Genomic DNA, 56034 nt, shown 5'->3' on the forward strand with positions numbered 1-56034 from the left:
GGCCTCGCCCTTGGAAATCCTCTGGTTGTTCAGCTTCACGCCCGCCAGCACGTTGTCCCGGATGGACATAGTGGGAAACGGGTTGGGACGCTGGAAAACCATGCCGATCTGGGAGCGGACCATGACCGGATCCACTCCCGGGCCGTAGAGGTTGTCGCCGTCCAACAGGACTTCGCCTTCAACGCGCGCTCCGGGGAGGACCTCGTGCATGCGGTTCAAGGTCCGCAGGAACGTGGACTTGCCGCAGCCCGACGGGCCGATGAAAGCCGTGACGGACTTGGCCTCGATGTTGATGTTGACGCCTTCTACGGCAAGGAAGCTGCCGTAGTAAACGTTCAGGTCCTTGACGTCGATGCGCTTAGACATGGTGTTCCTTCACTGCTGAGAGTATGAATTAAGTCTAGCCACATGCCTGGTACGGCAGGTGAAGTTTTTTCTAGCGTCCGGTCTTGGGGGCGAAGGCCTTGGCAATCAGCCGGGAAGCCAGGTTCAGGGCCATCACCAGGATGATCAGCACCAACGCGGCGCCCCAGGCACGCTGCGTCGACGGATCCGGGTTGGACGGCGACGTAGGATTCAGGATCTGTGTGTAGATGAACGTGGGCAGCGATGCCATCCAGCCGCCGAACACGTTGCTGTTGATGTTGGTGGCGAACCCGGCCGTGACCAGGATCGGAGCGGTCTCGCCGATAACGCGGGCGATCGCCAGGGTGACGCCGGACGCGATGCCGGAGATCGCCGTGGGGATGACCACCTTCAGGATGGTGCGCCATTTGCGCACGCCCAGGGCGTAAGCGGCTTCACGCAGTTCGTTGGGCACGATCTTGAGCATTTCCTCGGCAGAGCGGACCACCACCGGGATCATCAGGACGGACAGCGCGACCGCGGCTACTGCACCGGTTTTGGTTCCCGGTCCGACGATCGCGAAGAAGAACGCTGCCGCGAAGAGGCCTGCCACGATCGACGGGATACCGGTCATCACATCCACGAAGAACGTGATGGCCCGGGCCAGCCGGCCGTCGTTGCCGTACTCCACAAGATAGATGGCGGTCAGGAGACCAACCGGTACGGAGATGACGGTGGCAAGAAGCGTGATCTGGATTGTGCCCAGGAGCGCGTGGTAGATGCCGCCGAGCACGGGGGTGCCGTCTTCAACTGCCCTGTTGTCATAGACGCCGGTGACGCCGTTCATGGAGCTGGACAAGAACCCGGGCGTGATGAGACCGGGGACGCCGTTGGCCAGGACTGTCCAGATCACGGAGATCAGGGGAAGCAGCGCGATCAGGAAGGCGCCCACCACCAAACAGGTGGCCAGCTTGTCCTGGGCCTTGCGTGCGCCTTCCACGGCCCCGCTCCAGCCCACCAGGCCGATGGTGAACAGGATGGCGGACACCAGGCCCCAGCCAAGGGCGTTGAATCCGATCAGTGCAAGGATTGCAGCGCCCAGGAGCAGGGCTGCACCAAGGACGACGTACGGCGCGGCCTTGGGCAGCTGGCCCTTGGTAAGGGCCGAGCGCTTGCGAACGGGAGTAAGGGTGGACGTCATTTAGTTGGCTCCCGAGAATTCTTTATGCCGGCTGATGATCCAGCGGGCGATCATGTTCACAGCGAGGGTGATGACGAAGAGGATCAGGCCAGCTGCGATCAACGTGCTGACCTTGAGGCCGGAAGCTTCAGGGAAGTTCAGCGCAATTTCAGCAGCGATGGTCTGGTTGCCGGACTGGATCAGGCTGGCAGTCAACGCACCGGAGGAAAGCACCAGGGCCACTGCCATGGTCTCGCCCAGGGCACGGCCAAGGCCCAGCATGATGGCACTGATGATGCCAGGCCGGGCGAAGGGCAGCACGGTCATCCTGATCATTTCCCACCGGGTGGCTCCAAGTGCCAATGCGGCTTCCTCGTGGAGCTTTGGCGTCTGCAGGAAGATTTCGCGGGACAACGAGGTAATGATGGGGATGACCATCACGGACAGGACAATGCCTGCGGTGAGGATCGTCTTGCCCGTAGCGGAGGCGGGTCCGGCGAAAATGGGCACCCAGCCCATGTTCTCCGCAAGCCAGATATACGCCGGCGAGATCTGCGGTGCCAGGAAAGCAGCACCCCAGGCACCGTAAACAACGGAGGGGATGGCCGCCAGCAGGTCAATGACGTAGCCGAGGCCCGACGCCAACTGCCGCGGCGCGAAGTGGGAGATGAAAAGTGCCACGCCTATGGAGATCGGGGTGGCGATGATGAGTGCAATGAGGGCCGCGATCAGTGTCCCGATGACGATGGGCCAGATGTAGGCGAAGAAACCCTCACCGCCCTGGATCTCCTCCGCGGGGGCGGTGAGCGCCGGGATGGCCTGAACCACCAGGAACAGGGCAACACCGAACAGGACGGCCAGGATCAGGCAGCCGGCGGCCATGGTTGCTCCGGAAAACACTTTGTCACCAGCGCGGCCTGCGGCGGCTCGTGAGCTTGTCAGGGAGGTGGCGGTCATTCCCGGCCCTTCGGATTGTGGTGGCGCTGGAACAGCTGAAAGCTGGGCGGACAAAGCCAAGTTCCCCGCCCCGCCTGTCGGCGCGGCGGGGAACTTGGTTCAAAGCCAGGTATTAGGACTTGACCTTGATGGTTTCGATGGCCTTGACAGCCTTCTCTGAGAGCTCCGCGGAAAGCGGTGCCGACTTGGCAGAGTCAGCAGCTGCCTGCTGGCCCTCTTCCGAGACTACGTAGTTCTCGAAGGCCTTGACCAGGTCAACGGTCTCCTGGCTGTCGTATGCGGAGCAAACGATGTGGAAAGAGACCAGGACGATCGGGTAGGCGCCCTCAATGGTGGTCTTGCGGTCCAGCTTGATGGAAAGGTCGTTGGCGGAGCGTCCTTCAACAGCCTTCCCGGCGTCAACAGCCTTCGCTGCAGCCTCGGCAGAGATCTTGGTGAACGTCTCGCCAACCTTGATCTGCGCAACGCCCAGCTTGCCGCTGACAGCGGAGTCATCGGCGTAGGTGATGGCGCCGGGGGTGTCGGTGACGGTCTTGACCACGCCGGAGGTGCCCTTGGCGTTCTCGCCCTGCAGGGAGGCGGGCCAGACGCCGGCGGCCTTGTCGGTCCAGGTCTCCGGAGCAGCGGCCGCAAGGTAGTCAGTGAAGTTGCTGGTGGTGCCGGAATCGTCCGAACGGCTCACCGGAGTGACCGCAAGATCCGGGAGGTTGACGCCCTCATTCAGGGCGGCGATGGCCGGATCGTTCCAGGTGGAGATCTCGCCGCGGAAGATCTTGGCAACCGTGGTGGCGTCAAGCTTGAGTTCGGTGATCCCAGGCAGGTTGAACGCGATGGCGATCGGGGAGATGTAAACCGGAATGTTCAGCGCGCCTTCGGGGCCGCAGATGGTTTTGGAGGACTCGTACTCTTCGTCCTTCAGGAAAGCGTCAGAGCCGCCGAACTGGGCCGAGCCATCCAGCAGCGCCTTGCGGCCTGCACCGGAACCGTCCGGGGAGTACTGCACGGTGGCGCCGGAGTTGGCGGAGGCGAACTCGGTCTTCCAGGCGTCCATTGCCGCGCCCTGCGCGGAGGAGCCGATGCCGGTCAGAGTGCCGGTAACGGAGGCCCCTGCGGACTCGCTGCCACCGGTGTTAGCGCTGCCGGGGGTAACGTTGTCTGAACCACAGGCGGTAAGCGCGAGTGCGCCGGCTGCGATAGCGGCGAGTGCCGCGTGGCGGCCAAAGCGTTGTGCCTTCACTGAATGTGCCCCTTCCAGGGAATCTCATGTGGGTGGAGGATCCGGAGGTTGCCCGCCACGCCGATGCGTACGTTTTGTACCTCAATCGAAGTTAGGCGCGCAGGGTTACGAGACTGACCTCCCAGAGTGAACGGAAGGTTAACGACGGCGGGACAGTGGGTTACATCTGCCGGGTCGCTATTGCATAGATCACATTCTCGGTTTTATGGCATGGAATGGCAAGGGAATAAGGGAACATGACTCGTTCCGGCCTGCTCGACCGTCTCCGTCATGTTCACGGGACGGCCCGGATGCAAGGCTGGGATTTTTCGGTCCTTGATGGGCTGGTGGAAAGCGAGAATCCGCCATGGGATTTTGAAGCAAGCTGCCCGGAGGCCGGCTTCCACACCTCGCCGCCACGGAGGGGTGGAAACCGAACGCAGCGGTGGCGCGCAGGAACCTCGCACCGATCGGCGTCGAGGTTTTTGAGTACAGCGCCCACGCTGCTCCCCCTTCGACGATGCTTCCTTTGACCTCATCAGCCCTGGTCCCCTGGAACGTCCCCGGCTTCCGCGTCGATGACCACCCGGTAACCCTCCGGGAACTGGACCGGCGTGGCACCCTGCGAGTGACCCAACGCCGCTACCGGCTCTACGGCCGCAAGCTTTAGGTTATCCACCCGGCAAATACACTGGTCTCATGGCCCTCGCAAACCGTTTGAGCACAAGCAGGCGATTCCTGCACGGCCGTTTGCGTACCGGCGTCATCCGAAGCCGGAATTCGCTGCTTCCTGCGATCCAGATGACGGTCTGCGCGGTAGGTGCCTACGCCTTCGCAGAATATGTGCTCGGCCATTCCGGTCCGCTGTTTGCTGCTACGTCGTCGCTGATCGCACTCGGCTTCTCCCGTGAACCCCGGCTGCGGCGGGTGGTGGAGGTTGGGCTGGGCTGCACCATCGGGATCGCTGTGGGTGACCTGCTCCTGCACTGGCTCGGCGGCGGAATCTGGCAGGCCGCCGTCGTACTCCTTTTCTCCATCCTGCTGGCCAGATTCCTGGACAGCGGCAATATTTTTACCACCCAGCTGGCGCTTCAGTCGCTGTTGGTGGTGCTGCTGCCGGCTCCCGAAGGCGGCCCGTTCACCCGCAGCCTCGACGCGGTGGTGGGTGGGCTTTTTGCCCTGGTAGTCACCATCCTGATCCCTAGGGATCCCCGGCGGGAACCGCGTAAGGACGTCCGAAACCTGCTCCACGAACTGGCAGAGGTGCTTCGTGAATGCGCCGAGGGCCTGACCAGGAGCGATTCCACCCTGGCCTGGCATGCCCTGGTGCGCGGGCGCAGCTGCCAACCGTTGGTTGACGGCATGAGGCAGTCACTGCGTGCCTCCGGCGAGGTGGCCACACTCTCCCCTGCCTACCGACGGCATCGCGACGAGCTGGAGCGGCTGCAACAGTCCCTCGACTTCATCGACCTCGCGTTGCGGAACAGCCGCGTCTTCGCCCGCAGGCTCACCAGCGCCATCAACCACGCAGCCCTGTCCGACGCCGCCACAGAAGCGATTGCGGAGGTACTGCAGGAGACTGCCGCCGCGATTGACGAACTCTCACTGGGCCTTGCAGAAACCCACGACGGCGCCCGCCGCGCCCATCTGCGCACCGCGCGGCGGAACCTGAGTGAAGCTGCGCTCCGGGTCCACCCGAAGATGCTGGGGGTGGAGCGGCTGGAAGGCGAAACCGTGGTGATGCTGCTCCGGCCGCTCATGGTTGACCTGCTGGAGGCCACGGGAATGGACGGCCAGGAGGCCAGGGACCTGCTGCCGGAGCTCTAGGGTGCCTGGTCGTTGGGGTAGCTGACGCCCATCTGGCGCCGTGCCTCGTCCAGGAGCTGCATGGTCCTGATGCTGTCCGCCCAGGGCATGACCGGGCTTTCCTGAAGGCCGGCCCGGATGCACCGGCCCACTTCGCGGAGTTCATGGATGAAGCCTTCGGTGCCTTCCTCGAACCGCTCAATCCGGGGCGCTCCATCCTCGCCGCAAACCTCCAGCTGTCGGGGGTTATACAGCGGAGAGCCGCTGCGCAGCCAGCCCTTGCTGCCGCTGATGGTCACCATGCCTGGCCCGTTCGCCTGCAGCGAGGAGGTCAGCTGGGCAGACGCGCCGTCCGGGTAGCTGAGGGCCAAGGTGTTCTGGACGTCAACACCGTCCTCGTTGAGATGCCCGGCAGCCGTGAGTCCTGCTGGGAAACCAAGCGCACCGACTGCCCAGGTGAGCGGATAGATTGCGAGGTCCAAAAGCGCTCCCCCGCCTGCTGCCGGGTCCCACAGCCTGTCCGCGGGATCATAGGCCGCCGCAAATCCCAGGTCTGCCTGCACCCAACGGACCTCGCCGATCGCACCGGACCGAAGCAGTTCGAGGGCGCGCTGCGTTGCCGGCAGGAACCTGGTCCATACCGCTTCCATCAGGAAGAGCCCGCCGTCGCCGGCCAGCCGGACAAGATCCTGCGTTTCCCGGGCATTGACGGTCAGGGGCTTCTCGCACAGCACGTGCTTGCCGGATTTCAGCGCCGCCTGGGCCACCTCCAGGTGCTGGGCATGCGGCGTGGCGATATAGACGACGTCCACCAGGGGGTCATCGAAGAGCTGCTGGTAGCCGGTAATTTCCGGATTGTCGTAGTAACTGGCCGCGAAGCCGAACTTATCGCCGAAGGTGCTTGCCGCCGCTTCCGTGCGTGAGCTGACGGCTTGGAGCACGGCACCTTCCAGGAGGGCGAGGTCGCTGGTCACCCGGTGGGCGATCCTGCCGGTGGCCACAACGCCCCAGCGCAGGGGACGGTCCGCAGTCAGTGTCATGGGAATGCCTTTCGGTAGCCTGCCGTCAATGAGAAGGAATCAGGTGCTAGGCAGATTCCCTTAGCACCAGCGAGGTATGGATCTGGGTGACATGTTCCGTGGGTTTGCCTTCAATCAGGCTCACCAGGGTCTCCGCCATTTTCTTGCCCATCTCAATGATGGGGTGGTGCACGGTGGTCAGCCGCGGGGTCACGGACGTCGCAAAGGAGTCGTCGTCGAACCCCACCACCGCAATGTCTTCCGGAATCCGCAGGCCCCGCTGGTGCAGGACGGTATAGGCGCCCGCCGCCATTTGATCATTGGCGACAAAGACACCGTCAATCGGCTTGCCGCGGTCCAGCAGCCGGCGCATGGCGGTGGCGCCGGAAGCCAGGGTGAAATCGCCGTATTCCACCAGTGAATCGTCCAGACCGGCGTCTGTCACGGCTTTTCGCCAGCCGCTCAACCGGTCCACACCCGGAGGCATATCCTGCGGTCCGGCAATAGTGGCAATGTGTTTGCAGCCGCGGGCGGCCAGTACGGCAGTGGCACCCTCTGCGGCAACTTCATTGTCCACCTCCACGTAGTAGCTGGCGGTTTCGCCAAAGGGCTTGCCGGCAAACACCATGGGCAACCGTTCGCTCAGATGAGTCCAGGAGCGGTCGCCCATGTGGTGCGAGACCACCAGGGCCCCTGCCACATTCCCCCCGAGAAGGAAGGCACGGGTCTTTTCCGGCTTGGTTTCGGAGGCAATGACCATATTCAGCGTGTAGTCGGTGTCCGCCAGGTGGAGGACAACACCCTGCACCACGGAAGCGAAGAACGGGTCAGCAAAGACCTTGGACGTGGATTCCGGAACGATCAACGTCACGGAATTGGGCCGCCGGCTGGCGAGTGACCTGGCCGCACGGTTGGGCGTGTAGTTAATCGCCTGGATCGCCGTGCGCACCTTGGCAGCGATGTCCGGGTCAACACTGGGCACCTCATTGACTACACGAGAAACCGTGGCACGGGAGACCCCGGCCAGCGCCGCCACCATTTCAAGCGTGGGCGCCGGCCGGCTGCCGCTGTGGTCCTGCTTCACTATGGTCACTCCGTGATCTCCAGCCATCCCTAGGGACTCCAGTTTAGGCTGGCGGGGAAGCCCCCCGGCCCGGAGTGGGTTTCCGATGTCAGGCGTGCTGCCGCAGGTTCTGCCGCGAGGCCGCGATCAGCCGGGCGTAGGCCTTGCCACTGTCCTTCACCGTCCGCTCCAGCGTTTCATAATCAACCCGGATGATGCCGAAGCGCTTGCCGTAACCCCAGGACCATTCGAAGTTGTCCAGCAGGGACCAGACGAAGTAACCGCGGACGTCGGCACCCTGATCGATTGCCTCACCCACCGCTGCGATGTGGTCCAGGATGAACTTTGTCCGTTCCTCATCGTGCACGGCACCGTCCGGGCTGACGGTGTCCTCGTAGGCTGCACCGTTCTCCGTGATGTACAGCGGCGGCAGCGTCGGGTACTCCTCGCCCAGGCGGACCAGGAGTTTTCTCAGGCCGTCCGGGTTCACCTCCCAGTTCATAGCCGTACGGGGCAGGCCCCGGCTGGGAAACGAGATGTGCTCGGAACCGATCCACGGCGATGAGGTGGCACGCTCAGCACCACCGGAATGCCCGTCGCCGCCCTCGTCCGCGGGATGCCCGCTGATGAGGTCATCGTGGTAGTGATTCACGCCCAGGAACTCCAGGGGTGCACTGATGATCTCCAGATCGCCGGGCTGGATGACTTCCTGGAGCCCGAAAGGTGCCAGGTCCTCCAGGGTATCCGCAGGGTAGCTGCCGCGAAGGATAGGGTCCAGGAAGATCCGGTTCTGCAGCGAGTCGAAACGACGGGCCGCGTCCAGATCAACGGGATCGTTGCTGTCCCGCGGAATGGAGTTGCTCAGGTTCAGGGTGATGCCGAGATTTTGCGCGCCGAGCTCCCGCAGAGAGTTGACGGCCAAGCCGTGCGCGAGGTGCTGGTAGTGCACTGCGGCTATGGCCGCGCGCGGTTCCTGCCGGCCCGGCGCATGGACTCCTGAGCCGTAACCCAGCAGCGACGAGCAGAAGGGCTCATTGAATGTGGTCCAGTGCTGCACCCGGTCCCCCAGCGCCGCGTAGACGTCATTGGCGTACTCGACGAACCGGTAGGCGGTGTCCCTGTTGGCCCAGCCGCCCTTTTCCTCAAGCGCCTGAGGAAGGTCCCAGTGGTACAGGGTCAGCCAGGGCAGGATTCCCGCTTCCAGCAGTTCGTCCACCAGGCGGGAGTAGAAGTCCAGCCCTTCGCGATTGACTTCCCTGTCCCCCGGACGCACCCGTGCCCAGCTGGTGGAAAAGCGGTAGGAATCCAGGCCGAGTTCCTTCATCAGCCGCACGTCCTGCGGCATCCGGTGGTAGTGATCCACCGCTTGCTCCAGGTTCTCGCCGTTGGCGATTGCTCCCGGGACGCGGGCAAACTGGTCCCATACGGAATCCTCCTTGCCGCCTTCGTGGCCGGCACCCTCAATCTGTGCTGCCGCCGTCGCGGATCCCCAGATAAAGCCTTCCGGCCATTGCCGTGTATTCGTTGGTGCAGGCATTAGCCCTTCACTGCTCCTTGCATGATTCCTGATATGAGTTGTTTGCCTGCCAGTGCGAAGAGCACCAGCAGCGGGAGCGTGGCCAGAACTGCACCGGCCAGGACCACAGAATAGTCCACATACCGTGCTGATTGCAGCTGGCTCAACGCCGTTTGAAGAGTGGGATTGCCGGGGTCCAGCACCAGCAGCGGCCAGAGGAAATCGGTCCACGCGGTCATGAAGGTAAACAGGCCCAGAATGGCCATCCCGGGGCGGGCGGCGGGGATGGCTACGTGCCAGAAGGTGGAGATCATGCTGGCACCATCCATGCGGGCGGATTCAATGAGCTCGTCGGGGATCACGTCCACCAGGTACTGCCGCATAAAGAACACCCCGAAGGCGGTGACCAGGGTGGGTACCACAACGGCGCCAATCTCGCCGGTCCAGCCCAGGGTCCGCATCACCATGAAGAGCGGGATGATGCCCAGCTGGGTGGGAATGGCCATGGTGGCCACCACCATGAGCATAAGTCCGTCACGGCCGCGGAAACGGAGCTTGGCAAAGGCGTAACCGGCCAGGGTTGAGAAACCCACCACTGAGATCGTAATGATGCTCGAAATGAGCACGCTGTTGCCCAGGGCCAGCCAGAACGGAATCGTGTCGAAGACCTCGGCCACGTTCTTCCAGAAGTTTCCGCCGGGGAGCAACGGTGGCCAGGTTTCGCCCAGTGCCTCATTGGAGCGGCTGCCGATGACCGCAGACCACCACAGCGGGTACGCCGAGGACACCAGGAAAGCCAGCAGCAGGCCATAGCTGAGGAAACCGGGTCGCGTGCCGGATCCGAGGAGGCGTTTCCGGAGCGGCACGGGACCACCGGCCCGCCCTGCAGCGGCAGCGGATTTGGTTGCGGCAGCTTCAGCGGAGGTACCGCCGGGCCGCATCCTGTCGATAATGCTCATCGCGTGGTCCTTTCAATGCGTTTCCGGTCGCCACGCGTCAGCCGCATCTTGGGAACCCTGGGACCGTCCGCCGTCGCGATTCTTCGGGAGATCAGGTAGTTGATGACGCCGAACAGGACGATGATCAGGAACAGGAGCCAGGCGATGGTTGAGGCTTTGCCGAAGTTCTGCCGCTGGAAGGCCATCTCCCAGAGGTACAGGACGGTGGTTTGGAATTGCCGCTGCGAACCGCCTGCGGCTACCGGATCGAACAGGCGCGGTTCGGTGAAGATCTGGAGGCCGCCGATGGTGGCGGTAACAACCACGAACACCATAGTGGGCCGGATGCTGGGGAGCGTGATGCTGAAGAACCGGCGCAGGGCCCCGGCGCCGTCAAGTGCTGCCGACTCGTACAGCTCGCGTGGGACCGCCTGCATTGCCGCCAGCAGGATCAGCGCGTTGTAGCCGGTCCAGCGCCAGTTCACCATGGTGGCGATGGCGACGTGGCTGGGGAAAGTCTCGTTCTTCCACATCACGGGGTCCAAGCCGAAGTTGCCCAGGATGTTGTTGATCAGGCCGTACTGCTCTCCGAACAAGTTGGTGAAGATCATGGCCACCGCCACCGGAGTGACAACGTACGGCAGCAGGACGCTCATACGCCAGAAGGTCTTGGCCCTCAGGTTCTGGTCCAGCACGGCGGCGAGGAAAAGCGCCACCGCCAGTTGCGGGATGGCAGAGAGCAGAAAAATGCTCAAGGTATTGACGAGCGAATTCCAAAAGAAGCGGTCCTGCAGGACGTCCACAAAGTTACCCAGCCCCACAAAGTCCCCTTGGCCCTTCAACAGATGCCAGTCGTAGAGGCTCACGACGAAGGTGTAGACGAGTGGGAACAAACCCACCAGCGCAAAGAGGATAAAAAACGGGGCGATATAGAGGTAGGGGGATGCCTTGACGTCGAAGACGTTCAGGCGCTGCTTGAAGGTGGGCTTTGCTTTTGTCACGGCGCTCCCTTGGGGAGTACCGGCCGGGAGGTTCACAGTGGTTGTCATGATGTCTCGCACTCTTTCGCAGTCCATGTGCGGGTCCCCCGGCGTGCGCTGGAAGACCCGCACATGGTGTTCGCTAGTTGTTGACGACCAGGTCGTTGAGGAGCGTGAGTGCTTCCTTCCACGCAGCATCAGCGCCGGCGGTTCCGGCGTCGAGCATCTTCAGGGCCGGACCGAACACGTTCTCCTGGATCACTGAATCGTCCGGGCCCTTGAACTGGGCCACGACACCCTTGGCGCGGTTGGCCAGGATAACGCCGGTGGGAGCATTGTTGAAGATCACGTTGGGCGTAGCATCCTTGACCAGCTTTTCCTGCGCCTTGAGCGTGCTGGGGAAGTTGTTGGCAGCTGCGGACTGCTTGACCTGCTGTTCCGGAGCGGTCAGCCAGGCTGCGAGCTTGGCGGCTTCTTCGGGGTGCTTCGAGGTCTTGGGTACGGAGAGGAAAGCGCCACCCCAGTTCGAGGCGCCGCCGGGGAACACGTCGGCGAAGTCCCAGCCGCTTTCTGCCCCGCCGCCTGCGGATTCCAGCTGACCCTTGATGGTGCCCAGCATCCAGCCGGGGCAAACAAACGTAGCGAAGGAACCGTCAGTGAAGGCCTTGCCGTTGCCCCAGTCGAACTGCGTCTGGTTCGCGGAAAGGCCGGCGGCTGTGCCGTCGGCCAGCATCTCGAAGCGGGCCTTCATTTCGGAGTTGCCGTCGACGTTGAGCTCGCCGTCCTTGGTGTAGTAGCCCTCTTCCATCTGATTCACCATGGAGTTCCAGACGAAGCCGGACTGGTCGTACCAGGCCTTGCCCGTTGCTGCCTTGTACTGCTTGCCCAGCTCAAAGTACTTCTCCCAGGTGGCGTCTTCGCCACCGAACAGCTCAGCCACTGCCTCGCGGTCGCTGGGAAGGCCGGCGGCTTCGAAAAGCTTGCCGTTGTAGCAGAGGCCCTGCGGCCCGATGTCCGTGCCATAGCCGATGACGCGGCCTTCGGGATCGGTGCCCTGCTTGAACTTCCAGTCCACCCAGTTGTCCTTGATGTCCGCTGCACCGTGCTCGTTCAGGTCAACAAACTGGTCCGAGACCTCCATGATGGAGCCGAGCCAGCCTTCTTCGATGGCGGTGACGTCGCTGAGGCCGGAGCCTGCTGCCAGCTTGGTGAAGGCGTCGGTGCGGGCGTTGGCGCCACGGTCGATGTTGGTGGCCTTGATCTTGATGCCGGGGTTGGCCTTCTCGTACTCCCCGTAGAGGTCGTCATAGCCAAAGGTGCCGAAGGTGGTGACCGTCAGTTCCAAGGGATTGTCTGCGCTTGCTGTCTGTCCTGAATTACTGGAGCAGCCTGAAGCCATAAGGGCCAGGGCTGCTGCTCCCGCTATTGCGGCAGCGGTATTGCGGCGTGAGAATTTCACGATCACTCCTTTGTGGGGGACGTTCCTGGAAGGGCGAGAGAGCGCTCTCTTGCAAGTTCCATTACCCTAAGGGTGATAAGGATCACTGTCAAGAGAGCGCTCTCTGAGACATAAAAGCAGCCGCCGCTCTTTGGGCTCCGACGAGGTTGCGGAACTTTCCCCCTACCGGAGCTGCCCGAACCGCGACGGCTCAAGGGGCTGGGCGTTTGGAGCGCCCAAAAGTAGCGCATTCCGTAGCCCCGTGCCGCCGTCGAACGTCATTGTCTGTCCCCGCCGTTAGGGTTGAACGCATGGCAACAAAGACATCCCGGGCCGCCAAGGCGCCCGCCTACAAATGTGCCGAATGCGGCTGGACCGCGGTCAAGTGGGTAGGCCGCTGCGGCGAGTGCCAGGCCTGGGGCACCGTTGAAGAATCCGGTGCCGCTGTAGCACGCACGACGGCGGCAACAACAGTTGTGGAGCCGGCCCGCCGTATCGCCGAGGTGGATGCCACTACCGCGGCTTTCCTGCCTACCGGCGTTGATGAGCTGGACCGGGTTTTGGGCGGCGGCCTGGTTCCGGGCGCCGTCATCCTGCTGGCCGGTGAACCGGGCGTGGGCAAGTCCACCTTGCTGCTGGATGTTGCCGCCAAGTTCGCCCGCACCGCCCAGGACGTCCTGTACGTCACCGGCGAGGAATCCGCGGCGCAGGTGAAGCTCCGCGCGGAACGGATCGACGCCGTGGCAGATTCGCTGTACCTCAGCGCAGAAACGGACCTCGGCCAGGCTTTGGGCCAGGTGGAAAAGATCGAGCCCCGGCTGCTCATTGTGGATTCGGTCCAGACTCTCAGCAGCGCGGATGTGGACGGCAGCGCCGGTGGCGTCTCGCAGGTGCGTGAGGTTGCGGCGTCCATCATCGCTGCGGCCAAGCGCCGCAACATGACCACACTCCTGGTGGGCCACGTAACCAAGGACGGCTCCATCGCCGGACCCCGCCTGCTGGAACACCTGGTGGACGTGGTGTGCCAGTTTGAAGGTGAACGGCACTCCCGGCTGCGCCTGCTGCGGGCAGTGAAGAACCGCTACGGCCCCACGGACGACGTCGGCTGTTTCGACCTGAACGAGAACGGCATCGAAGGCCTGGCGGACCCCAGCGGACTTTTTGTCAGCCGCACCAAGGAGCCCGTTTCCGGTACCTGTATCACCGTCACCATGGAGGGCCGGCGTCCGCTGCTGGCCGAGGTGCAGTCTTTGCTCGCCGAGAGTCCCAATTCGCAGCCCCGGCGGGCCACCAGCGGGCTGGACAGTTCACGGGTTTCCATGCTGCTGGCTGTTTTGCAGCAGCGGGCGGGTTGCCTGCTGCACAAGGACGATTCCTATGTGGCCACCGTGGGCGGCGTGAAGCTCAGCGAGCCGGCTACGGACCTGGCGGTGGCACTTGCAGTGGCGTCGGCGAAGGCCCGCAAGCCGCTGCCCATCCGGTTGATTGCCTTTGGTGAGGTGGGCCTGGCAGGCGAGGTCCGCCCTGTGCCCGGAATCAACCAGCGCATCCAGGAGGCCCACCGGCTGGGCTTCACTCACGCCGTGGTTCCAGCCAGCCACACCGGGCCAGGTCCCATTCCGGCCGGCTTCTCCGTGCGGGAAGTGGAACACCTGACCGAGGCCCTGACCCTGCTGATCGGGAGCTAGCAGCCGCGTTTTTTCACATAGCACAGGTTCTGGAGGGGCAATGACAGTTCGGAGCGCAGGCATTCTGCTGTACCGGCATTCCGGTAATATGCCGGTTGCGCGGGAACAGGGCGTCGCGGAACTCCAGGTATGGATCGCCCACATGGGCGGACCGTTCTGGGCACGGAAGGATTCCCGCGCCTGGTCTATCCCCAAGGGCCTCTACGAGGCGGGCGAAGAACCCCTGGCAGCAGCCCTGCGTGAATTCGAAGAGGAGATGGGAACCCCTCCCCCGCCGGCAGAGTACCTGCAGCTTGGCGAGTTCCGGCAGCCTTCGGGCAAGATCATCACCGTCTTCACCGCGGAGTCGGAGTTCCGTCCGGAGCGGATCAACAGCAACACTTTTCCGCTGGAGTGGCCCAAGGGTTCAGGGAACATCCAGCAGTTTCCGGAGATTGACGACGCCGGGTGGTTCAGCGAGCCGGAGGCGCGCCGGAAGCTGGTTAAGGGCCAGCTGCCGGTGATGGACGCCTTGGTGCAGTTCCTGCAAGGGCGACCCTCGTAATCGCGTCGGGCAACAGCCCACACCGCCGCCCTCGTTACCAGCGGGGGCTTTTCAGTGTGTATTCCGGGTTGATCCGCTGCATGTAGCCGGTGTCGTCACGTCCAGTGAGTCCGCATTCGAGGTACTGCCGGTGGAGCTTCTCAAGTCCGTCTTCGTCAAGCTCTACGCCTAGGCCGGGCGCGGTGGGAACGGGAACCGCCCCGTCCACGAAGCGCAGGGCACCCGGACGGATGACATCTTCGTCTTCGTCCTTCCAGGGCCAGTGGGTGTCGCAGGCGTAGTCCAAATTGGGAGTTGTCGCCGCCAGATGCACCATTGCGGCCAGACTGATGCCCAGGTGGGAGTTTGAGTGCATGGACAGGCCCAACCCGAAGGTTTCCGTGATGCCGGCAAGGGACTGCGAGCGGCGAAGGCCGCCCCAGAAATGGTGATCCGACAGGATCACGTCCACGGCGCCGGCGGCGACGGACGCGGGGATATCGTCAAAGCTAACAACGCACATATTGGTTGCCAGCGGCATGGGAACGCTGCTGCGCACCTGGGCCATGCCTTCTATACCGGGAGTGGGATCCTCCAGGTACTCAAGTACGCCGTCGAGAGCCTTGCCCACTTCGATCGAAGTGGGCACCGACCAGGCCGCGTTGGGATCAAGCCGAAGCGGCATGCCCGGAAATGCTTCCCGCAGAGCCTTAATCGCGGCAACTTCCTGATCCGGGTGGAAGACTCCACCTTTGAGTTTCAGCGCGGAGAAGCCGTAGTCCCGCACCATCCGCGACGCCTGCTTCACGACACCGTCGGGGTCCAGTGCAGCTCCCCATGAATCGTCCTCCTGGCCGGGGTGGCCTGCCCACTTGTAAAAGAGGTATCCGCTGAAGGGAATCGAAGCCCTGACTGCACCGCCAAGCAGGTCACTGACTGGCCGGCCGAGAATTTTGCCCTGGACATCCAGGGCGGCGACGTCAAAAGGAGAAAGGACACGGTCGGCAGTCCTGGAGCCGGTCACCATGCCGCTCATGCCGTGGCCGCCCTGGATGGTGTCCCGGGCGAGGACCTTGGCGATGAGGGTCCCCAACATATTGATGTTGAAAACGTCTGCTCCTACGATGGCGTCCGCTGCGAGGCGGAGCCGGGCCAGGTGGCCTGCATCTCCGTAGGTTTCGCCCAGTCCTGTTATGCCGGCGTCGGTATGGAGCTGGATGATCGCACGCAGGGCGTACGGCTCGTGTACGCCCACGGCATTGAGCAGCGGCGGGTCCTTAAAGGCGACAGGCGTGATGGTGACTCCCGTGACCATGACCTGGGAGAGGCTGGAGAGGTTGTGTTGGGCGAGTTCAGTGTGTGCCACGAAATCACTTTCTGTTGGGAAGACGTCGGCTGCTGCGGGGGCCTGCAGTGATCTTAGGCACTGCTGCTGATGCGCGTCCAAGTCCGTTTTGGACATGCCAAATACTTTGAAGGTATGGCCAATCAGCCGAGGAGCCCGCCGAGCCCGCGGACAATTTGCAAGGTGATGTCGGCGGTGGAACGGAGGGCAGCCACTATTTCCTTCTCATAGGCAGGAGTCAGCCGCTCGACCGGTACGGAGCAGCTGAGGGCATCCACTACATCGGGCCTGATGGGCAGCGGAATCCCGAAGCAGCGCAGCCCCGGAGTATTTTCCTCGTCATCGATGGAATATCCCCGCTTCCGGGTGGCCTCAAGGTCCTTACGCAGCGCATCACGGGACGTGAGAGTTGCTGGCGTAAGGGCGGCCAGGGTGCTCGGCAGATGCAGCTCGAGTTCCTCGTCGCTGAACTGGGCCAGCACCGCTTTCCCCAAGGAAGTCGAGTAGGCGGGGAGGCGACGTCCCACCCGGTTCTGGGTGCGGGCGTACGACGAGGACTGGTGGGTGGCCAGGTAGACCATGTCCGTATGGTCAAGGCGTCCATAGTGAACGGTCTCATCCAACTGCCGGCTGACCTGTTCGACGTGCGGCTGGACCACCCGAAGCAGGGGATCTGTATCCAGGTACGTGGTGCCCGCCAGCAACGCCCGGATGCCAATGCTGTACAGCGAACGGGTTGAGTCGCTTCGTACCCAGCCAAGGTCCGTGAGCGTTCGAAGGAGTGCGTAGGTGCTGCTGCGCGGGGCCTCCAGGGCGTCGCAAAGTTCCCGCACCGTCACAGGTTCATTGCCCCGCGCTGCCAGCAGTTCCAGCACCTCGACGGTGCGTGCCGCGGACTTCACTCCCCGTACACCACCAGTGGATATATCGGCTGCTGCCGGTTGTTGCTGTTGCATGCAGATCTTCCTTGATCCGGCCGACGGCCTTGACATTGACGTTCTTCCTAGTCAATTATGAGTTGCATCACGATCTTCTGTCTACATATATAGACAGGCGCTACAAATACTCACCTTGTGGGTGGCGGGGCACCCCTCCCGCTGGTAGCACAATCCCCCAATACAACTACCCTGAACGGCCTTCTACGCAGGCCCCCCAACAGAGGAAAGCTCAACGATGAACTCCCTGAAGCCCACTTTCACTGCCATCACCGGCCTTGGCATCCTGTCCCTCGTACTCACCGGCTGCGGTGGGGTCCAGACCGGAACCGGAGGAGCCGGTGCCAGCGGCGAAAACTTCCCCACCAAGTCCGTCAACCTCACGGCTCCCTCCAGCGCCGGCGGCAGCACCGACCTGATTTCGCGGGCCCTGGCGTCCTCCCTCGAGGAGCCCCTTGGCAAGAGCGTCGTGGTGGAAAACAAGCCCGGCGCAAACACCGCCGTGGGCACCAAAGAGGTCCTGAACGCCAAGGCCGACGGCTACAGCACCGTACTGGCTGCCGAGTCCCTGTTTGCCATCACCCCGCTGTTCGTTGAAGATCCCGACGCTTTGACCATGGACGACATGACCGTCGTCGCCCCGGTGTCCGAGGAAGAGTACATCCTGGTGGTCAACAAGGACAGCGGCGTTAAGTCGCTCGCTGACCTCCTGGCCAAGGAAAACATCAAGTACGCCACCTCAGGTGCGGGCACCGGTGGTCAGCTTGGGCAGGCTGCGCTGTTTGCCCTGGCCGGCAACAAGGCAACCGACGTTCCGTTCGACGGCGGCTCCGCAGCTGTCACGGCCGTCCTCGGCAACCACGCTGACGCTGTCGCCACCCAACTGGCAGAGGTCAAGGCGCAGATCGATGCCGGTGAACTCGTGCCGCTGGTGGTCTTCTCCCCCGATCGCAGCAGCTACTTCCCCGAGGTACCCACTGCCGAGGAATCAGGCTACGAGATCTCCGTAGTGCAGCGCCGCTGGCTGGCGGTGCCGAAGGAAACCCCCCAGGACGTAGTGACCAAACTGACCGAATCCGTGGAAACCGCGAAGGACTCTGAGAAGTTCCAGGAATTCCTGAAGACCAGCCTGATCGGCGAGTGGGACGGCGAGCCTGCCGACGTCAGCACCACGGTTGAGGCCGACACCAAGACCTTCAGCGACCTGGCCAAGGAGTATGGCATCGGAGCCACTAAATGAGCACTTCCGCTGCTCCTCTCGGGGATCCAGCCAGTGACTTCGACGTCGAAGAGCAGGCCGAGCGCGGTGGAGTTCTCACCGCCGCGCTCGGTGCGCTGGTCCCGCTCGCCCTCGGCGTGTTCGGCCTTGTTGTTGCCATCGGCCTGGGCGTAGGTTCCCTCAGCGCCCCTGGTGCCGGTTTGTGGCCGCTGGTCATTTCCCTGGTCATGATTACGGCAGCCGGCACCGCGCTGTTGCATGTCAAACGTGACGACGACGTCGAAGCGTTCGACGGCGGAATCGTCACCGTAGCAATGTGCGTCGGGAGCCTGCTGGCCTACGCCGCGTTGCTGCCCGTCATCGGGTTCGAAATACCCACCGCCCTGCTGCTCTTCTTCTGGATCAAGGTACTGGGCAAGGAAGGCTGGCGCCCGGCGGTCACGGTATCCATCGTTGCCACCGTCGTTGTGTACGTGCTCTTCATCCTTCTCCTGGCCGTTCCCATCCCCCACCTTTTCTAGGAAACGTCAATCCAATGGATATCATCAACGACGCCATCGGCGGCTTCGACGTGGTGCTGCAGCCGGCAAACCTGCTGTTCTGCCTGGTCGGCGTCACCTTGGGCATGCTCATCGGCGTCCTCCCCGGCCTCGGCCCGGCGGCGACGATTGCCATTTTGCTTCCGCTGACCTACACCATGGAACCGGCCAGCGCCATCATCCTGCTGGCGGGCATCTTTTATGGTGCACAGTACGGCGGAACCATCACCTCAGTCCTCCTTCGCCTGCCGGGCGAAGCGTCAAGCGTCGTGACAGCCCTCGACGGCTACCAGATGGCACGGCAGGGGCGCGCCGGCGCTGCATTGGGGATCGCAGCAGTCGGATCCTTCATCGGCGGCACCATTGCGATCGTGGGGCTTACCTTCCTCGCTCCCCTGGTGGCAAGCTTCGCGTTGGACTTCGGTCCGGCGGAATACAGCCTCCTGGCCATGCTCGGCATTCTGCTGGTGTCCTCCCTCGGCAACGGCTCTGCCCGAAAGGCGGCGGTCTCCGCAACCATCGGCCTGCTTCTGGCTACCGTGGGCCGGGACCCGGTAACGGGTGTCAGCCGGTTCACCTTCGGCTCCGACAACCTGGCAGACGGAATCGACTTCGTCATCATTGCCATGGGCTTGTTTGGCGTCGGAGAAATTCTTTACAACATGGCTACGCCTCCCTCGGCGTCCGCCGTTACCCCCAAGTTCAAGCGTGCACTGCCCACCGGCAGCGACCTGAAGCAGTCATCAGGGGCCATTGCCCGTGGTTCGGTTTCCGGCTTCGCGCTGGGAATCCTGCCTGGAGGCGGCGCAACCATTGCCTCCCTGGTGGCTTACGCAACTGAAAAGAAGTTCTCCCGGAACCCGGAGCGCTTCGGACGTGGAGCAATTGAGGGGGTGGCCGGACCGGAAACCGCAAACAACGCAGCCGCCACCAGCTCTTTCATCCCGCTCCTGACCTTGGGCATCCCGGCAAACGGCACCATGGCCATCATGTTCGGTGCGCTCCTCTTGCAGGGAATCACGCCCGGGCCCGGCCTGATCAACGACCACCCGGACATTTTCTGGGGGGTCATCGATTCCATGTACATCGGCAACGTGTTCCTGCTCCTGCTGTCGATCCCGCTGATCGGCATCTTCGTCAAGCTGCTGTCAGTGAAGGCAACCATCCTGAACCCCCTGACCGTGCTCATCACTATGATCGGTGTCTACACGGTGCGCAACAGCGTCTTCGACATGTTCCTGGTCATCATCTTCGGTGTTGTGGGTTACCTGATGAAGAAGCTGGGATTCCCCCCGGGCCCGCTCGTCCTTGCCTTCGTACTGGGAGGACTCCTGGAAACGTCGTTCCGTCAGGCCATCCGGCTCTCGGAGGGCAGCATGGGTATCTTCGTTTCAAGTCCCATCTCGATCACCTTGGCCATCACTATCCTCCTCGCCCTCGCGGCCGCCCCCGTGATGACCTGGATTCTGCGCCGCCAGCAGGCCAAAGCCGAGACCGTCCTGCACACCCACGGCCGAGGCTATGAAGACTGACCTGCCCGGCCTCAACCCGAACGGAAGTAAGCCATGTCCATCGTTCTAGGATTCGTTCCCAACGAGCGCGGTGAAGCCGCCTTCGCCAAAGCCCTGTCCCTGGCCACGCAGTTGAATGAACAACTCGTCATCATCAACAGCAGCAGCAGGCACTCCCACATCGATCCCAAACTAGCCTCTGATCCGGACCTCGAGGCACTCGTGGCCCGCGCAGCCCGGGAGGGTGTTACGGCCCACGTCAAGAGGGATCCCCACGAGGACGGCCCCGACGCCCTCATCGAGGCGTCGACGGACGAGGACACCGCGATGATAGTGATCGGCATCCGTAAACGTTCCCAGGTGGGCAAGCTGCTCCTGGGAAGTGATGCCCAACGCATACTCCTTGAAGCCAACTGCCCGGTACTCGCCGTAAAAGCCTAGGAAGGCTCGAAAGGCTACATGTTCACTTTTGACCAGCTCGCCGGGTTTATCGCCGTCGCTGAGGAACTTCACTTCGGCCGTGCCGCTGAACGCCTGGAAATGACGCAGCCCCCGCTGAGCCGGTTGATACAAAAACTCGAAAAAATCGTAGGAACCCCTCTGTTCGAGCGGACCAACAGAAATGTACAGCTGACACCGGCCGGTTTGGCTTTCCTGGACGAGGCCAGGCGTCTTTTGGCCCTCGCCGAACGGGCACCCACCGCTGCCCGGAGGATCGCCTCGGGCCGCTCCGGTCACCTGCGCATCGGTTTTACAGCCGGCAGTGCTCTGAACGTTCTGGGGCCACTGCTTGGGGAGACCAGCAGGCTTTTACCCGACGTCGACGTCGAACTCTCGGAACTGGTCACGGGCAAGCAGATCAGCGGCCTTCTCACCGGCGAACTGGATATGGGCCTCGCCCGCCCGCCATTCGACGAGGAGATTTTTGACTCCCGGCTGCTTCACCGGGAGTCCGTGCTGCTTGCCGTTCCTTCCGGGCACCCGCTCACGGAAGCGGGCAGGGAACTCAGCCACGAAGATTTCAAGAACGAGCCGCTTATTATGCACTCACCAACAGAAGCCCGGTACTTCTACGACCTCGTCGTTCGGATGTTTCCCATTCGGCATGCGAACGTGGGTCACGTCGTCAGCCAGATTGTCACCATGGTCTCCCTCGTGGCCGCCAAGCGCGGTGTGGCCTTGGTACCTGCGTCCGCGGCGCAGCTGAAGTTTGAGGGAGTGCGGTACCTCCCCCTGCAAACCCAGGGAGAGAAGCCGGTGGAACTGCATGCCATATGGATGAAGAGCGCCGAAAACCCGGCGCTTCGAAGGCTGTTGCAAGATTTGGACTTTTCGACCGCATATCCCTTTCTCCGTCCCTGAAAGCAGACATCAATGATGCCTTTTAGGCATCATTGAATACCCGAAAACTCTTGGACAGGCATCACGCCGCCTGCCTACCCTAGACATAACCCACCACTACGCCCCAGCGGCATTACCCAGAGGACCCAACCGTGGCAAAGTACTCACCCCAGGAACTGGCGGACACTCTCAAGGAAGGCCTTTTGTCCTTCCCCGTCACCTCGTTCGACGCAGAACTGCAGTTCGATGAGGAAAACTACCGCAAGCACCTGGCCTGGCAGGCGAGCTTCCCGGTAGCGGGTCTGTTTGCCGCAGGGGGGACCGGTGAAGGCTTTTCCCTTTCTGCGTCCGAGTCCGAGCGTGTTGTCCGCACCGCGGTTGAAGAGGTCGGCGGCCAGGTGCCTGTTCTGGCATCAGCCGGCGGGTCCACGGTCCAGGCAATAGAGAACGCCAAGGCTGCCGAAGCCGCCGGCGCAGAGGGCATTCTCCTTCTACCCCCGTACCTCACCGAAGCGGATCAAGCCGGCTTGACCGAACACGTCAGCGCCGTCTGCAAGGCAACGTCCCTGGGTGTGATCATCTACAACCGTGCGAACGCCATCTACAAGGACACCACGGTGGCCACCCTGGCGGACCGGCACGAGAACCTCATCGGATTCAAGGACGGGGTGGGCGACCTCGAACACGACGCCCGTGTCTACGCCAAACTCGGCGACCGGCTCTTCTACCTCGGCGGTCTGCCCACAGCCGAAACTTTTGCGCTCCCCCTGCTGCAGCTGGGCATGAGCACCTACTCCAGCGCCATGTACAACTTCGTCCCGCAGTTCGCCCTGGACTTCTACCAGGATGTGCGCAACAACGACCGCGTCGCCGTCAACAAAAAGCTCAACGACTTTGTGATTCCGTACCTGGACATCCGGGACCGGGTGAAAGGCTATTCGGTATCGATCGTCAAAGGCGGGCTTGATGCCATCGGTCGTTCTGCCGGACCCGTACGCCCGCCGTTGCAGAACCTCGCAGAGCAGGACCTCGCGGACCTCAAAGCCCTCATCGCCACCGTCTCCTGATCCACCACCTCTACAAGGAGGAACATCATGACCCTCACCGGACACTCCCTGATCGCCGGACAAACCGTTATTGGCGAAGGAAAATCAGCCTTCGGCTACAACCCCGCCACCAACGAAGCCCTCGACCCTGCCTACTCCCTCCTTACGGAAGACCAGCTCAAGGCAGCTACCGCGGCGGCTGCGGAAGCGTACGCTTCCTTCTCCACTTTGGACCCGGAGACCCATGCCGGTTTCCTGGAGGCCATTGCGGACAACATCGAGGCCATCGGTGAGGATCTGATCACACGGGCAAGCCAGGAAACCGGCCTTCCCGCAGCCCGCCTCCAGGGTGAACGGGCGCGGACCACCGGCCAGCTGCGACTCTTCGCAGCCGTCGTCCGCACAGGTGACTTCCGCGGAGTGCGCATCGATCCCGCCATCCCTGAGCGCACGCCCCTGCCCCGGGCAGACATCCGCCAGCGCCAGATTCCGCTCGGCCCCGTCGCCGTGTTCGGCGCCAGCAACTTTCCGTTCGCCTTCTCCACCGCAGGCGGAGACACCGCGTCAGCTTTGGCCGCGGGTTGCCCGGTTGTGTTCAAGGCCCACAACGCACACCCCGGCACCGGTGAGCTGGTGGGCCAGGCCGTGGTGAAGGCTGTTCAGGACTTCAACCTGCACCCCGGTGTTTTTTCCCTGGTCTACGGCCCCGGTGCCAGCATCGGCCAGGCCCTTGTCGCCGATCCCGCCATCAAAGCCGTTGGATTCACCGGTTCCCAGAGCGCCGGCATCGCGTTGATGAAAACTGCCGCCGCCCGCCGCGAACCCATCCCCGTCTACGCGGAAATGTCGTCACTGAACCCGGTTTTCGTCTTTGAAGGTGCACTGAACGGCTCCCCCGAGGAAATCGACGCCCTGGCTCAGCAGTACATCACCTCCGTGACGGCCAGCTCCGGCCAGCTCTGCACCTCCCCCGGCCTGCTTTTTGCCCCGTCAGGCGAGGCAGGTGACAGGTTCGCCGCCGCCGTCGGCCGTGCCATCTCTGCCTGCCCGGGACAGACCATGCTCACCGAAGGCATCGCCGGCTCCTGGAACGCAGGCACCGACGCGCTGGGCAGCGCAGAAGGTGTGGACCTCATCGGCAAGGGACTGGACGGGGCCACAAAGAACGCACCGGCGCCCGCTATCTACGGCACCCAGGTCCGCGACTTCGTGACCAACCACGTCCTGCACGAGGAGATCTTCGGCGCCGCGTCCCTGGTCATCCGTTACACCAGTTCCGAGGACCTGCTCGAGGCAATCCGCGGGCTGGAAGGCCAGCTCACGGCATCGCTGCAGCTCACCGAACAGGACTACCCCACCGCGGCGCCTCTCATTCCCGCACTGGAACAGAAGGTAGGCCGCATCATCGTCAACGGCTGGCCCACCGGCGTCGAAGTTGGCCATGCTATGGTCCATGGCGGCCCGTTCCCTGCAACGTCGGACTCCCGCACCACCTCCGTCGGCACCCTCGCCATCAACCGCTTCCTCCGCCCCGTGGCCTACCAGAACATCCCCCACGAACTCCTTCCCGCACCATTACAGGACGGAAACCCCTGGAACGTCAGCCGCCTCATCGACGGCAGCACGGTTCTGGCAGCGGAAGACAAAGCAGAGGTCGGCGCATGAGCAACCAGCCAACCGTAGCCAGGGTAGAGGTGGTACCCGTCGCCGGGCACGACAGCATGCTGATGAATCTCAGCGGCGCCCACGGGCCTTTCTTCACCCGCAACGTAGTGATCATCACCGACTCCGACGGCAGGACCGGGCTGGGGGAGGTTCCCGGCGGCGAGAAAATCCGCACCACCATCGAAGAAGCCGGACACCTGATTGCAGGCAGGCCGGTAGCGCGCTACCGCTCCCTGCTGCGTGAAGTTGCCGCGGAATTCGCTGATCGGGATGCGGGTGGCCGCGGCCTGCAGACCTTCGACCTCCGGACCACAGTCCACGCAGTAACCGCCGTCGAATCAGCCCTGCTGGACCTGCACGGACAGTTCCTCGGAGTCCCGGTAGCTGAACTCCTAGGCGACGGGCAACAGCGGACCTCCGTGCCAATGCTCGGCTACCTGTTCTTCATCGGCGATCATGCCCGGACTGACCTGCCCTACCTGGTGGAGGACGCGCCGTCGGACCGCTGGGAAAAGCTACGCCGCCGGGAAGCCATGACCCCGGAGGCCATTGTGGCCCTCGCCGAGGCTGCCCAGGAAAGGTATGGCTTCAGCGACTTCAAACTCAAGGGTGGGGTGCTGTCCGGCGACGACGAAGTGGATGTGGTGACGGCCTTGGCCGAGCGCTTCCCCGAAGCCCGCGTCACGCTGGATCCCAACGGCGGCTGGCTCCTGGAAGAGGCCATCCGGCTGGGCAAGCGGATGCAGGGTGTCGTGGCCTACGCCGAGGACCCCTGCGGTGCTGAAGGGCGCTTCTCCGGCCGCGAGGTCATGGCTGAATTCCGCCGCGCCACCGGCCTCAAGACGGCAACCAACATGATCGCTACGGACTGGCGGGAAATGTCCCACGCCATACGCAGCAACGCCGTTGATATCCCGCTCGCGGATCCGCATTTTTGGACGATGCACGGCTCCGTCCGGGTAGCCCAGATGTGCCACGAATTCGGTCTGACCTGGGGCTCCCACTCCAACAACCACTTCGACATCTCCCTGGCCATGTTCACGCACACCGGTGCTGCCGCTCCTGGTGAGATCACGGCGCTGGACACGCACTGGATCTGGCAGGACGGCCAAGGCCTCACCAAGGAGCCGCTGCAGATCAAGGACGGCGCCATAGCGGTCCCGGATGCTCCCGGCCTAGGAATCGAACTGGACCGCGACGCCTTGGACAAGGCACACCAGCTGTACCTTGAGCACGGCCTCGACGCCCGCGACGACAGCATCGGAATGCAGTACTACATCGACGGCTGGTCCTTCGATCCGAAACGGCCCTGCCTCGTCCGCTAAGACCGGAGACCACAAAAAACCCGCCGGCCGGCATCCCCGCAGGGGCCGGCCGGCGGGAATCCACAGTTAAAGAAGGGCACAGTATGGGCGGGGCTGTCTCCGGAATCCTGATAGTTTCGGTCGTCATCGCCGTCGGATACCTCGCCGCCCGACTTCGAATACTCGGGCCCGAAGTCCAGGACGCACTGACCCGCACTGCCTTCTTCATCACCAACCCCGCGTTGCTGTTCACCGTTCTGGCCGGCAGCGACATCCGCGCTGCTTTGGGAACCGACGCTCCTCTTGCGCTGTTATCCGCAGCGTTGGCAGGGCTTCTTTATTGGCTGCTGAGTTTCCTCTTCTTCCGCCGGCCCGCAGCTGAAACAGCCGTCGGTGCCTTGGCAAGCAGCTATGCCAACGCGAACAACATCGGGATCCCGGTGTCCCTGTATGCCGTAGGTACCGCGCAGCACGTGGCGCCGGTGCTGCTGGTCCAGCTGGTGGTGCTGGCACCGTTCTACCTCACCGTCATGGGCCTGGCCTCCGGGGCCACGTTGTCCTGGAAGAAGATCCTGCTTCAACCCTTCAGTAACCCGATGATCATCGCCTCAGCGCTGGGAGTTGTCGTTTCCCTCACAGGTTGGACTGCCCCTGACCTGGTGCAAGAACCCATCGACATGCTGGCCGACGCTGCTGTGCCCATGGTACTGCTGGCATTTGGCCTCTCCCTGGCAGGCAAGGCTCCTCTGCAGCGGGGCGCCGGCCGAACCGAGGCATTAGTGGCTACTGCCGTAAAACTAGCGGGAATGCCCCTCATCGTGTGGCTTCTCGGGAAGTTCGTCTTTGACCTCGACGGCCAGCATCTGCTGGCAATGGTGATCCTGGCTGCACTACCCACAGCCCAGAATGTTTTCCTGTTCGCGTCCCCGTATGGCCGGGGAACCACCATGGCCCGGGACGTCATACTCTGCACCACTTTGCTAAGCGGCGGAGCACTCCTGGCGGTCGCCTGGCTGCTGGCGCCATGACCTCTGCCGCGGATGCTTCCTACTTCGCGGGGTTGTGCGTGCCGATCGGCGTCAGGCTGAGGTCCGGGTAGTTCTTCTCGATCCGGCGCAGCGCCCAAACGTCATTGAACAGGGCCAGGTACTCGCCATCGGACCGCAGCAGCACCTCAGCGCCCTGGACGTTGGCGAGCACCGGCATGGCGTCCGCCGTCGTGATCCTTGCCATGGAGTAGTTCAGGCGCTCCAGCCGCATGGGGGCGCTGAAGTCGTGCGCCATGCGGTCCTCCACCACTTCGAACTGCATGGGGCCAACAGCGGCAAGCACCGGTGCCTGGTCACCGCGGACGTCGGAGCGGAGCACCTGGATGACGCCCTCGTGCTCCAGCTGCTCGATGCCGCGGCGGAACTGCTTGAAGCGGCTGGGATCCTTGGACCGTGCCACCTGGAAATGCTCGGGGGCAAACAGCGGGATGGCCGGGTATTCCACGGGTTCCTCGACGAACAGGCTGTCCCCTACACGCAGCGAGGACGCGTTCACCAGGCCAACAACGTCGCCGGGGTAGGCCTCGTCAATTACTTCGCGTTCACGGCCGAACACCTGCTGCGCATATTTGGTGGCGAACGATTTTCCGGTGCGGGTCTGGGTGACCACCATGCCACGCTCGAAAACGCCGGAGCAGACGCGGATAAACGCTACGTGGTCGCGGTGGGCCTTGTTCATTCCGGCCTGGACCTTGAAGACGAAGCCGGAGAACGGGGCCTCAACGGGGCGGGGTTCGCCGTCGATGTCCGGGCGGGGGGCGGCCGGAGGGGCGAAGTCAACCAAGGCATCCAGGAGTTCCTTGACGCCGTAGTTCAGCGCGGCAGAGCTGAAGAGGATGGGCGTGGCCTCGCCTGCGTGGAAACTCTCGACGTCGAACTCCAGGTTCGATTCGATGACCAGGCCGGCTTCATCCACGGCGTCCGTCCAGTTGCTGCCCTGGCTCGCCGCGGCTTCTTCCGGGGTCAGGTACTCGGTGAGGGCAATCTTGGCCCCGGCGTTATTGCGCTCGAAACGGGCAAAGCGATCGTTTTTCAGGTCCCAGACGCCACGGAAGTCGCCGGATATGCCTACGGCCCAGGTCAGCGGCATGGGCTGCAGGCCCGTGCGCTCGGTGATCTCGTCCATCAGCGCCAGCGCGTCCAGGCCCGGGCGGTCCCACTTGTTGATCACGGTGATGATGGGGAGGTTGCGCTGCTTGCAGACCTCGAAGAGCTTCATGGTCTGGGTTTCCAGTCCCTTGGCTGCGTCCACCAGCATCACGGCACAGTCGACGGCGGCCAGGACCCGGTAGGTGTCCTCCGAGAAGTCCGCGTGCCCGGGGGTGTCCAGCAGGTTGATCACGGTGTCCCGGTAGGAAAACTGCAGGGCCGCGGAGCTGATGGAGATGCCGCGATCCTTTTCCATCTGCATCCAGTCCGAAACAGTTTCCTTGCGGTTGGCCTTGCCGCTGGATGCGCCGGCCGTGCCGATGACTTTTGCGTGCAGTGCCAGCGCCTCGGTAAGTGTGGATTTGCCGGCGTCCGGGTGGGAAATAACAGCAAAGGTCCGACGCCGGGCCGCCTCTTTGTGAATCTCGTGGACTCGGGCGGGGCTCAGGACATCTTGGGACACGGTGCTACTTTCGCTGCGGCGGGGGACCTGCCGCTTTGTTGGGGCGCTTGGCTGGGTTTTGCATCTGACTTTGCATCAGTATTGCCTCTGGGAGGCTTTGGCACGAACGGATCGGCTGACAAGCCAAGTTCCAGTTTATCGCAGGGCTTGCCTACGGCCGAAGGCGCCACTTAACCCGGACGAAACGCTGAATTCAAGACGGCGAAATATCCGCCGGGTAGTTTGGTCCCGTGAGCACAATTATTGGGGTTTTTTCACGTTCGGAACGGAACTGATCCGCCATGTCCATCGCCGCCCTTTCAGGCCTTTTCTTTGATCCACTGGCTTCGTCCGGCGCCGCTGTTCCGGCGGTAGTGAGTGCAGAAGTGCCGGCCGCCCAAAGCGAGCCTGCGCCGGATGCTCCTCAGGCCCTGACCCGCAGGCCGGAAAAGACGCACCGGTTGGAGAACCGCGCTGCTTCCCTGCAGGAGGTCCGCAGGGATCTCGAGCGGCTGTCGCGCCGGCGGGCGGCGGGTCAGCGGCCCTGACCTGGCACATCATGATGGTCAGCGAGGCTCATTGAGCCTGTTCGCCATCCCGCTGCCCGCACCCTTTGCGGTCCTGACGCTGAGTCATTTCTTGTGGTCTCCGGTCATACGCTGGCTGAGGTAGACCGGAACCATGGATGCGAGAATCAGCAGGGCAGCGATCACGTTGACGACCGGCGCCTGATTGGGCCTGGCCATGTTGTTAAAGATCCAGATCGGCAGGGTCTCCGTCCCGGGAGGAGCCGTGAAGGTAGTTACGACGATCTCATCGAAGCTCAACGCGAACGCCAGCACCCCACCCGCCACGAAAGCGGACCGGAAGCCCGGGAAGGTAACCGTGAAGAAGGTCTTCACTACGTTGGCGCCCATGTCCATGGCCGCCTCTTCCAGGCCCCTGTTGATTCGGCCCAGCCGGGCCTGCACGTTATTGAAGACCATCACGATGCAGAATGTTGCATGCCCCACAATCACGGAGAACAGTCCCAGCCCAATGCCGATCGGTTCAAGCACCGTCTTGAAGGTGTTGTTCAAAGCGACCCCAGTAACGATGCCTGGCAATGCGATGGGGAGTACAACCAACAGATTCACAGTGTTCTTGCCGAAGAATTCGTAGCGCGAGAGCGCAAAGGCGATCATGGTCCCCAACACCAGTGCGATGGTCGTAGCCAGTGCGGCAACACGCAGGGAGGTCCAGAGGGCCTCCCTGACGCCTTCGTTGTGGAATGCGGCGCTCCACCAACGGGTGGTGAAGTCAGTAATGGGGAACGTGCCGGACGTTGAGGCATTGAAAGAGTTCAGGACCACCAGCATCAACGGCAGGTAAATGGCTGCCATTATCAGTCCGGCAAAGAGCCGCAATGAAAGTTTGGCGGAGGATGAAAATCTCATGGACTCGGGCTCCTAAAGCTGCTTGAGGGCGCCGGACTTGCGGGCCAGGAAAAGATACAGGACAACGACGACGATCGGCACCGTGCCGAATGCGGCCGCGAGCGGAGGGTTCAAGTTGATGTTCGAGGCGATTACCGTGCCAATCACCTGCGTCTTGCCGCCTACGAACTGCGCCGCGATGTAGTCTCCCAGGCTCAAGGAGAAGGTGAAGATGGACCCGGCAATGAACGCCGGCTTGAGGAGCGGGATAGCCACGGTCCTGACAGTTGCCCAGGCTTTCGCACCCAGGTCTGAAGAGGCGTCAAAAAGGTTGTCCGGGATCTGGCGGAACGCCGAATACACAGGAACGGCCATGTAAGGGAACCACAAGTACGCCAAAGTCACTATCAGGGCCGGGGTACCGTAGCCGGGTCCGGTCATACCCAACGGTGCCAGCAGCCAATCGAGCGGACCACCGTTCATGAACGTGATCCGCCACGAAAACACCTTCACCAGGTAGCCTGCCCAAAGTGGCAGCGTTATGCCGATTGCGAGCACGGCACGCACGGTTGGAGACGCCACCTTTGCCATGTACAGGCCAAGCGGCAACGCCACCACGGCGCACAGGACGGTCACGGCAAACGCGATTCCGATCGTGCGCAGTGCAGTGAGCTGATACGCGGGAACGGTGAGGATCTCCAGGAAATTGTCCAGGGTGAATGCCGGGATCACCTTCGAGGTGAAGGTGTCGGTTGTCCAGAACGCAGTGACAAACAACAGGACAAGCGACCCTATGTACAGCACGCCAAGCCATGCCAGCGGGAGGGTCAGTAACGCAGTCAGCCTGAGCTTCGGCCTGGCGTACAGGAGCCTGGAGATACCGTCGCCGCGTCGGCGGTGATGACCGTCCGGCGTGGGGGTGCCGGATAGTACCTCCGGCTCGATCGTAGATGCTGCCATGGGGGTTTTCGACGGGTTACCCGCCGTTCCTCCTTCGGAGTGGGGTGCTGACTGCGGGCGGAAGGTGGCGCAGCGCGCCACCCTCCCCCCGCCTGAATGGGGAAGCAGACGAAATGCTTCTAGCCCTTGACCTCTGTCCAGGCCTTGGTCCACTCCTGGTAGTTGGTGCAGGTTGCGTCGGTTCGGCCGTCAATGCACTGCTCGACCGGAGTGGTCCACATCCAGACCTGCTTGTAATAGTCCTCGTCAGTGGCATGGAAGGTGGCGCAGTGTTCCTCGTTCTCTTTGGAACCCTCGCAGGCGAGCGCATTCGCCGGGGCCATGCCGAAATTCTGGGCAATCTTGGCGTTTACTTCCGGGCTGGAGGCCCAGTCCATCCATTTGTACGCGCAGTTGGCGTTCTTCGACTTTGAGGACAGCATCCAGGTATCGGACCACCCGGTAGCACCTTCTTTAGGCAAAACAGACCCGACCTTGCCGCCGTCGGCCTGGGCGATGTTCACCACTACCTGCCATCCGGTACCCAGTGAAGCGGTACCGGATGAGATGGAAGAGGCTGCCTTCAGGGCGTCGTTCCAGTACTCTCCGGCAATCTTGTTCTGGGACTTGAGCAGATCAACCGCCGCAGCCAACTGATCCTTATCCAGCGCGTAGGGATTGGTGATGCCCAGGTCCGGCTGGGTCGCCATCAGGTAGACGGCAGCGTCAGCGATGAAGATCGGGGAATCGTAGGCCATGACCTTCCCCGCGTACTCGCTGTTCGGATCCCAGGTGGCTTCCCACGAGTCCGGAGCTTCCGGAACCGCTTCTGTGTTGTACATCAACACGTTTGCACCACGCCCGATGGGAACTCCGTAGCTCTTGCCGTTAAGGGTGTCGTAAATCTGGCCCTTGAGGCCATCGACGATGTTGCCGAAGTTGGGGATCAGATCCGTGTTGATAGGGGCAACATCACCTCCCGCAATCAAGCGCAGGGATGCGTCCCCGGATGCCGAGACGAGATCATATTCACCGGTGCGCATCAGTTGCACCATCTCATCGCTGGTTGCGCCGACCTTCCGGTTGACGCTGCACTGGGTCTGCTTCTCGAACTCGGTCACCCAGTCCGCGTCGGGGTTGGTGGAACCATCTTCAACGAAACCGGCCCAGGCAATGATGTTGACTTCGCCTTCGGACGCCCCTACCTCAGTGGCAGCTGGAATGTCGGGGACCTGGATGCCGCCGCTTGATGCCGCGGGTGTCGGGCCCCCGCATCCGGCCAGAACCAGGGAGAGTGCGGCCAGTGCTGCGAGCGGCAGGGCTTTGGTCGTATTCATGGGTACCTTCTTTCGTGGTGCGTGGTGATGACAGAGGTGGTGAAGAACTAGACGGTGTAGTTGAAGCGGGACGGCCACTGGAGCCGGACGCGGTCGCCACGGCTTGCTCCGGACGCACGGGAATTGTTCTGTTCCTGAACGATGAGGGTTTGCCCGCCGTCGGTGCGTGCCATGTAGCGCGTAGCCGGACCCGTGTAGACGATCTCCTCGATGACCGCTTCCAGACTGGAGACTTGATCCGCAGTAGGTGAAGAGTCATTGAGGTTCCGGACTTGGATCCGCTCCGGCCTGATGCTTAGCAGAGCTGTGGAACCTGTCAGTTGCCGTGCCAATTCACCTTCCACCAGGTTGGTACTGCCCAGAAAGGAAGCGACGAAGCGGGTGCGGGGTCTTTCATAGAGGTCTTCCGGCGTGCCCACTTGTTCGACAACACCCTCGTTGAAGACCGCAACGCGGTCAGAAAGAGTGAGCGCTTCTTCCTGGTCGTGGGTAACGAAAACAAAGGTGATGCCCACGGTGCGCTGTATCTGTTTGAGTTCGACCTGCATCTGCTCGCGCAGTTGTTTGTCCAGGGCGCCGAGCGGCTCATCGAGCAGCAGCACCTGCGGGCGCAATACCAGGGCGCGGGCGAGGGCCACACGCTGCCGCTGGCCGCCCGAAAGCTGCGAGGGCAGTCTGTCCGCCACATGTGGCAGCCGGATCATCTCCAGCGCCTCGTTGACCAGCCTGCTGCGTTCTGCTCGAGGGGTCTTGCGCAGCTTGAGTCCGTACTCCACGTTCTGCGCCACGCTCAGGTGGGGGAAAAGAGCATAGTCCTGGAAAACAGTGTTGACGTTGCGCTCGAACGGTGCGCGACGGGTCACGTCGCGGCCACGCAGGTCGATCCGGCCCGAGGTGGGCAGTTCAAAGCCGGCAATCATACGTAGCACGGTGGTCTTGCCGGAGCCCGAAGGCCCCAGCAATGAGAAAAACTCACCCTTCCGGATATCCAGGTCCAGGCCTTTGACGGCAGAGAACTCCCCGAAGGTTTTCACCACATTGCGCATCGCAATTGCGGGCCTGCCAGCGGGGTCCGGGGTTTCCTGGGCTGAGGCTGCGGAAGCAGCGGGGGATGCTGTGGCTTGCACGGCGAAGGTCCTTCCCAACGATGACTGTGATGCGGGCTACACATCAGGTCGTTAAACATATGGAACCAGAGGCTATATGTAAAGAGCATCACACCATGTAAATTTGGTATTGCGAATGTGCACGTAGTGGCGGCGACTCGGGAAGGATTGAACTCATGCCTCAGAACTCGTCGCCGCGTCAGCGCATGCTCTCTACCGTCTTTGCCCCGCTGGGTGAAGCGGGCAAGGCGCAGCGGGTGCAGGACCGGATCGTTGAGGGCATCGCGGCCGGCGTGCTGCGGGACGGTGATCGCCTCCCGAGCGAAGCTGAATTGGCTTCCATGATGGGCGTCGCCACCGTCACGGCAAGGGAGGCCCTCGTCGGACTTAGGTCGCACGGGCTGGTAACGACCCGCCGAGGACGTGAAGGCGGCACCTATGTCACTGTCCCTGCCGGGCGCCGGGCCGAACTGGTACGTGCCCGGCTTCGGGGGATGAGCCGGGTAGAGGTTCGCGACCTCGCGATTCACTACCGGGCTATTGCAGCGACAGCGGCCGAACTCGCAGCCGACTTCGCGGGACCCGAGGATGCCGGAGTACTGCACGGGATGCTACGCGGTCGCGGCTTCGGGGGAGCCGCGGTAGGAGAATTCTTCCTCGAACTGGCGGCGCTGAGCCAGTCTGCGCGGCTGACGCGTGAGTTCGGCCGGCTTCACAAAGAGTTCGGTCCACTGATACTGCTGCTGCAGGAAGACGGAGACTTCGACGCCACCATGGTTCAGCTGTGCGAACGTATTGCCGACGCGGTGGCCTCCGCAGATGCCGCCGCCGCACGCGAGGCTGTGACTACCCAGATCCGAACCGGCCTGACAGCTCTTATCAACGAACACGCCCGGCTTGTTGACTCTCAACCGGATGACACCAGAAGGAGGACAGGATGAACCCCGTGACCGAATGGGCCGAGGAAGGTCCGGTGGGTCCGCTTAGCCAAGTAACGGGCTTTTTCGAGGACATCCTCGCTGAAGTCTCAGGCTGGGTGCCTGTGCTGGCAGACCTGTTTCATGATCCTGGTCATCCCCCGCGGGCCAAACAGCTCAATGTAGTCACGCGGCCCCTGGCAGCCGCCCTGGTGAAAGGCCGCCGCTCGCCCATAGCCGGAGCTGGATTCGTGGCCGCAGAAGACGCACTGGCCGATGCCGCTTGGCACATGGCCTGGTGGCAAGGCGAAGCCATGGAACCGCTGGTACTGCTGTCAGCGACTTCAGCTTCAGATACCTACATGCGGCGCGAATGGTTCACCAGGCCGATGGAGACCGGGCAGTCACACGTCACCGGGCCATATGTCGATTTCTTATGCACGGATGAATACACCGTGACCATGACAGTGCCAGTGGCGGCAGCAGGCCGAAGGGTCGGAGTGGCAGGTGCAGATGTGTTCGTTGAGTCACTGGAACACCACCTCCTCCCAAAGCTGAGGGCGCTGCACCCGGCTGCCAGCCTGGTCAACCAGGCTGGCAGGGTGGTGGTCTCGGCGGATGCCCAATTGGCCGCGGGCACTCTTTTGGCTCCCTACACTTTGGCTGCAGGGCGGACCGTCCGTCCACGAGGCGATTGGTACGCAGGCGCGGAGCTCCTGGTACTGCCCTGCGGGCAGCTGCCGCTGGCAGTCGTCCATCCGCTCGCAGTGGGATCCAACGCAGTCCGCTGAAACGGCGCCGGTCACACCTCTCACCGTCGAAGTCGAAGGACACGCAAAATGCCCGCCGGCCGGCCGCCGTCGAAGCCGGTTCCCGCAGCGGTCTCGAAACTCCCCGACGGGGCACTTTGGGGCTTGCCCGTGCGGAAGTTGGCGTTCTTTACCTCTATCATGGTGCTTGCGGGAAAACGTGCACTTTGGCCTCCCGCCGACACACCGCCGGAAACGGCATCTATGCAGGCATGGGCCTGCACCATTGAAGGGAAACAAGCATGGCTCGGAGCCCCGAAGAATCGCTCAAGGCGACTCTGGGCAGGGTGGCTCCCGGCACGCCGTTGCGCGATGGCCTCGAACGCATCCTCCGCGGTCGGACCGGCGCGCTGATCGTCCTTGGCTCAGACCGCACCATCGAATCCATCTGTTCGGGCGGCTTCGACATCGGAATCGATTTCTCCCCCACAAGGCTTCGTGAGCTGGCCAAGATGGACGGGGCCATCATTTGCGACAGGGACGCCGGCAACATCCTCCGCGCCGCGGTCCAGCTGGTCCCCGATTCCAGCATCGAAACCCAGGAATCCGGCACCCGGCACCGCACTGCTGAGCGCGTGGCCATCCAGACGGGCGTGCCCGTGATCTCCGTGAGCCAGTCCATGCAGATCATCGCGCTGTACGTCAACGGCCTGCGCCACGTGCTGGAGGGCTCCGAAAAAGTCCTGGCCCGCGCCAACCAGGCCCTCGCCACACTGGAGCGCTACCGGTCCCGCCTGGACCAGGTCACCAGCTCGCTGTCCGCGCTGGAAATCGAAGCCATGGTCACCGTCCGTGATGTCGCCGTCACCCTACAACGCCACGAAATGGTGCGCCGGATTTCCGAGGAAATCTCGCAGTACGTCCTGGAGCTTGGCGAGGACGGCCGCCTCCTGTCCCTGCAGCTGGACGAACTCACGGTGGGCCGTGGACCGGGCAGCGACGTCATCATTCGCGACTACGCCGGCCCGAATGCTTCCCCTGAGGACATCGACGCCGCGGTCAGCGCCCTGGTGAACCTGGGCCCCACTGAACTGATCGACCTTGGCAAAATTGCCGGGATTATTGGCTTCGCCGGCGGCGTGGACAGCCTCGAAGCCGTGGTCCAGCCGCGCGGCTACCGGCTGCTGTCCGGCCTCAAGGCCGTGCCCAAGGCCGTGGCGGACAGGCTGGTGGACCACTTCGGCGGCCTGCAGCACCTGATGGCTGCCACCATCGAGGACCTCATGACCGTGGACGGCATCGGCGACCAACGCGCCCGCACGGTCCGCGAAGGCCTCAGCCGGATGGCAGAAGCCAGCCTGCTGGACCGGTTCCTGTAAGCCTCAACCAAGCTGGCATCCAGCGCAATCATAACGCGTTTCCACGCGTTGCAGGCCAGCCAGTTGGCTATTCGAGCTGGAAGACCGCTTTCTGGCTGGTCCGGGCCCCCAGTTTGGCCACATACACGTAGTACGCTCCACCGGCTCCGGGCACCGCGGCGACGGGCGCGCAACCCTCCACGCTGCGGTTCCGTTGCCACGGAAAATTGGCACTCTCGCTCTGGCCAGGCTGGATTACCTTCACCAGGTCCTCACTCTTTGCCTGGCAGTCCCGGGAGGAAAATATCCTGTCCGTGCCGCTGGTAATCAGGAACTCCATTTGCGACGTTCCCATGTTCACTTCGCAGGCAACCGTTCCGCCGTTGGTAACCTGCAGCGTCAGCATAGGCATTTCAGTCGCCGCGTAGGTGGTCTTGTCCGTAGCCGCGGCTACCGACACCAGGCTTTGGTCGCAGGTGGGCGTGGACGGCGCCGTGGGGCTTGGCTCTGCACTGGGGGCCGAGCGTGGGTCCACGGCTGGCGCGGTCTCCGCGGCAGCCGGCGAGGTGCTTTGCGTGGACGACGCCGGCTGGCTGGATCCGCTGAAGGCGCCGGCGGCAGCGAGCATGGCCAGCAGCATGGCCACCACCACAAGGAAGGCACCACCTACAACCAGCCGGCGACGCCTGTACACCGCCGCGCTCACGGGCCGCTTTGCTGCGGGGCGGGACTTGCCGCTTGAGGATTTGCCTTGCCTGACCATTCTCCTAGGCTAAGGACGCCCACTGTCTGCGCGGGTATCCCACGCCGGGGAGCGGGCCAACGGTGCCACGGAACACAGGATGTGCGGCGCGAAGAACGCAGTAACGGACCCTTAGATCCACGCCCTCCGGCGCAGCGGCGGCTCCTCGCCACCGGGCTTTTGTAGGAGCACCTGGTTCACACCGGTAAGCCGTTCTTCAAAGCCCACGGCACTTGATGCCATGTACAGCCGCCAGACCCGGGCACGCCCGGGAGAGGTCAACCGTACCGCCTCGTCCCAGTTCTCTTCGAGGTTCCGTACCCATGCCCGGAGGGTCAGGGCGTAGTGCCGGCGCAGGGCCTCGACGTCCAGTACCTCGAACCCGCCGCTTTCCAGGGCAACCACCATGTCGGAGAGGCTGAGCATCTCTCCGTCGGGGAATACGTAGCGGGGAATGAACGAATCGGGGTCCTCTGCGGTGGGGCCGGCATTCCAGGAGATGGCGTGGTTGAGCAGCCGGCCGCCGGGGCGCAGCAGGCTGTGCAGCTGGGAGACGTAGCGGGCGAGCTGTGCCCTGCCGACGTGCTCTGACATTCCTATGGAGCTGATCGCGTCGTAGGGCCCGTCCATCACGTCCCGGTAGTCCTGGACGCGGATCTCTATGTGCTCGGTCAGGCCGGCATCGGCCACGCGCTTGCGTGCACTGTCCGCCTGCTCCCCGGACAGCGTGACGCCAACGACCTTCACGCCGTAGCGCTTCGCGGCGTGCAGGGCGAAGCTGCCCCAGCCGCAGCCCACATCCAGCACCCGCATTCCCGGCTTCAGCCCCAGTTTCCGGCAGACCAGATCGAGTTTGGCTTCCTGGGCAGCCTCCAACGAGGTCTCCGCACTGTCAAAGACTGCGCAGGAATAGACCATTGACGGACCGAGGACCAGGGCATAAAAGTCGTTGCCGACGTCGTAATGGTGTGAGATTGCCGCGGCGTCGCGCTTCTTGGAGTGCCTCCTGCCGTGCTTTTCGATCTTCACTTCCTCTGGCGGCGGTGCCGGCTCCGGCCCCAGCGCGCCGAGCCCGATGGCGGTGGTGAGGAGCGTACGGAGCTCCGCGACCGTTGGCTTGCTGAAAGGGCCCGGCTCCGCGAACTTGCCCTGCGAACGCAAGGCTGCGAAGGCGGCGAAGATGTCTCCGTGCGCCACTATCTCGCCTGCAACATACGCCCGGCTCAGGCCGAGCTGCCCGGGTGACCAGAGGATCCGACGCAACGCCCGCCGCGAGGTGAATTCAACAAGCGGTGCACCCTCCGGCCCGGATTCCGAGCCGTCCCAGGCCCGCAGCCGGATAGGGATCTGGTCCGTCCCCAGGACAATGGCCAGTGCTCTGGCCAGTAGTGGTGCTGCTCCCGGTGTCCTTGCCACGTTCATCGCCTCCTGTCCGGCGCATCAACTACAGTGTGTGCATCAAAGCTAATGCCATACCTCCCGCCCCGTCGATGGACACTCCTATCTCTCGCCAGGCACTTCCGGTCACGCCTGCCATCCATCGAGCCATCACCGAGTGGTTTGCTGCCGAAGCCCGCGATCTGCCCTGGCGCCTGGAGGATTGCACACCGTGGGGAGTCCTGGTCAGCGAGGTGATGCTGCAGCAGACCCCTGTGGTCCGCGTGCTGCCCGTCTGGAAAGACTGGTTGTCCCGCTGGCCCACTCCCGCGGACCTGGCCGCCGAAGCCGCAGGCGAAGCGGTGCGCCACTGGGGCCGGCTGGGCTACCCGCGCCGGGCACTGCGGCTGCACGCCGCCGCCGTCGCGATCACAGACACCCACCACGGCAAAGTTCCCAGGGACTATGAAGCGTTGCTGTCCCTGCCGGGCGTGGGCAGCTACACCGCTGCCGCCGTCGCCGCCTTTGCATACGGCCGCCGCCAGACAGTAGTGGACACCAACATCCGGCGTGTCCATGCACGGCTCTTCAGCGGGACAGCCCTCCCGGCGCAGGCGTTGACCGCAGCGGAGATGCGGCTGGCTGCCGAATTGCTGCCTGCCGACGCCGGGCTGTCGGTCCGCTGGAACGCTGCCGTCATGGAGTTGGGCGCCGTGATTTGCACGGCCCGCGCTCCCAAGTGCGCGGACTGCCCGGTCCGGAGCGTTTGTGCCTGGCGGCTGGCAGGCGAGCCGCCGCCGTCGTACGTTCCCAAAGGGCAGGCGTGGCACGGCACGGACAGGCAGGTTCGAGGAGCCGTGATGGCGGTACTGCGGCAAGCGGACTCCCCCGTCTCCGCGGAACTGTTCCTGACGCCGCCCGCGGACCTGGGACTGGGGCCGGAGGGCGTGGCCGTTCCGCTGGCAGCCCTGCACCGGCTCAACGCGCCACCGGAGCAGCTGGACCGCGCTCTGCTGGGACTGCTCTCTGACGGCCTGGCAGAGATGTCCGACGCCGGTTACAGCCTGCCGTCATGACGGGCACCTTTGCCAGGGCCGCCCCCGAACAACAGGCATACTTTGCTGGGTGACTGAGACTCCCGCTGTTTCACCCCGAACTCCGGTCGTGGCCAAACCATGAGAACCGTGATGTACGTAGCGTGGGCCGTGTTTGTGGTGGTCGCGGTGCTCTCGGCCATCCAGATGGTGCGCAAGAACCGGCAGCACGAGCGGGAAACCGCCCACTGGCCGCGGACGCATGCCACCGTTACGGGCCATATCGCCGGTTGGAGCAGGGGTGCAGGCGGGGCCAACAGGAACCGCCGCTTCTTCCCCGCCTACCAGTACCTTGACTCCCACGGCACGCTCTTTGTAGGCCAGTCGGAGATTCCAGGTGGCGAGATCCCCGTCCCGGGAAGCGTCATCGAGGTGGCCTACAACCCGGCCAATCCTGGCCAGTCTTTCCACCAGTCAGCTAAGCCCAGGCAGACCCTTGGCTGTGCCATTCCGTTTATGGCCGCCATTGCAGGGGCGTTCTACTTCTTCATCGGCATCTTCCCGGAATAACCGGTGCCTGATCAGCGCCCCGGGAATACCATGGAGCCATGTCCAGGGCCGCGGTACTGCTGATGGCAACTACGACGGCGTTACTCACCGCCGCGTGTTCATCCCAGGAAGCGGGGTGCCCGGCCATTGCGGCCGTGCCCGCAGTATCCGTAACCGTAGACCGCGACTACGTGCCGCAGGTCCGGTCGCTGCATCTGAAGGCCTGCCAGGACGGAACCTGCACCGAGGGCCCGCTGGACCTGCAGCCGGGCTCCGTAAGTGTGGGCGGGGAATGCGATCCCCATGGGGGTCCGGACAGCGTTTGCTCGGCCACTGCTTCTCCTGACGGGACACTGCGGGGCATGCTGCTGCTGGAGCCGCTGACCGAATCGCCAGTGGATGTGACCCTGACCGGCGTGGGAAGTGACGGCGCGCCGCTGCCCCTGCGCACCCTCACAATTACCCCCGTCGTGTCCACGCCCTACGGCGAACAATGCGGCCGCTTCATATCCGCCTCGGTCACCCTTGGCGCTGACGGCCTCAGCTCACGGCTCCCCGAACCCTGAACGCACCAGGTCGCCCACGTACTCCACGGCCTTCCCGGCATCCGGTCCGGACGCCTCAACCCGCAGCACGGAGCCCTTCCCCGCGGCGAGGGTCATCAGCCCTGTCATCGAGGAGGCGTCGACGCCGTTGATGCTCACTTCGGCATCCAGCGAGGAAATTCCGCCGGCGATCTTCGCCGCCGGCCTGGCATGCATCCCAGCCTGATTTACCAGTTCGAAGTCCCCTGTTGCGTCTGGCGTGGCATCGGCCGCGCCATTCGCTGTGCCTGTTTCAACTGCCGGGTCCCCTGGTTGCGTCCGCCCGGCACCGGCAAATGTGGCAGCAACGGCTTCAGCCGCTTCCCGGACGGCCTTGGCATCGGCTCCGCTTTGCGCGGCAACAGCAGCCGCCACGAGTCCTTCCACCAGCGGGGCGTCCGCCAGCAGGATTTCACCGGCCTCCTCGGCAAATTCAATGGCGGATTCGGCCGTCATCACCGCAGAACCAAGATCGGCCAGCACCACGGTCCCCTCATCCCCGGTTGCCCTGTCCAAGGCCTCCATGACCTTCTCCAGGCTGGTGCCGATCCTGCCGTCACCGGTTCCCCCGGCTGCGAGGATCTGCACGTCAGGAGCCATTTGCCCGGCAAGTTCCACGGCGCCGTCGGCGATCTTTTCGCTGTGCGACACCACTACCAGCCGCACGCTCACCGAGCGGCCTCTGCCGCCGCCCGCAGGATCAGCGCGCTGGACTCCGCCCCGGGATCGCGGTGCCCGGCGCTGCGCTCCCCCAGATAGCTCGCCCTGCCCTTGCGGGCGACCAGGGGCTCCGTGGCTTCTGCTCCGGATGCGGCAGCGTCAGCAGCCGCCTGGAGGACGTCCTGCGGCGCGGCGCCGTCGTCGGCTGCCTTCCGGGCGGCCTCTACCGCCGGCGTCCACGCATCCACCATGGTCTTGTCCCCCGGCTCGGCTTTGCCCCGGGCCACGATGCCGCCCAGGGCCGCCTCCAGCGCGTCCACCAACAACGAGGGTTCGACGTCGGCAGCGTCACCCAGCGCCGTGGACGCGCGCAGGAAGGCGGTCCCGTAAAGCGGACCGGCGGCCCCGCCAACGCTGGACATCAGCGCCATGGCAGTCATCTTCAGTGCTGCAGCGGGACTCTCCGGCGGTGCCTCTGCGAGCTTGGCCACTGCCGCCTGGAATCCCCGGTCCATGTTTTCGCCGTGGTCGGAATCGCCGATGGCCCTGTCCAGATCGATCAGGCGGCCACGGTTTTCCTTCATGGCCTCAGCTGAGAGTTCCAGCCACTTTAAAGTCCACTTGGTATCCAGCCCCATCCCTACACTCCCCAACGCAGTGCGGCCGTGCGGACGGGCGCGTCCCAAAGTTCGGTCAGTTCATCATCCAGCCGGAGGACGGAAATGGAGCAACCCTGCATTTCCAGGGCGGTGATGTAATTGCCTACCAGCGAACGCGCTACCGTGATGCCACGCTCTTCCAGGACCTTGGCGGCCCGGCGGTAGACGATGTACAGCTCGCTTTGCGGCGTTCCGCCCATGCCGTTGACGAAGAGCAGGACGTTCTCCCCCTGCTTGACACCGAGATCGGTGAGGATGGGCTCGAGAAGGCGGTCCGTGATGCCATCAGCGCCCTCCATGGGAATCCGGTGCCGGCCTGGCTCACCGTGGATCCCGATGCCGATCTCGATTTCGTTTTCTTCCAGGTCGAAGCTGGGCTGTCCCGCATGCGGGACGATGCACGCGGACAAGGCAACGCCCATACTTCGCACGTTGTTGTTGACCCGGCCGCCCACTGCGGCCACTGCATCCAGGTCATCACCGCGCTCCGCGGCCGCTCCCGCGATCTTTTCCACCAGGACGGTGCCGGCAACACCCCGCCTGCCGGCGGTATAGAGCGAATCCTCCACCGCGACGTCATCGTTGACCAGGATGGTGCGGACCTGCACGCCTTCGGCCTCGGCCATCTCTGACGCAGTCTCGAAATTCAGGACGTCACCGGTGTAGTTCTTTACGATGTGCACCACGCCGGCACCCGAATCGACGGCCAGGGTGGCGGGAATGATCTGATCCGGCGTCGGCGAGGTAAACACCGCCCCGGGCACGGCGGCGTCGAGCATTCCACGTCCCACGAAACCGGCGTGCAGCGGTTCATGACCGCTGCCGCCACCGGACACCAGCCCCACCTTGCCGGCCACCGGCGCATCCTTGCGGGTAATAAACGCAGGAGTGGTGTTGACGGTCACGAGGTCTGGATGGGCCATCCCGAATCCTTCAACGGATTCGTCGACCACGGCTTTGGGATCATTGATGAGCTTTTTCATGGTGCTCCTGGGCTTCGTTTGGCTTCCTGGAGAGTGTGCTCTTGACCCTACTACCCGGACACGGCAGCGCGGAAGGTCCGGGTTTGTTCTCAACCTTCCAGCTGGCGGATCATCCGGGTGTTGCCCAGCGTGTTGGGCTTCACCCGGGCAAGGTCAAGGAACTCCGCCACGCCCTCGTCATGGGAGCGCAGCAGTTCCGAGTACACCACTGGGTCCACAGCGCTTTGGTCGGCCATGACCTCGAAGCCATGCCGCTTGAAGAATTCCACCTCAAAGGTCAGGCAGAAGACCCGCGAGACCCCCAGCAGCCGGGCCTCCTCCAGGAGCCGTTCCACCAGGACATGCCCCACACCCCTGCCGCGCCAGGACTCATCCGTTGCCAGGGTGCGGACCTCCGCCAGGTCCTCCCACATCACATGCAAGGCGCCGCAGCCGATGACCGTGCCGTCAGAGGCCTCGGCGATCCGGAATTCCTGCAGGCTCTCGTAATAGGCCACTGTCTCCTTGGCCATCAGGATCCGCTGCTCGGCCAACGGAGCCACGAGTTCCTTGATGGAGGCGACATCGCCGGTACGGGCAGGGCGGATACGGAAGGAATCAGTCACACGCCTATCCTATGGTTGCCATGGACGGCGGAAACGCAAAAGGCGTCCGGCGGCTGTTTCCAGCCGGGGACGCCTTTTGCGGTTACTGCCGCAGTTGCGGATTACTACACGATCGGGGCTATCTCGGGGATACGCGGCTTGGCGTTGCCCTGGAACGTGAACTTGGCGTCGTCGCCTTCGCCATCCACGTCCACCACCACAATGTCGCCGGCGTGGAGCTCACCGAACAGGATCTTCTCGGAGAGCTGGTCCTCGATCTCGCGCTGGATGGTGCGGCGCAGCGGCCGGGCACCCATTGCAGGATCGTAGCCACGCGTGGCCAGAAGGCGCTTGGCTGCCGTGGTGAGTTCGATGCCCATGTCCTTGTCCTTGAGCCGCTTTTCCAGCCGGCCTACGAACAGGTCCACGATCTCGATGATCTCGTCCTGCGTCAGCTGCGGGAACACCACGACGTCGTCAACACGGTTCAGGAACTCGGGACGGAAGTGCTGCTTCAGTTCCTCCGTGACGCGGGCGCGCATCCGGTTGTAGCCGGTCTGCGTGTCCGTGCCCGACTGGAAGCCGGTGGCAACGCTCTTGGAGATATCCCGGGTACCCAGGTTGGTGGTCATGATGATCACGGTGTTCTTGAAGTCCACCACGCGGCCCTGGGAGTCGGTCAGGCGGCCGTCTTCCAGGATCTGCAGGAGCGAGTTGAAGAGGTCAGCGTGGGCCTTTTCAACCTCATCGAACAGCACCACCGAGAACGGCCGACGGCGGACCTTCTCGGTCAGCTGGCCGCCCTCCTCGTAGCCAACGTAGCCCGGAGGGGCACCGAAGAGCCGCGAGACCGTGTGCTTCTCGGAGTACTCGGACATGTCCAGGGTGATCAGGGCTTCCTCTTCACCGAAGAGGAATTCCGCGAGTGCCTTGGCCAGTTCGGTCTTGCCGACGCCGGTGGGGCCGGCGAAGATGAACGAGCCGCCGGGACGCTTGGGGTCCTTCAGGCCTGCACGCGTGCGGCGGATAGCCTGGGACATGGCCTTGATGGCTTCGTCCTGGCCGACAACGCGCTTGTGCAGTTCCTCTTCCATCTTCAGCAGGCGCGAGGACTCTTCCTCGGTCAGCTTGAAGACCGGAATACCGGTGGAGTTGGCGAGCACTTCGGCGATGAGATCCTCATCAACCTCGGAGATGTCGTCCATGCCGCCGGACTTCCAGTGGCGTTCCTTTTCGGAGCGCTCGGTGATCAGCTTCTGTTCCTTGTCGCGGAGCGACGCGGCGCCTTCGAAGTCCTGCGCGTCAATTGCGGACTCCTTCTCCATCTTGAGATCGGCTATCCGCTCATCCATGGCCTTCAGCTCCGGCGGAGCAGTCATCCGGCGGATGCGCAGCCGTGCGCCGGCCTCATCGATAAGGTCGATCGCCTTGTCCGGCAGGAAGCGGTCCGAGATGTAGCGTTCGGCGAGGCTTGCGGCCGAGGCGAGGGCGCCGTCGGTGATCGTTACGCGGTGGTGTGCCTCGTAGCGGTCGCGGAGGCCCTTAAGGATCTCGATGGCGTGTGCAACCGAGGGCTCCTTGACCTGGATGGGCTGGAAACGGCGCTCCAGCGCTGCGTCCTTCTCGATGTGCTTGCGGTACTCATCCAGCGTGGTGGCGCCGATGGTCTGCAGTTCACCGCGGGCCAGCATGGGCTTCAGGATGGAGGCCGCGTCAATCGCGCCTTCCGCTGCGCCGGCACCAACCAGGGTGTGGATCTCATCGATGAAGAGAATAATGTCTCCGCGGGTACGGATCTCCTTGAGGACCTTCTTCAGGCGCTCTTCGAAGTCACCGCGGTACCGGGAGCCGGCCACCAGGGACCCGAGGTCCAGCGTGTACAGCTGCTTGTCCTTGATGGTCTCAGGAACATCGCCGCGGACAATCGCCTGCGCCAGGCCCTCGACGACGGCAGTCTTACCGACGCCGGGTTCGCCGATCAGGACGGGGTTGTTCTTGGTGCGGCGGGAAAGGACCTGCATGACGCGTTCCATTTCCTGTTCGCGGCCAATCACAGGATCCAGCTTGTTTTCGCGCGCTGCCTGGGTCAGGTTGCGGCCGAACTGGTCCAGCACCACGGAACCGGCGGGGGTGCCTTCGGGCTGGCTGGAACCGACGCCTGCGCCGGTGCTTTCCTTGCCCTGGTAGCCGGAGAGCAGCTGGATGACCTGCTGGCGCACCCGGTTGAGGTCAGCGCCGAGCTTGACCAGCACCTGCGCCGCAACACCCTCACCCTCGCGGATGAGTCCCAGCAGGATGTGCTCCGTGCCGATGTAGTTGTGGCCCAGCTGCAGGGCTTCGCGAAGCGAGAGCTCCAGCACTTTCTTAGCGCGCGGTGTGAACGGGATATGGCCGGACGGCGCCTGCTGGCCCTGTCCGATAATCTCCTGTACCTGCTCGCGGACGCCGTCAAGCGAAATGCTCAAGGACTCCAGAGCTTTGGCCGCAACGCCTTCACCCTCATGGATAAGACCCAACAGGATGTGTTCGGTTCCGATGTAATTGTGGTTCAGCATGCGTGCTTCTTCTTGGGCAAGCACAACTACGCGACGGGCACGGTCCGTAAATCGCTCAAACATTTCGCCACACTCCTAGCTACGACGTACTTTGATGCTACGTGGCTGGCTTCGAGTTGTGGAGCGTGTTCGCCACAGGGGAAACCCTGAGGAGTAATTCCAGGGCGGGCAGACACTGCTGAGCTTCCTCGAAGGGGAAAAAGTGCCCACCCTGGAAGGTGCGGAACTCCGGAAAGTCGGAGTACTCCTGCCAGCCGCGGACCACGGCAGGCGGCGCCAACGGATCATCTGTACCACCCCAGGCCACCAGCGGTACCGGCATCGGGAAGTCCCGGCGCGTTGACGTGTTCGGTCGGTAAGTGGTGATGATGCGCAGGTCGCTCCGCAAGGCGGGAAGGAACAGAGGGCGCATGGGACTGTTGCGCAACGCCGAATTAACTGCACCCACCGCTTCCAGGGCGTCAAGGAAGTCCTCATCACCGAGCTCAATAATCGGGGCGAAAACGTCCGCCGAAGAATTGTGGGGTGGCCTGCTGCCCATGACCAGCAGGCACTCCGGCAGCGGGGCGCCCCTGCGCAGCAATTCATAAGCGGCCTCGTAGGCAAGCAAACCGCCCAGGCTGTGACCGGCCAGAATGAAGGGCCGGTCCAGCGGCAGCCGGTCGGCGATGGCAGCGGCGAGGTTTTCCAGCGTGACCGTTACGCCTTTTTCTGCCAGTTGGGCCTGGATCAGCCTGACGTTGACCGGTTCCAGCACCATGGCCGCCCCTGCCGCCTGCGCCCAGGGACGGAAGGTGGCAGCTGATCCTCCGGCAGGCGGCAAACACAACACAACCGGTGATGCCGCTCCTTCCCGGGTGGCTGTATCGGTCACGATCATGCCGGTTGCCCACTGCGGAGGCCGCCGCTGGTTACCGCTTTCCAGGCCGCTGGGTCGTGCCCGGCCAGCAAGGCAGTGCCCACCAGGAGCGCCCTATAGCCGGCGGCCAGCAACCGCATCGCCGCCGCGGGTGAATCCACCCCGCTGGCACTGACCGGGCAGCTGCAACCGGCAGCCACAACTGCTTCGATCAGCCTTTCACTGCGGGCAAAATCCGCACCGCCCGTTTCCTTGCCCCGGATGTCCTTATTGTTCACCGCGATGATCACGTCCGCCGCATTCTCAATCGACCCAATCTCCTGTTCCGACACCACCTCGATGAAAGGCACCAGTCCCAGTTCCAAAGCCTGGTCCGCCAGGCTGTTGAGACCCTTCGCGGGCAGCAGTTGGGCAGTCAGCAGCACGGCAGAGACGCCAAGCTTCCGGGCGGACTCCAGCTGACCGCGCCGGGTTATGAAGTCCTTTTGCAGGATGGGCAGGTCAGTGATCGCCCGGACCTCACGGAGGAGGTCGTGGTCACCACCAAACCAGCGGCCGGTAACCACGGAGAGGCACGGCGCCCCGGCGTGGTGGTAAGCGGCTACAACGTCCGGCACTGACCGGCCATGCAGCAGGTCAGTACCGGCGGCGTCGTTTCTCTTGATTTCCATGATGAGCGGGCTGGGACCGGCAAGCACGGCGTCCATGAAGGCGTTCACAGCGCTGCTCCCGCGGGCACCCGGGCACCGGTGCCCAGCCAGGCCGCGCCGATGGATCCGATGTTCAGGGCGGAAAAGCTTCCGTCCGGGCCCCTCGTGGCGGAATCCGCATCCACCCCACGGAACGTCGGCAGGTTCCGGATGTCGGCGTGGGCCACCGCATTGCGCGCAGTGACCCCGCCTGCCACCAGGAAGGGCAAATTCAACTCGAGGGCAGCTGCCAGCAAGGCGTCCGGTGGAACCTCGCGCCCGGTGCTGCCCACCTTGCCGTCGGGAGACATTGCGTCAAAGATCGCGACGTCTGTTCCTGCCCTTTTGTAGGCACCGTAGTACGGCTTCTCGAGGCAGACGGCCCCCTGGAAATGCAGGACCTTGACGATCACCGCGTCGGCTGGGAGCAGGCTCCGCAACTGCGCCACCATTTTGGGCGTCTGAAAGGCGTGGAGCTGCACCCATCGGATGCCTGCCCGGTTCATGACTGCAGCCAATTCCATTGCGTCGGCGGTGAACGTGACCAGGCAGGGTTGCAGTCCGTCGATCCCTCGGCAGGCTTCTGCGAGTTCGACCAGTTCCTCGTCTGCCAGGGACCGGTCCGAGCCGGAAATCCGCCACCACAAACCTGCCAGAGTGGCACCACCGTCACGCAGAGCATCGAGCTCCCTGCTGGAGGTGGCACCACAGGCCTTCAACTGGAAGACGGTGCTCATTTCAGGCCGATCATCGAGGCGATGCGGTTGTATTGAAGCTCGTTGGTTCCGGAGTAGATTGATCCGGCTATGGAGTTCCGGACCTCTTTCTCCAGCCCGTATTCGGTAACGTAGCCGCGTCCGCCAAACACCTGTACGGCATCCAGGCTGGACGCGAGGTTGTAGCGGCTGGTCAGAAGCTTGGCGATTGACACTTCGCGGGTGGCCCTCTTGCCCTCGGAAATCAGCCGCGCGGCCTCATGCAGCCACATCCGGGAGGTGGAGGCCCCAATGGACATGTCCACGATCTTCTGTGAGACCTGCTGGTAACCGCCAATGGCCCGGCCGTACTGTTGCCTGGTGCGGGCCTGGTCGACGCACCTCGCAAGCCTGTTGGCCATCTCGCCGACGTTGACGATGAAGGAATACAGAATTTCCCGTTCCATCACGTGGTCCAGCACCAGGAAGCCGCCACCCACGCGGCCCAGTACATTTCCGGCCGGCACCCGGCAGGATTCAAGAACGACGTCGGCCATCGGTGACGTGCCCAAGCCCATTTTTTGCACGGGGTTCCCGGTGCTGAGGCCCGGCGTACCCGCCTCCACCAGGAAGGCAGTGATGCCAAGGGGGCCTGCGTTCTCTGCCGTTTTGGCGTAGATGACATACACATCAGCCAGCCCGGCATTGGTGATGAAGCACTTCCGGCCGTCCAGAACGTAATCCCCGCCGTCGCGTACCGCCGTCGCGCTCATCCTGAGGGCATCTGAGCCGCTCTCCGGTTCCGTGATGGCATGGGCGCCAATGAGTTCGCCGGAACACAGTCCGGGCAGATACTTTCCTTTGAGTTCGGCGCCGGCAAAGTCGTTAAGGGGTGTGGCCGAACTGGCCATGCTGGTCACAGCCGAAAATGCCAGGCCGCTGTCGCGGGACACTTCGCCCAGTATTTCCAGGGCGTCCATGGTTTCCCGGATGGACCGCCCGGCTCCCCCGTACTCCGGGTCAAACGGCATCGCCAGCAAACCGGTGGCCCTTAGCGCGTCCCATGACTCACGGTTGAAGGTTCCCAACCGGTCCTTTTCAATGTGGCCTTCGCTGATCTGGTCGCCCAGCGCACGGATTGCGGTGCCGACGTGATTGGCCCGCTCTGCAATTGCTGTCATGGTTGGTTCCTAATACGCAGAAAAGCCGGAAGAGTCGAGGTTGTGCGTCTCGTCCCCGCGGATGGGCGGATTGAACACGGAGATCAGCTGCATGTCTTCATGCTCCGATGCCTGGAGGTGGTGGGCATCGTGTTCGTTGAGCGCGTAGAGCACTCCTGGCACAATCTCGTGGCGGGTACCGTCAACTTCAACCACGGCTCCGGATCCGGAGATGCAGTAGCAGGCTTCCAGGTGCCGCGAGTACTTCAGCATGGAATTGGTTCCTGCTTTCACCACTGTGTGGGCAATGGCAAAGCCCATGCTGTCGTTTTCCACGAGAAGGCGGCTGCTGGTGCCGTTTCCCCAATTGACGGTGTTTACGTCTTCACGTCTGCGAATGAGCATGGAAGTTCCCTTCAGTGTGATTGATTGATGGAGGTGAGACTTTGTTGAGGAAAGCGTTGAATACCGGCCGCAGCCGGCCGGTGGCCAGCCCGTCCTCCACGGCAGCTACCGCTGCCGTGCCAATGATGGCGGCGTCCGCACCGATGGTGCCAAGCTGGTCGATATCCGCCCGGTCCCTCACCCCGAAGCCCACTGCGATCGCGGCCGGGCCGTAGGAGCGCAGTTCAGCAACAGTTTCCCGCAGCGCCGCATAGCCTTCGTCGGGCCGGCTCCCGCTGCGTCCGTACCTGGCCACCAGGTACACGTAGGCTGTGGCTGCCTCTGCTGCGTCCCGCAAGGTTCCGGGACGGGAAACAATGCTGTAGCACGTAGTCACCACGGGTATCCCTGCCTGTGCGGCACTTTCGAGGTAATTCTTGCGCAGGATGGGTGGCAGGGCGTGGATCAGGAGTCCGTCTGCGCCTGACTCTGCAACGTCTGCCAGGAAGGCGGCCATGCCGGGGGCTTTGACCGTGTGGCTCCAGTCGGCCAGGAGTACAATCTTCAGCCTGTGCAGATCCGGTTTGATCGAAGTGATGAAGCCCAGCACCTGTGCCAGAGTGATGCCAGAGTCGATTGCCCGGCTGGCGGACCTCCGGATCACCATGCCATCAGTAAACGAATCCGGAAAGGGCACAGCCAGTTCCAGGCAGTCGATGCCGGCCCTGTCCATGTCCAGCACCAGGTCCCGAAGCTGGTCAAGGGGTGGATCGCCGGCGTTGAGGAACAGCACGGTTCCCGGGCTGCTGCCGGTGTTGCTGAAAAAGCCCGTCATCGCCTGATCCCCTGCCCGGCCGTCGCGTTTTCCAGGGTCATCCGGCCGGCAAGGGCCAGTGCCAGCCCGGACCGGACACTGTCCATGGCCCCATCGAACGCGGCCCGCCAGCTTTGTTCCCTGCCGCCGGCCAGTAAAAGCGCGGCTGCATTCAGGCAGATGGTGTTTGTGACGGTCGGGTTGACGTTGCCACCCAGGGCCTCCAGGAAATGTTCGACGGCGGCGTCCGCAGCCACCGGTTCCAGGTCCGAAAGGTGCCCGCCTGCTTCAGTCACGGAACCGGGCTCGAGGTGTTCCACGGTGCCGTCCGGGCGATAGACGCTGTTCGCTGCGAAGCTCAACAGTTCATCAACGCCGTGATCATTGGACGTCACCCAGACCGGGTGTGGCCGGTGGACCTGGGCAAGCTCGCGGATGGTGGCCAACGGAGCCCTGGCCGACACTCCGGTCAGCTGGGCGCGTACAGGAACGTCGGCCAAGAACGGGCCCACCACATTCAGAAACTTTCCAAACGTCTTCATGCCTACCGGCACAATGACCCGTGCCAACCTGGCCAGTTCCTTCGGATAGACATACTGCCCGGCGAAAGCCAGCCCGAACGTGTCCAGGTGCCGCTCCGTTTCCGCACTGTCCGACGCGGTCACGATTCCGGCCCTGCCCAGGAGGTCCACGGAGCCGAGGGTGCTGGCATAGGACCGGGAGCCTGTCTTGATGATTGCCGCGCCGGTGCCCGCGGCAACGAACGCGGCCGCCGTCGAGATGTTCATGGTGGCCGGCCCGCCGCCCGTTCCCACGATGTTCACTGCGTCCCAGCCGGGGGTGTCCCGTGGTTCCGGTGCCAGGCTTTCGATGAACGCCAGGACTGTTGCCGTATCCGGGAGCCAGGTGGCCGCGGACGCCAGGATGCCCACCACTTCTGCCTGGTGGGCGCGGCCGGCGTGCACCGCAGCCCAGAGAGAAGACCAGTCCTCCGCGGAAACGCTCTCCTGCCTGCGTACCAGGGTTTCCAGAACCTGACCGGACATTGCTAGACCGTTGACTTGAGGGCGGCAGCCTTAAGGCCGGCCGCGGTAATGAAGCGGTCCATGGTGGCCAGGCTCCGAAAGTTCTCCGGGTCAAGGTCCTCGTCCCCAACGGACACGTCGAAGGTGGTCTCGATCCAGGCGATCATTTTCAAGAGGCCCAGGCTGTCGATGATTCCACTGTTCAGCAGGTCCATCTCCTCGGTGATCTCTTCCGGGTCCGTCCCGGGCAAAAATTCTTCGATGACGTAGGTGCGGATTTCGGTGATGGCGTTCATGGTGGTGCTCCTTTTTGAATGGGTTGCTTGGTTCAGGTATTCAGCTGGCTGCGTTGACGGTTTCCGGGAAGTACTCCCGTTGGGTCTGCAGCCTGTTGATCTTGCCGGTGGTGGTGAGTGGAAGGGCCGCGTCTGTGACCCTCAGCTGTGAGGGCACGGCAGTTCTGGGAAGAAGGCTGGCGCAGTGCTTGCGCAGTTCCAGTCCGGACACTGCAGATCCGTGTTTGCGTTCGACGACGGCGAGCAGCCGCTTCCCGCCGACCGGATCCGGAGCGGTCATCACGGCAGCTGCACCCACGTCGGCATGCAGCTTCAGGACGCGCTCAACCTCGGCAGTGTTGACTGCCACGCCACGGACTTTGACCTGGTGATCGGTCCGGCCCAGCAATTTCAGCCCGCCGTCGGGGTCGCGGCGGAAGAGGTCGCCGCTACGGAAGAACGTCCCGGGGCGCCCCAAATGACGGACGAATTTCCCTTCTGTCAGGGCCGGGTCAACGTAGCCGCCGGCCTGGAAGGGCGTGCGGACAAGAAGCTCGCCCTCTCCCGGACCCGTTACTTCGTAACCGGCATCGTCCAGCAGCAGGACGTCTACTCCCGCTATGGGCGCTCCGGCCGGCAGCTGAATGGGCAGTTCCTCTTCCGGCCGGACGCTGTGCATCAGGCTGTCGTTGGTTTCTGTGCAGCCGTACACGTTATGCAGGGTGGCCGCCGGGAAGAGCCTGCGCATGGCTATCAGGGTGTGCTGCGGGGCTTCATCACCGGTCAGGATCAGGTGGCGCAAAGCCAGGCTGCCCCTGTCCTGCCCGGCATCCGCCGCCAGCTGGAAAAACATGGGGACGCCCTGCACCACTTCTACCCGGTGGTCCACAAGTTGCTTCAGGACGTAGGCCCCGTCCACCGCTTTGGCCGGGGGAACCAGTACTACGGTCCCGCCGCGGGCCAGGGTAGTCCAGATGTCCAGCAGTGACAGGTCAAAGTTCAAAGGCGCCAGGCTTAGGACCGGGGTGCCGGGTCCGATTCCAAAGGCAGCGCCGGCCCAGGCGGTGAACTTATCAACAGCCTCGTTGTCGAGGGGCACGATTTTCGGCAACCCCGTTGACCCCGAGGTGGTCAGCATGAAGCAAGTGGTGGGGGCCACAGCCGGCCGGCGCTCCGGAGCCAGGAGTTCAATGCTGCGCGTCTGTGGATCCAGGATGGCCGTGCATCCCGAGCCTGCCAGGAGGCGGTTTCTGGTGGCCGCGGGGAGCAGGGGTGAAACAAGCAGGAACGGACGCTGCTGCCGCAGGCATTCCAGCACGGCCGCGATGGACTCGCTGCCCTTGTGCGCCAGGATTGCCACCGGTCCTGTCCCGGTCAACATCTCCGTCATTCCGTCCGCCAACAGCACCAGCTCGCCGTAAGTGATCGTGGCGCCGCCTTCCACAAGGGCTGCTTCTTCCGGCCATGCTGTTGCGTGCCCAAGAATTTGCTGTGCAAGGGCACTCATACGTGCTGCCCGTCCAAGGGAAGAATGCGGAGCCATCCCGCTTTGACGGCCAAACCGTGTGGCGTGCTGCAGGAGAAGGTGAAGGTGCCATCCTGGACCGTGGGCCGGTACGAGAACCGCAGCGGCTCGCCCGGCAGGATGGGGGTGGAGAACCTTGCCCCGAGGTCAACGATCCTGCCCGCGTCCCCGGCGCCGTAGTGGTCAGCGGCAATTTCGCAGCCCACCGCGATGCTGCTCATACCGTGGGCGATCGGGCCCGGGAATCCGGCTTGCCGGGCGGCTGCAGCGTCTGTGTGGATCGGGTTATGGTCGCCAGAGGCTTTGGCGTACGCTGCCACGAAGGCTTCCGTAGGCGTCACCTCGAAAGTAAAGGCCTCCCGGTCCGCCAGTGGTTTGGCCACCGGCGTCTGGCCGGGATTTCCGCCAAAGGAGTGGGGGTGCTGGTAGCCAACCACGAGCACTGTGGCCCTCAGATCCGTCACTGTTGCGCCGGCGTCGTCCGTTTGGCGGCAATTGATGGTGACGCGCGAACCCTGGGGTTCGGCGCGCACGGCAACCACATCAGCCCGGGTGGTGATAACGTCACCCGGCACCATGAGACGCACAGCACGCAGTTCCTGTTGCAGATGGACAATGCTCTTGGGGCCGGGAACCAGCTGGTCGATGAGCTGGTTGAAAGCGGGGTGGGAGACCGTGAAACCGTGCACCGGGCTTGCGGCCCCGTCTCCGCTGTTGAACAGCAAGGTCCGGGCAGCCGCCCGGTAGGCGCGGATGTCCTCGCCGGTTATTTCGGTGACGGTGACGACGCCCGGAATAGTTCCGGGCACTGTTTCCCGCTCAGCTGTTTCCCGCTCTGCTGTTTCCTGTCCTGCTGCTTGTTCTGCTGCCAGGATGCTCATGGCGCCAGCACCAGGCAAGCATTGTGTCCGCCAAAGCCGAAGGAATTGGACAGGGCAGGCAGCGCAGTGATTTTCCGTGGTTGGGTTTTCACGATATCCAGCTCGATTCCAGGGTCGGTGATGGTGTGGTTGGCAACTGGCGGTACAACCTCGTGACGCAGCGCCAGGAGGGTAGCAACAGCCTCAGCTGCCCCGGCGGCGCCGAGCAGGTGCCCGGTGACCCCTTTGGTTGCAGTGACCGGCGGTACGTCTTCGCCAAAGACGGCGTTCAAGGCATCAGCCTCTATGCGGTCATTCAGCCTGGTGGAGGTCCCGTGGGCGTTGATATGGCTGATCTCATCCGGTCCGACGCCGGCACCGGCAAGTGCCAACTGCATCGCCTTGCGGGCGCCAAGACCTTCGGGATGGGGCATGGCCAGGTGGTGGGCATCCGTTGTTGAGGCGTAGCCCAGCACCGAACCGTAGGCCCGGGCACCCCGGGCCCTGGCGTCCTCCTGGCGTTCCAGTACAACGAACGCCGCACCCTCTCCCATCACGAAACCATCCCGGTTTGCGTCGAAGGGCCGTGATGCCTCGCCCGGGCTGTGGTTGCGGGAAGACAGTGCACCAAGATTGGCGAAGGCCGCGAGGGTGACCGGCGTTACGGTTGCCTCGCAGCCGCCGGCGATGACAACGTCCACGACGCCGGCGCGGAGCAAGGCCATGGCGTGGCCGATTGCATCGGCACCACTGGCGCAGGTTGTGGCAATGGTGAGGGCGGGACCCATGATGCCCAACTTCATCGAGATCATGGCCGCTGCCGCATTCGGCATGGTCATCAGGGGCATCAGTGGGCTGACCCCCTGCGGCCCGGCAGCGTGGAACATGCCGCTTTGCTGGTCGCTGGTATGCCGGCCGCCCACGGCATTTCCGACTACCACAGCAGTGCGGACGGGATCCGTTTCCGGGGATCCCGCGTCATCAAACGCGTTCATGGCAGCCACCAGGGCGTACCGTGAAAACGGATCCAGACGGCGCAACTCCTTGGCGGAGATCCCGGCCGGAACGGCAGGCTCTTCTGCCCGGCAGGCCAGCCTGACGGCATGGCCGGCGAAGGCGGGCTCGTCGAGGTAGCCCGCCATGGACTTTCCGGCAAGCAATGCGTCCCAAAATGAGTCCACCGTATTGCCGGCGGGGGTAACCAGGCCTATGCCCGTCACCGCGATGGTCTGGCTGCCCATGATCCGCTTAGCCGCCGATCAGGCCGCAGCGCCGGGCAGCGCGCAGGAAACCGCGGGCGGCCTCATCGATAATTTCCGGTGAGTGGCTGGCGGTGATGGCGATGCGCAGGCGGGCAGTGCTTACGGGCACGGCCGGGGTGACCACAGGCAAACCAACGATCCCTTCATCGCGGCAGGCCGTGGCAAAGTCATAAGCCTCGAGATCCGTGCCGATGATGAGCGGAACAACGGCTGTCTCGCTTGCCCCGGTCTGCATTCCGGCATTGGACATGGTGGTCCTGAACCGCGCCGATTCCTTTTGGATGTGGCTGACCCGCCAAGGCTCCAGATCCAGAATGCGTACCGCTTCCAAGGCCGCTCCGGCCTGGGCTGGTCCCAGCGATGCTGAGAAGAGGAACGGCCGTGCCGCATAGCGGAGGTGGTAGATGAACTCGGGCGTTCCGGCCACCCAGCCGCCCATGGAGGGAATGCCCTTTGAGAGGGTCCCGAGCTTGACGTCTGCTCGCACCTCGTAGTTAAAGTGCTCCTCGATTCCCCGGCCCGTAGCGCCGATAACGCCCATGGCGTGGGCTTCATCCACCATCAGCAGCGCGCCGTGTTCGTCACAGACACGGCGCAGTGCAGGCAGTGGTGCGATGTCCCCGTCCATGGAGTACACGCTGTCGACAATGACCAGCCTGACTCCGGTGGCGGGAGCGTCCCGGAGCCGCCGGTCCAGGTGCTCAGGATCGTTGTGCCGGAACCG

56 protein-coding genes (2 of these 56 running past the window's edge) are annotated in these 56034 nt (G+C 63.5%); 20 read left to right on the forward strand and 36 right to left on the reverse strand.

The features are described from left to right. From pstB to pstS, 4 genes are all read right to left on the reverse strand, one after another. A protein-coding gene (gene pstB, locus AC50X5_RS07765) for a phosphate ABC transporter ATP-binding protein PstB (protein ID WP_463936415.1) crosses the window boundary here: on the reverse strand, positions 1-366 show its 5' portion. The gene continues 414 nt to the left of window position 1, outside the view; 366 of the gene's 780 nt are visible here — the first part of the coding sequence; the start codon lies at positions 364-366; its stop codon lies off the left edge, out of view. Positions 367-436: 70 nt separating this feature from the next. Further along, a complete protein-coding gene (pstA, locus tag AC50X5_RS07770; RefSeq protein WP_493983643.1) occupies positions 437-1546 on the reverse strand; it encodes a phosphate ABC transporter permease PstA in 1110 nt (369 codons plus the stop codon). Continuing rightward, positions 1547-2482 carry a phosphate ABC transporter permease subunit PstC gene (gene pstC, locus AC50X5_RS07775; RefSeq protein WP_494975526.1) on the reverse strand — a complete coding sequence of 312 codons (936 nt, stop codon included), beginning with the start codon at positions 2480-2482 and terminating at the stop codon, positions 1547-1549. Positions 2483-2594: 112 nt separating this feature from the next. Further along, positions 2595-3719 (reverse strand): phosphate ABC transporter substrate-binding protein PstS, encoded by a 1125-nt coding sequence (pstS, locus tag AC50X5_RS07780; RefSeq protein WP_494975527.1) that lies wholly within the window; start codon positions 3717-3719, stop codon positions 2595-2597. Between the two features lie 424 nt (positions 3720-4143). Here pstS and AC50X5_RS07785 point away from each other — a divergent pair, with 424 nt between their 5' ends. Next, the gene (locus tag AC50X5_RS07785) at positions 4144-4368 is read left to right on the forward strand and encodes a hypothetical protein (RefSeq protein WP_494975528.1); all 225 of its coding nucleotides are present in this window, start codon (positions 4144-4146) and stop codon (positions 4366-4368) included. 29 nt (positions 4369-4397) lie between these two features. Beyond that, the gene (locus AC50X5_RS07790) at positions 4398-5525 is read left to right on the forward strand and encodes an FUSC family protein (protein ID WP_494975529.1); all 1128 of its coding nucleotides are present in this window, start codon (positions 4398-4400) and stop codon (positions 5523-5525) included. Here AC50X5_RS07790 and AC50X5_RS07795 read toward each other — a convergent pair. The 6 genes from AC50X5_RS07795 to AC50X5_RS07820 all read right to left on the reverse strand — a co-directional run bounded on the left by AC50X5_RS07795 (position 5522) and on the right by AC50X5_RS07820 (position 12419). Beyond that, on the reverse strand, positions 5522-6544 hold the full coding sequence (locus AC50X5_RS07795) for a Gfo/Idh/MocA family protein (RefSeq protein WP_494975530.1): 1023 nt from the start codon (positions 6542-6544) through the stop codon (positions 5522-5524). The genes AC50X5_RS07790 and AC50X5_RS07795 overlap by 4 nt on opposite strands. 46 nt (positions 6545-6590) lie before the next feature. Next, positions 6591-7607 (reverse strand): LacI family DNA-binding transcriptional regulator, encoded by a 1017-nt coding sequence (locus AC50X5_RS07800; RefSeq protein WP_494976065.1) that lies wholly within the window; start codon positions 7605-7607, stop codon positions 6591-6593. An 88-nt stretch (positions 7608-7695) separates the two neighbouring features. Then, the gene (locus AC50X5_RS07805) at positions 7696-9123 is read right to left on the reverse strand and encodes a GH1 family beta-glucosidase (protein ID WP_494975531.1); all 1428 of its coding nucleotides are present in this window, start codon (positions 9121-9123) and stop codon (positions 7696-7698) included. Next, on the reverse strand, positions 9123-10061 hold the full coding sequence (locus AC50X5_RS07810) for a carbohydrate ABC transporter permease (RefSeq protein ID WP_494975532.1): 939 nt from the start codon (positions 10059-10061) through the stop codon (positions 9123-9125). The genes AC50X5_RS07805 and AC50X5_RS07810 overlap by 1 nt, the downstream gene beginning before the upstream one ends. Further along, complete coding sequence (locus AC50X5_RS07815; protein WP_494975533.1) at positions 10058-11089, reverse strand: carbohydrate ABC transporter permease; 1032 nt, start codon at positions 11087-11089, stop codon at positions 10058-10060. Before AC50X5_RS07815 ends, AC50X5_RS07810 begins: the two co-directional genes overlap by 4 nt. 73 nt (positions 11090-11162) lie before the next feature. Beyond that, entirely contained in the window at positions 11163-12419 is a 1257-nt protein-coding gene (locus tag AC50X5_RS07820) for an ABC transporter substrate-binding protein (RefSeq protein WP_494976066.1), read from the reverse strand. 350 nt (positions 12420-12769) lie between these two features. Between AC50X5_RS07820 and radA the strand changes: the two genes are divergently transcribed. Further along, the gene (gene radA, locus AC50X5_RS07825; protein ID WP_494975534.1) at positions 12770-14146 is read left to right on the forward strand and encodes a DNA repair protein RadA; all 1377 of its coding nucleotides are present in this window, start codon (positions 12770-12772) and stop codon (positions 14144-14146) included. A gap of 40 nt (positions 14147-14186) precedes the next feature. After that, positions 14187-14690 (forward strand): NUDIX hydrolase, encoded by a 504-nt coding sequence (locus tag AC50X5_RS07830; RefSeq protein ID WP_494975535.1) that lies wholly within the window; start codon positions 14187-14189, stop codon positions 14688-14690. Positions 14691-14724: 34 nt separating this feature from the next. On the opposite strand, the gene AC50X5_RS07835 is transcribed toward AC50X5_RS07830, so the two are convergent. Both AC50X5_RS07835 and AC50X5_RS07840 read right to left on the reverse strand, forming a co-directional pair. Next, positions 14725-15984, reverse strand: coding sequence for a glucarate dehydratase family protein (locus AC50X5_RS07835; protein WP_494976067.1), 1260 nt, complete (start codon positions 15982-15984; stop codon positions 14725-14727). A gap of 173 nt (positions 15985-16157) precedes the next feature. Then, positions 16158-16970 (reverse strand): IclR family transcriptional regulator, encoded by an 813-nt coding sequence (locus tag AC50X5_RS07840; RefSeq protein ID WP_494975536.1) that lies wholly within the window; start codon positions 16968-16970, stop codon positions 16158-16160. A gap of 217 nt (positions 16971-17187) precedes the next feature. On the opposite strand from AC50X5_RS07840, the gene AC50X5_RS07845 reads away from it, so the two are divergent. From AC50X5_RS07845 to AC50X5_RS07885, 9 genes are all read left to right on the forward strand, one after another. Beyond that, positions 17188-18189 carry a tripartite tricarboxylate transporter substrate binding protein gene (locus AC50X5_RS07845; RefSeq protein ID WP_494975537.1) on the forward strand — a complete coding sequence of 334 codons (1002 nt, stop codon included), beginning with the start codon at positions 17188-17190 and terminating at the stop codon, positions 18187-18189. Continuing rightward, entirely contained in the window at positions 18186-18689 is a 504-nt protein-coding gene (locus AC50X5_RS07850; protein WP_494975538.1) for a tripartite tricarboxylate transporter TctB family protein, read from the forward strand. The genes AC50X5_RS07845 and AC50X5_RS07850 overlap by 4 nt, the downstream gene beginning before the upstream one ends. Positions 18690-18703: 14 nt before the next feature. Continuing rightward, entirely contained in the window at positions 18704-20239 is a 1536-nt protein-coding gene (locus AC50X5_RS07855) for a tripartite tricarboxylate transporter permease (protein ID WP_494975539.1), read from the forward strand. Positions 20240-20272: 33 nt separating this feature from the next. Then, on the forward strand, positions 20273-20659 hold the full coding sequence (locus AC50X5_RS07860) for a universal stress protein (protein WP_494975540.1): 387 nt from the start codon (positions 20273-20275) through the stop codon (positions 20657-20659). Between the two features lie 18 nt (positions 20660-20677). After that, complete coding sequence (locus tag AC50X5_RS07865) at positions 20678-21580, forward strand: LysR substrate-binding domain-containing protein (RefSeq protein ID WP_494975541.1); 903 nt, start codon at positions 20678-20680, stop codon at positions 21578-21580. Positions 21581-21711: 131 nt separating this feature from the next. Next, the gene (gene kdgD / locus AC50X5_RS07870) at positions 21712-22626 is read left to right on the forward strand and encodes a 5-dehydro-4-deoxyglucarate dehydratase (protein ID WP_494975542.1); all 915 of its coding nucleotides are present in this window, start codon (positions 21712-21714) and stop codon (positions 22624-22626) included. A 27-nt stretch (positions 22627-22653) separates the two neighbouring features. Then, a complete protein-coding gene (locus AC50X5_RS07875; RefSeq protein ID WP_494975543.1) occupies positions 22654-24270 on the forward strand; it encodes an aldehyde dehydrogenase (NADP(+)) in 1617 nt (538 codons plus the stop codon). After that, positions 24267-25595, forward strand: coding sequence for an enolase C-terminal domain-like protein (locus AC50X5_RS07880; RefSeq protein ID WP_494975544.1), 1329 nt, complete (start codon positions 24267-24269; stop codon positions 25593-25595). Before AC50X5_RS07875 ends, AC50X5_RS07880 begins: the two co-directional genes overlap by 4 nt. An 83-nt stretch (positions 25596-25678) precedes the next feature. Beyond that, complete coding sequence (locus AC50X5_RS07885; protein ID WP_494975545.1) at positions 25679-26602, forward strand: AEC family transporter; 924 nt, start codon at positions 25679-25681, stop codon at positions 26600-26602. A 19-nt stretch (positions 26603-26621) separates the two neighbouring features. On the opposite strand, the gene AC50X5_RS07890 is transcribed toward AC50X5_RS07885, so the two are convergent. Continuing rightward, the gene (locus tag AC50X5_RS07890; RefSeq protein WP_494975546.1) at positions 26622-28235 is read right to left on the reverse strand and encodes a peptide chain release factor 3; all 1614 of its coding nucleotides are present in this window, start codon (positions 28233-28235) and stop codon (positions 26622-26624) included. Between the two features lie 281 nt (positions 28236-28516). On the opposite strand from AC50X5_RS07890, the gene AC50X5_RS07895 reads away from it, so the two are divergent. Further along, entirely contained in the window at positions 28517-28762 is a 246-nt protein-coding gene (locus AC50X5_RS07895) for a hypothetical protein (RefSeq protein WP_494975547.1), read from the forward strand. A gap of 84 nt (positions 28763-28846) precedes the next feature. Here the strand turns inward: AC50X5_RS07895 and AC50X5_RS07900 are convergent, their stop codons facing one another. The 4 genes from AC50X5_RS07900 to AC50X5_RS07915 form a co-directional block, all read right to left on the reverse strand. After that, a complete protein-coding gene (locus AC50X5_RS07900) occupies positions 28847-29650 on the reverse strand; it encodes an ABC transporter permease (RefSeq protein ID WP_494975548.1) in 804 nt (267 codons plus the stop codon). A gap of 12 nt (positions 29651-29662) precedes the next feature. After that, complete coding sequence (locus AC50X5_RS07905) at positions 29663-30589, reverse strand: ABC transporter permease (RefSeq protein ID WP_494975549.1); 927 nt, start codon at positions 30587-30589, stop codon at positions 29663-29665. A 119-nt stretch (positions 30590-30708) separates the two neighbouring features. Beyond that, positions 30709-31905, reverse strand: a complete 1197-nt coding sequence (locus AC50X5_RS07910; protein ID WP_494975550.1) for an extracellular solute-binding protein — start codon at positions 31903-31905, stop codon at positions 30709-30711. Between the two features lie 47 nt (positions 31906-31952). Beyond that, positions 31953-32951: an ABC transporter ATP-binding protein gene (locus AC50X5_RS07915; protein WP_494976068.1), complete on the reverse strand. Its 999-nt coding sequence runs from the start codon at positions 32949-32951 to the stop codon at positions 31953-31955. A gap of 236 nt (positions 32952-33187) precedes the next feature. Here AC50X5_RS07915 and AC50X5_RS07920 point away from each other — a divergent pair, with 236 nt between their 5' ends. The 3 genes from AC50X5_RS07920 (at position 33188) to disA (ending at position 36056) form a co-directional block, all read left to right on the forward strand. Beyond that, on the forward strand, positions 33188-33952 hold the full coding sequence (locus AC50X5_RS07920; protein WP_494975551.1) for a winged helix-turn-helix domain-containing protein: 765 nt from the start codon (positions 33188-33190) through the stop codon (positions 33950-33952). Then, positions 33949-34719: a cache domain-containing protein gene (locus AC50X5_RS07925; protein ID WP_494975552.1), complete on the forward strand. Its 771-nt coding sequence runs from the start codon at positions 33949-33951 to the stop codon at positions 34717-34719. The genes AC50X5_RS07920 and AC50X5_RS07925 overlap by 4 nt, the downstream gene beginning before the upstream one ends. A gap of 260 nt (positions 34720-34979) precedes the next feature. Then, complete coding sequence (disA, locus tag AC50X5_RS07930; RefSeq protein ID WP_494975553.1) at positions 34980-36056, forward strand: DNA integrity scanning diadenylate cyclase DisA; 1077 nt, start codon at positions 34980-34982, stop codon at positions 36054-36056. Positions 36057-36123: 67 nt separating this feature from the next. Here disA and AC50X5_RS07935 read toward each other — a convergent pair whose 3' ends face one another. Further along, positions 36124-36798: a hypothetical protein gene (locus AC50X5_RS07935; RefSeq protein WP_494975554.1), complete on the reverse strand. Its 675-nt coding sequence runs from the start codon at positions 36796-36798 to the stop codon at positions 36124-36126. 111 nt (positions 36799-36909) lie between these two features. Beyond that, positions 36910-38193: a class I SAM-dependent methyltransferase gene (locus AC50X5_RS07940; RefSeq protein WP_494975555.1), complete on the reverse strand. Its 1284-nt coding sequence runs from the start codon at positions 38191-38193 to the stop codon at positions 36910-36912. A gap of 74 nt (positions 38194-38267) precedes the next feature. On the opposite strand from AC50X5_RS07940, the gene AC50X5_RS07945 reads away from it, so the two are divergent. From AC50X5_RS07945 to AC50X5_RS07955, 3 genes are all read left to right on the forward strand, one after another. Continuing rightward, positions 38268-39230: an HhH-GPD family protein gene (locus AC50X5_RS07945; RefSeq protein ID WP_494975556.1), complete on the forward strand. Its 963-nt coding sequence runs from the start codon at positions 38268-38270 to the stop codon at positions 39228-39230. Positions 39231-39341: 111 nt separating this feature from the next. Then, entirely contained in the window at positions 39342-39758 is a 417-nt protein-coding gene (locus AC50X5_RS07950) for a DUF3592 domain-containing protein (protein ID WP_494976069.1), read from the forward strand. Between the two features lie 38 nt (positions 39759-39796). Further along, entirely contained in the window at positions 39797-40303 is a 507-nt protein-coding gene (locus AC50X5_RS07955; RefSeq protein ID WP_494975557.1) for a hypothetical protein, read from the forward strand. Here the strand turns inward: AC50X5_RS07955 and dhaM are convergent. From dhaM to AC50X5_RS08040, 17 genes are all read right to left on the reverse strand, one after another. Further along, positions 40283-40993, reverse strand: coding sequence for a dihydroxyacetone kinase phosphoryl donor subunit DhaM (gene dhaM, locus AC50X5_RS07960; RefSeq protein ID WP_494975558.1), 711 nt, complete (start codon positions 40991-40993; stop codon positions 40283-40285). The genes AC50X5_RS07955 and dhaM overlap by 21 nt on opposite strands. After that, positions 40990-41619 (reverse strand): dihydroxyacetone kinase subunit DhaL, encoded by a 630-nt coding sequence (gene dhaL / locus AC50X5_RS07965; RefSeq protein ID WP_494975559.1) that lies wholly within the window; start codon positions 41617-41619, stop codon positions 40990-40992. The genes dhaM and dhaL overlap by 4 nt, the downstream gene beginning before the upstream one ends. A 2-nt stretch (positions 41620-41621) precedes the next feature. Next, positions 41622-42623 carry a dihydroxyacetone kinase subunit DhaK gene (dhaK, locus tag AC50X5_RS07970; protein ID WP_494975560.1) on the reverse strand — a complete coding sequence of 334 codons (1002 nt, stop codon included), beginning with the start codon at positions 42621-42623 and terminating at the stop codon, positions 41622-41624. Positions 42624-42712: 89 nt separating this feature from the next. Next, the gene (locus tag AC50X5_RS07975; protein WP_494975561.1) at positions 42713-43228 is read right to left on the reverse strand and encodes an amino-acid N-acetyltransferase; all 516 of its coding nucleotides are present in this window, start codon (positions 43226-43228) and stop codon (positions 42713-42715) included. A 104-nt stretch (positions 43229-43332) separates the two neighbouring features. Beyond that, positions 43333-45825 carry an ATP-dependent Clp protease ATP-binding subunit gene (locus AC50X5_RS07980; RefSeq protein ID WP_493983620.1) on the reverse strand — a complete coding sequence of 831 codons (2493 nt, stop codon included), beginning with the start codon at positions 45823-45825 and terminating at the stop codon, positions 43333-43335. A 34-nt stretch (positions 45826-45859) separates the two neighbouring features. Then, on the reverse strand, positions 45860-46642 hold the full coding sequence (locus tag AC50X5_RS07985; protein WP_494975562.1) for a thioesterase II family protein: 783 nt from the start codon (positions 46640-46642) through the stop codon (positions 45860-45862). Beyond that, complete coding sequence (locus AC50X5_RS07990) at positions 46639-47340, reverse strand: beta/alpha barrel domain-containing protein (RefSeq protein ID WP_494975563.1); 702 nt, start codon at positions 47338-47340, stop codon at positions 46639-46641. The genes AC50X5_RS07985 and AC50X5_RS07990 overlap by 4 nt, the downstream gene beginning before the upstream one ends. Next, entirely contained in the window at positions 47337-48047 is a 711-nt protein-coding gene (gene trpF / locus AC50X5_RS07995; protein ID WP_494975564.1) for a phosphoribosylanthranilate isomerase, read from the reverse strand. The genes AC50X5_RS07990 and trpF overlap by 4 nt, the downstream gene beginning before the upstream one ends. Beyond that, positions 48044-49186, reverse strand: coding sequence for an acyl-CoA dehydrogenase family protein (locus AC50X5_RS08000; protein WP_494975565.1), 1143 nt, complete (start codon positions 49184-49186; stop codon positions 48044-48046). Before AC50X5_RS08000 ends, trpF begins: the two co-directional genes overlap by 4 nt. A gap of 9 nt (positions 49187-49195) precedes the next feature. Beyond that, the gene (locus tag AC50X5_RS08005) at positions 49196-49570 is read right to left on the reverse strand and encodes an ectoine synthase (protein ID WP_493983615.1); all 375 of its coding nucleotides are present in this window, start codon (positions 49568-49570) and stop codon (positions 49196-49198) included. Then, entirely contained in the window at positions 49551-50384 is an 834-nt protein-coding gene (gene trpA / locus AC50X5_RS08010) for a tryptophan synthase subunit alpha (protein WP_494975566.1), read from the reverse strand. Before trpA ends, AC50X5_RS08005 begins: the two co-directional genes overlap by 20 nt. Next, on the reverse strand, positions 50381-51409 hold the full coding sequence (locus AC50X5_RS08015; protein WP_494975567.1) for a hypothetical protein: 1029 nt from the start codon (positions 51407-51409) through the stop codon (positions 50381-50383). The genes trpA and AC50X5_RS08015 overlap by 4 nt, the downstream gene beginning before the upstream one ends. Positions 51410-51411: 2 nt before the next feature. Beyond that, the gene (locus tag AC50X5_RS08020) at positions 51412-51684 is read right to left on the reverse strand and encodes an acyl carrier protein (RefSeq protein WP_493983612.1); all 273 of its coding nucleotides are present in this window, start codon (positions 51682-51684) and stop codon (positions 51412-51414) included. A 40-nt stretch (positions 51685-51724) separates the two neighbouring features. After that, on the reverse strand, positions 51725-53170 hold the full coding sequence (locus AC50X5_RS08025) for an AMP-binding protein (RefSeq protein ID WP_494975568.1): 1446 nt from the start codon (positions 53168-53170) through the stop codon (positions 51725-51727). Continuing rightward, on the reverse strand, positions 53167-54069 hold the full coding sequence (locus tag AC50X5_RS08030) for a MaoC/PaaZ C-terminal domain-containing protein (protein ID WP_494975569.1): 903 nt from the start codon (positions 54067-54069) through the stop codon (positions 53167-53169). The genes AC50X5_RS08025 and AC50X5_RS08030 overlap by 4 nt, the downstream gene beginning before the upstream one ends. Then, positions 54066-55289 (reverse strand): beta-ketoacyl-[acyl-carrier-protein] synthase family protein, encoded by a 1224-nt coding sequence (locus AC50X5_RS08035; protein WP_494975570.1) that lies wholly within the window; start codon positions 55287-55289, stop codon positions 54066-54068. The genes AC50X5_RS08030 and AC50X5_RS08035 overlap by 4 nt, the downstream gene beginning before the upstream one ends. 7 nt (positions 55290-55296) lie before the next feature. Next, a protein-coding gene (locus AC50X5_RS08040; protein WP_494975571.1) for an aminotransferase class I/II-fold pyridoxal phosphate-dependent enzyme crosses the window boundary here: on the reverse strand, positions 55297-56034 show its 3' portion. 489 nt of this gene lie beyond the right edge of the window; 738 of the gene's 1227 nt are visible here — the last part of the coding sequence; its start codon lies beyond the right edge, outside the window; it ends in the stop codon at positions 55297-55299.

It is taken from the genome of Pseudarthrobacter sp. MDT1-40-2 (assembly GCF_059383595.1).

Bases quoted from the DNA above. Each gene is read 5' to 3' on its own strand.
- pstA (WP_493983643.1), bottom strand. From the start codon at position 1,546: ATGACGTCCACCCTTACTCCCGTTCGCAAGCGCTCGGCCCTTACCAAG.
- pstC (WP_494975526.1), bottom strand. From the start codon at position 2,482: ATGACCGCCACCTCCCTGACAAGCTCACGAGCCGCCGCAGGCCGCGCT.
- AC50X5_RS07790 (WP_494975529.1), top strand. From the start codon at position 4,398: ATGGCCCTCGCAAACCGTTTGAGCACAAGCAGGCGATTCCTGCACGGC.
- AC50X5_RS07795 (WP_494975530.1), bottom strand. From the start codon at position 6,544: ATGACACTGACTGCGGACCGTCCCCTGCGCTGGGGCGTTGTGGCCACC.
- AC50X5_RS07805 (WP_494975531.1), bottom strand. From the start codon at position 9,123: ATGCCTGCACCAACGAATACACGGCAATGGCCGGAAGGCTTTATCTGG.
- AC50X5_RS07810 (WP_494975532.1), bottom strand. From the start codon at position 10,061: ATGAGCATTATCGACAGGATGCGGCCCGGCGGTACCTCCGCTGAAGCT.
- AC50X5_RS07815 (WP_494975533.1), bottom strand. From the start codon at position 11,089: ATGACAACCACTGTGAACCTCCCGGCCGGTACTCCCCAAGGGAGCGCC.
- AC50X5_RS07820 (WP_494976066.1), bottom strand. From the start codon at position 12,419: ATGGCTTCAGGCTGCTCCAGTAATTCAGGACAGACAGCAAGCGCAGAC.
- radA (WP_494975534.1), top strand. From the start codon at position 12,770: ATGGCAACAAAGACATCCCGGGCCGCCAAGGCGCCCGCCTACAAATGT.
- AC50X5_RS07830 (WP_494975535.1), top strand. From the start codon at position 14,187: ATGACAGTTCGGAGCGCAGGCATTCTGCTGTACCGGCATTCCGGTAAT.
- AC50X5_RS07835 (WP_494976067.1), bottom strand. From the start codon at position 15,984: ATGGTCACGGGAGTCACCATCACGCCTGTCGCCTTTAAGGACCCGCCG.
- AC50X5_RS07840 (WP_494975536.1), bottom strand. From the start codon at position 16,970: ATGCAACAGCAACAACCGGCAGCAGCCGATATATCCACTGGTGGTGTA.
- AC50X5_RS07845 (WP_494975537.1), top strand. From the start codon at position 17,188: ATGAACTCCCTGAAGCCCACTTTCACTGCCATCACCGGCCTTGGCATC.
- AC50X5_RS07850 (WP_494975538.1), top strand. From the start codon at position 18,186: ATGAGCACTTCCGCTGCTCCTCTCGGGGATCCAGCCAGTGACTTCGAC.
- AC50X5_RS07855 (WP_494975539.1), top strand. From the start codon at position 18,704: ATGGATATCATCAACGACGCCATCGGCGGCTTCGACGTGGTGCTGCAG.
- AC50X5_RS07860 (WP_494975540.1), top strand. From the start codon at position 20,273: ATGTCCATCGTTCTAGGATTCGTTCCCAACGAGCGCGGTGAAGCCGCC.
- AC50X5_RS07865 (WP_494975541.1), top strand. From the start codon at position 20,678: ATGTTCACTTTTGACCAGCTCGCCGGGTTTATCGCCGTCGCTGAGGAA.
- AC50X5_RS07875 (WP_494975543.1), top strand. From the start codon at position 22,654: ATGACCCTCACCGGACACTCCCTGATCGCCGGACAAACCGTTATTGGC.
- AC50X5_RS07880 (WP_494975544.1), top strand. From the start codon at position 24,267: ATGAGCAACCAGCCAACCGTAGCCAGGGTAGAGGTGGTACCCGTCGCC.
- AC50X5_RS07885 (WP_494975545.1), top strand. From the start codon at position 25,679: ATGGGCGGGGCTGTCTCCGGAATCCTGATAGTTTCGGTCGTCATCGCC.
- AC50X5_RS07895 (WP_494975547.1), top strand. From the start codon at position 28,517: ATGTCCATCGCCGCCCTTTCAGGCCTTTTCTTTGATCCACTGGCTTCG.
- AC50X5_RS07900 (WP_494975548.1), bottom strand. From the start codon at position 29,650: ATGAGATTTTCATCCTCCGCCAAACTTTCATTGCGGCTCTTTGCCGGA.
- AC50X5_RS07905 (WP_494975549.1), bottom strand. From the start codon at position 30,589: ATGGCAGCATCTACGATCGAGCCGGAGGTACTATCCGGCACCCCCACG.
- AC50X5_RS07910 (WP_494975550.1), bottom strand. From the start codon at position 31,905: ATGAATACGACCAAAGCCCTGCCGCTCGCAGCACTGGCCGCACTCTCC.
- AC50X5_RS07915 (WP_494976068.1), bottom strand. From the start codon at position 32,951: ATGCGCAATGTGGTGAAAACCTTCGGGGAGTTCTCTGCCGTCAAAGGC.
- AC50X5_RS07920 (WP_494975551.1), top strand. From the start codon at position 33,188: ATGCCTCAGAACTCGTCGCCGCGTCAGCGCATGCTCTCTACCGTCTTT.
- AC50X5_RS07925 (WP_494975552.1), top strand. From the start codon at position 33,949: ATGAACCCCGTGACCGAATGGGCCGAGGAAGGTCCGGTGGGTCCGCTT.
- disA (WP_494975553.1), top strand. From the start codon at position 34,980: ATGGCTCGGAGCCCCGAAGAATCGCTCAAGGCGACTCTGGGCAGGGTG.
- AC50X5_RS07935 (WP_494975554.1), bottom strand. From the start codon at position 36,798: ATGGTCAGGCAAGGCAAATCCTCAAGCGGCAAGTCCCGCCCCGCAGCA.
- AC50X5_RS07945 (WP_494975556.1), top strand. From the start codon at position 38,268: ATGGACACTCCTATCTCTCGCCAGGCACTTCCGGTCACGCCTGCCATC.
- AC50X5_RS07950 (WP_494976069.1), top strand. From the start codon at position 39,342: ATGTACGTAGCGTGGGCCGTGTTTGTGGTGGTCGCGGTGCTCTCGGCC.
- AC50X5_RS07955 (WP_494975557.1), top strand. From the start codon at position 39,797: ATGTCCAGGGCCGCGGTACTGCTGATGGCAACTACGACGGCGTTACTC.
- dhaL (WP_494975559.1), bottom strand. From the start codon at position 41,619: ATGGGGCTGGATACCAAGTGGACTTTAAAGTGGCTGGAACTCTCAGCT.
- dhaK (WP_494975560.1), bottom strand. From the start codon at position 42,623: ATGAAAAAGCTCATCAATGATCCCAAAGCCGTGGTCGACGAATCCGTT.
- AC50X5_RS07980 (WP_493983620.1), bottom strand. From the start codon at position 45,825: ATGTTTGAGCGATTTACGGACCGTGCCCGTCGCGTAGTTGTGCTTGCC.
- AC50X5_RS07985 (WP_494975562.1), bottom strand. From the start codon at position 46,642: ATGATCGTGACCGATACAGCCACCCGGGAAGGAGCGGCATCACCGGTT.
- trpF (WP_494975564.1), bottom strand. From the start codon at position 48,047: ATGAGCACCGTCTTCCAGTTGAAGGCCTGTGGTGCCACCTCCAGCAGG.
- AC50X5_RS08000 (WP_494975565.1), bottom strand. From the start codon at position 49,186: ATGACAGCAATTGCAGAGCGGGCCAATCACGTCGGCACCGCAATCCGT.
- AC50X5_RS08005 (WP_493983615.1), bottom strand. From the start codon at position 49,570: ATGCTCATTCGCAGACGTGAAGACGTAAACACCGTCAATTGGGGAAAC.
- trpA (WP_494975566.1), bottom strand. From the start codon at position 50,384: ATGACGGGCTTTTTCAGCAACACCGGCAGCAGCCCGGGAACCGTGCTG.
- AC50X5_RS08015 (WP_494975567.1), bottom strand. From the start codon at position 51,409: ATGTCCGGTCAGGTTCTGGAAACCCTGGTACGCAGGCAGGAGAGCGTT.
- AC50X5_RS08020 (WP_493983612.1), bottom strand. From the start codon at position 51,684: ATGAACGCCATCACCGAAATCCGCACCTACGTCATCGAAGAATTTTTG.
- AC50X5_RS08025 (WP_494975568.1), bottom strand. From the start codon at position 53,170: ATGAGTGCCCTTGCACAGCAAATTCTTGGGCACGCAACAGCATGGCCG.
- AC50X5_RS08030 (WP_494975569.1), bottom strand. From the start codon at position 54,069: ATGAGCATCCTGGCAGCAGAACAAGCAGCAGGACAGGAAACAGCAGAG.
- AC50X5_RS08035 (WP_494975570.1), bottom strand. From the start codon at position 55,289: ATGGGCAGCCAGACCATCGCGGTGACGGGCATAGGCCTGGTTACCCCC.